The organism is Stutzerimonas xanthomarina DSM 18231 (genome assembly GCF_900129835.1).
GTDB lineage: Bacteria > Pseudomonadota > Gammaproteobacteria > Pseudomonadales > Pseudomonadaceae > Stutzerimonas > Stutzerimonas xanthomarina.
Genome location: NZ_FQXA01000001.1, coordinates 456959 through 514629, shown reverse-complemented (window position 1 = coordinate 514629; position 57671 = coordinate 456959). Strand labels below are relative to the sequence as shown.

Sequence of the window (57671 nt, the reverse complement as noted above, 5' to 3'; positions counted from 1 at the left end):
GGCCACGGTTGGCTGCTGCACGCCGGTGACGCCTATTTCTACCGCGATGAAGTCGGCCAGACCGAGCGTCATTGCACACCGGGGCTGCGCTTCTATCAGCGCATGATGGAGACAGATCGCACGGCGCGCCTGGCAAACCAGCATCGGCTCTGGACCCTGTCGCTGGAGCACAAGGACGAGGTGACGCTGTTCTGCAGCCATGATGCCAAGGAGCTTGAACGCATGCGGGCGAGGTCGGTTTGATGGGGCGGCCAGAGGATGATCGCGTCGGCGGCGCGGTGCGCACCATGATGGGCTATGTGCGCTTGATCGGCTTTGTAGCCTGCTCGCTGGCGGCCTTGGGCTACGCGGCGATCGGTAACTACAACATGACCGGGCTGATGCTGGCGTTGGCCGTGCTGTCTTGGCTCAACATTCGACGCAAGCGCAACAAATCCGAACCGCCTGCCGATCACTAGCGGCGCAGAACCCTAAGGCTGACTGTCATGTTCGACCATCCGCTTATGGCGGCGGGCTGGACGTATCTGCGATAGTCGACTGGCTGAAGCGATACTGCTTGGCGTTGCACGCGGCTCACAAGGCCGGCGGCATCAACGCATTCAGCTGACCGCATTCCAAGGCCAGCCGCGTTCTCTCCCTCTTGCGCCCATCGGGTGCCCCAGGCGACTCAAACGGTCGCTACCGGATGCTGGAAATCGCTGCCTTTCCCGGTTGCGGTTGCTCCATCGAAACGCCCCGGCGCGCTATCTGCAGGCGCGCGCCGATTGCCGCAGGAAAAGGAACCCCTTTGCGCCTATCCGGTCGATTCACAGTAGACCGATTGGCTAAACCAGACCTAAGGGGAACCACAATGGACCTGATCCGCATCATCGTCGCGATATTGCTGCCGCCGCTGGGGGTGTTCCTGCAAGTTGGCCTGGGGGGCGCCTTCTGGTTGAATATCCTGCTGACCCTGCTGGGCTATATTCCGGGGATCATCCATGCGGTCTGGATCATCGCCCGTCGCTGACCCACGGCTGTAGCGACTGAAGCCTGGCCATTCGGCCGGGCTTTTTTGTGCTTGCAAGCGAGGCGGTGTAAAGTCCTCGGTCGACTTGCAATGCGTGACGCCTCCATTTCACGCGAAAGACCTTGAACGTGCTGGGATCGACGCATTGCTCAACGCCATACGTCGCTTTTCGCGCTGCTGTGGGTGGCTGCCACGTGCTCCCCGTAAAGGAACCCAAATGGGCGACTCATACATCGATCAGAATCATTTCAAGCGCATCCTCAACCGCAACGTGGCAGTACCGCTCGGTTTTGGCTTTTTAAGCGCATTCTTCTTCAGCGCCATCGTCTATTTTCTGCTCAATGTCAGCCACTGGGTCGAGCGCTCCGTCGAGGGTGTTGCGTACGCTCACGACATGCTGAAAGTGATGGGTGAGCTGGAAGCCTCGATGCGTGGCTACCTGATCGCAGGAGAAGAGATTTTTCTCGAGCCCTATCGCAGCGCATTACCGGTTTATGACCGCCAGCTGGAGCAGATCACGCAGTATGCAAGCGACGACCCGGTACAGCTGAATCGAGTCGAGCGCGTGGCTCAGTTACACGATCTGTGGGTGACCTTTACCGAGGAGGCAATCGCGCGCCGGGCCCGCAACGAGCCGATCGCGGAATACGTGCGCAGCAAAGAAGGGCTGGAACTCAAGGAGGAGCAGCGCCGGCTGCTCAACGACTTCATCGCCGGCGAAAGGCAAATCCGCGCCGAACGTGCCGACACGACTGAAACGATCACCACCGCCCTAATCGGCGGCTTTTTGCTGTTCAGCCTGATCTTCAGCGGTCTGTTGGTCTATTTCGGGCGGCGCGACCTGATCAGCTTGTCGGACAGTTACTCGGAATCGCTTGAACGGCAACAGGCGCATGCTGCCGCACTGGAAAAGCAGGCCTGGTATCGAACTGGCCAGACCCAGCTCAGCGAATCGATGATCGGCGAGCAGGCGCTGCCGACCCTGGGCCAGAACGTGCTTGGCTTCCTCGGGCGCTACCTCGGCATGAGTGTTGGCGCGCTCTATGTTACCCAGGAGGGCAAACTGCAGCGTGTCGCAGAGTTCGGCTGGGACCGGGAGCGCCTGCAATCCGGTCGTGCGTTGGAGCTTGGCGAGGGGCTGGTGGGCCAGGTGGCTCTGGAGCGCCGCCCGATGTCGCTCGACAATGTGCCGCAGGGTTATCTGAACGTCAGTTCGGCGCTGGGTAGCGCTGACGCTGCGTCGGTACTGATCTTCCCGGTGGAAGACAGTGGCCTGGTCAACGCCGTGCTTGAAATCGGCTTCCTGCGGCCCTTGCTTGATGAAGATCGCGAGTTGCTGCGGCGAGTCAGCGAGAACATCGGCTCGGCGATTGAAGCCGCGCGCTACCGCCAGCGTCTGCAGCGCATGCTGGCCGAAACCCAGCAGCTCAACGAGGAGTTGCAGGTGCAGCAGGAAGAGCTGCGCGCGGCCAACGAGGAGCTCGAAGAGCAGTCCAACGCCCTGCGTGAGTCGCAGGCACACATGGAAGAGCAGCAGGCCGAGCTGGAACAGACCAACGAGCAGCTCGCCGAACAGGCCCAGGCGCTGGCGCATCAGCGCGACGAAATGGACCTGAAGAACCATCGCCTGCATGAGGTGCAGCTGATGCTCGAAGAGCGCGCCGATGAATTGCAACGCGCCAGTCGCTATAAATCGGAATTCCTCGCCAACATGTCCCACGAGCTGCGCACGCCGCTGAACAGCTCGCTGATTCTGTCTAAATTGCTGGCCGACAATCCGCACGGCAATCTGCAGGAAGACCAGGTCCAGTTTGCACGCTCGATCTACTCGGCGGGCAACGATCTGCTCAGTCTGATCAATGACATTTTGGATATTTCCAAGGTCGAAGCCGGCAAGCTGGATGTACACCCAGAGCTGTTGATCCTCACGCGATTGGTCGATGGATTGAAGAGCCTGTTTCTCGCCCAGGCGCTGGAAAAGTCGCTGCAATTCAATATCGAGCTGGCTGAGGACTTGCCGCCGAGCCTCTATACCGACCGCCAGCGGCTGGAGCAGATTCTCAAGAACCTTTTGTCCAATGCCTTCAAGTTCACCGAAAAGGGCTCGGTAGAACTTCGGGTGACGCGCCGTGACGACCAGCAGATAGCCTTTGCCGTGCGTGATTCGGGAATCGGTATTCCCGCCGACCAGCAGGAAGTCATCTTCGAAGCCTTCCGTCAGGCCGATGGCACCACCAACCGGCGTTATGGCGGCACCGGGCTGGGTCTGTCCATCTCCCGCGAGCTGGCCCAGTTGCTCGGTGGCACCATCGAGGTCAGTAGCGAGCCGGGGGCCGGCAGTGTGTTTACCTTGATCGTTCCGGAGAACTACAGTGCCCCGGTGGCCGAGCAGGAGCCCGAGCCTTTACCTGCGCCGATCAATATCCAGGCAGCGCCAGCACCCGTGGCGACGCCCATTGCTGCAGCGCCGCGACCGGTGCTGGAGCAAAAAAACCAAGACGTGGCGGCCCTGGCGGACGACCGCGAGCGCTTCCCGTTCGAGCGTTCGGTACTGGTGATCGAGGACGAGCCGCAGTTCGCCGGCATTCTTCGCGACCTGGCCCACGAACTGAAATACAGCTGCCTGATCGCGCAGAACGCCGATCACGGCTTCGACACCGCGGTGCAGTACCGACCCGATGCGATCCTGCTGGACATGCGCTTGCCGGATCATTCCGGGCTCACCGTGCTTGAACGGCTCAAGGAAAACCCCATCACCCGGCACATCCCGGTGCACATCGTCTCGGTGGAGGACCGTAAGGAAGCCGCAATGCAAATGGGCGCCATCGGCTACGCGACCAAGCCGACGACCCGCGAAGACCTCAAGGCCGTATTCGGCCGCTTCGAGGAGAAGTTGGCGCAGAAGGTCAAACGTATCCTGCTAGTCGAGGACGATGCCCGTCAGCGCGAAAGCGTCTCGCGGTTGATCGAGGACACCGATATCGAAATCACCGCGGTGGAGTTTGGTGAACAAGCCCTCGAGCTGCTCCGTACCACGGTTTTCGACTGTATGATCATCGACCTCAAGCTGCCCGACATGGACGGCCATGAATTGCTTGAACGCATGGCGCGTGAAGATATCTGCTCGTTCCCGCCGGTCATCGTCTATACCGGACGCAACCTGACCCGCGAAGAAGAAGCTGCACTGATGAAATATTCGCGTTCGATCATCATCAAAGGCGCCCGCTCGCCGGAGCGGTTGCTTGATGAGGTCACGCTGTTCCTGCACAAGGTGGAGTCTGACATGCCGCCGGAGCGGCAGAAGATGCTGAAAAGTGTGCGCAGTCGGGAAAAAGCCTTCGAAGGCCGCAAGATCCTGGTGGTCGACGACGACGTGCGCAACGTTTTCGCGCTGACCAGTGCATTGGAGCAGAAGGGCGCGCTGATCGAGATCGCCCGCAATGGTCACGAGGCAATCGCCCAGCTGCAAAGCGCCAACGATATCGACCTGGTGCTGATGGATATCATGATGCCGGAGATGGATGGCTTCACCGCCATGCAGGAGATCCGTAAGGACCCGCGCTTCGCCAAGCTGCCCATCATCGCCGTGACCGCCAAGGCGATGAAGGACGACCAGGATCGCTGCCTGCGGTCCGGTGCCAACGATTACCTGGCCAAACCCATCGACCTGGACCGTCTGTTCTCGCTGATCCGTGTTTGGTTGCCGAAGGTGGAGCTGCTCTGACATGCCGGACCGCAACCAGGCCATCGAACTGAAGCTGCTGATCGAAGCGATCTACCTGCGCTACAGTTACGATTTCCGCGACTATTCCGGTGCTTCGCTCAAGCGTCGGGTGCTGCTGGCGCTAAAGCAGATGGGCTGCGAGAGCATTTCGGAGTTGCAGCGCCGGATTCTCTACGACGCCCAGGCGTTCATGGAGCTGCTGCAGTTCCTAACCATCCCCGTGAGCGAAATGTTCCGTGACCCCAGCTATTACCTGGCCTTGCGTGAGCAGGTGATCCCGGTACTGCGCACTTACCCGTCACTGAAAATCTGGATTGCCGGTTGCAGTACGGGCGAAGAAGTTTACTCGATGGCGATCCTGCTCAAGGAAGAAGGGTTGCTCGATCGCACAATTTTGTACGCGACCGACATCAACCCAAGGTCGCTCGAACGTGCGCGTCAGGGCATCTTCAACATCGATAACATGCGCCAGTACACCGATAACTACCAATCTGCCGGTGGTAAGCACAGCTTGAGTGATTACTATACGGCCGCCTACGACTCGGCAATCATGGATAAGTCGTTGAAAGAGAACGTAACGTTCGCCGATCACAGCTTGGCGACCGACAGCGTATTCGCCGAAACGCAGTTGATTTCCTGCCGCAACGTGCTGATCTATTTCAACAAGCCGCTGCAAGACCGGGCCTTTGGTCTGTTTCTCGATTCGCTCTGTCATCGCGGCTTTCTCGGCCTCGGCAGCAAGGAAACCCTCGAGTTTTCCGGCTATGCCGAGCGGTTCGAAGCCTTCAACAAGCAGGAAAGGATTTTCCGCAAGCTATGAAAGCGCCTGCCGAAGCCTCAACCAAGCTACCCGCCCGGCCTGTGGATGCCGTGGTGATCGGCGCGTCGGCTGGCGGGTTGGCCGCGCTCAGTGCGCTGGTGTCGGGGTTGCCACGCACGTTTCGCTTGCCGCTGCTGATGGTTCAGCATGTGCCCCCGAAAGGGCCGACCCAACTGGTGGAGATCTTCCAGCGCAAGACCGATCTGGCTGTGAAGGAAGCGCGCGACAAAGAGCCGGTGCACGGCGGCACGCTCTACTTCGCAGCGCCGGGCTATCACCTGCTGGTCGAGACGGACATGACCCTGTCGCTCAGCCAGGATGAGGCGATGCATTTTTCGAGACCTTCGATCGATGTGCTCTTCGAGTCAGCGGCAGATGTCTGGGGCGACCGCGTCGCCGGCATTCTCCTGACCGGGGCTAACGAGGACGGCGCCGCCGGCCTCGAGTCAATCAAGCAGGCCGGTGGCCTCACCATCGTTCAGGAGCCCGGCGAAGCCGAGGTGCCGACGATGCCACGTGCTGCACTCCAGCGCTTCGCGCCGGATTACATTTTGCCCTTACGCGATATTCATCGATTGTTGCGTGATCTGGAGTAACCGATGCCCAATCAAACCGATGAAGCGAACCTGCTGATCGTCGATGATCTGCCAGAAAACCTGCTGGCGCTGGACGCTCTGCTGAAGGGGCCGGGCATCCGCGTGCATCAGGCCGAATCGGCGGAGCAGGCGCTTGAGCTGCTGCTCCGCCACGAGTTCGCATTGGCCATTCTCGATGTCCAGATGCCGGGCATGGATGGTTTCCAGCTGGCTGAGCTGATGCGCGGTACCGAGCGCACCAAGCAGATCCCCATCGTCTTTGTCAGCGCCGCCGGGCGCGAGCTCGACTATGCCTTCAAGGGCTACGAAAGCGGTGCCGTCGACTTCATGCAGAAGCCGCTGGACACCCATGCGGTGCGCGGCAAGGTCAGCGTGTTCGTTGACCTGTATCGCAACCGCAAGCGCCTGGCGCGTCAGCTGGAAGAGCTGGAGCGCAGCCGCCGAGAACAGGAAGTGCTGCTCGACGAGCTGCGCAGCACCAAGGCCGAGCTGGAGAATGCGGTGCGCATGCGCGACGACTTCATGTCGATCGTCTCCCATGAGCTGAAGACGCCGCTCAATACGCTCATTCTGGAAGTGCAGTTGCGTAAGTTACAGCTCGGTCGCGAGAACGTCGCGGCGATCAGCCCGGACAGGCTACGGCAGATGGTCGACAAGGATGAGCGGCAGATCCAGAGCCTGATCCGCCTGATCGACGACATGCTTGACGTGTCGCGGATTCGCACCGGCAAGCTGTCGATCCGGCCGACGCGGGTGGATTTGGGAAAGCTCGTAGCCAGCGTGGTGGAGAATTTTGCCCCGCAGATGGAAGCCAGTGGCTGCACACTGCTGTTCCAGCGCCCGGAGCCGGTGATCGGCCTTTGGGACGAGTTTCGTATCGAGCAGGTGTTGGCGAACCTGTTGACCAATGCCATGCGTTACGGCGCCGGCAAACCGGTGCAGGTGAACGTCAGTACTACCGCAGCGGGCGCCTGCATCGAGGTGCGCGATCACGGCATCGGCATCAGCCAGAAGAGTCTGGAGCGAATCTTCTGTCAGTTCGAGCGAGCTGAAGGTAGCGAGAGTAGCGCCGGGCTCGGGCTCGGGTTGTTCATCGCCGAGCAGATTATCAAGGCGCACAGCGGACTGATTCAGGTAGAGAGCGAAGAGGGAAAGGGTGCGCTGTTCCGTGTTCTGCTGCCGCTGAACGCCGGAGCCTGAGGCGGCCCCGGGCGAAACTCAGGACCAGCTCAGTTGCGGCCAGCCCTTGGCCTCCGCTTGCTTGCGCAACAGTGGATCAGGATTCACCACGTGTGGGTGTGCTACCTGCTCGAGCAGCGGCAGATCGTTGATCGAGTCGGAGTAGAAATACGCCCCTTCCAGCGATTCACCCTCAGCCTCAGCCCACTCGCGCAACCGACTGACTTTGCCTTCTCGGTAGGTGAGCACCCCTCGGGTGTTGCCACTGTAGAAACCGTGCTGTTCTTCCAACTGAATCGCCAGCACATCCCCGATGCCGAGTCGGCTGGCCACTGCTTCGACCAGAAACCCTGCCGAAGCGGAGATCACCAGGATGCGGTCACCCGCCTTGCGGTGCTGAGCGACCTGGCGCATGGCATCGCTGTAGATCAGCGGCTCGATCACATCTTCGATGAAGGGTGCGACCACGTGGTCCACCTCGTCAGCCGTGCGGCCAACCAGTGGCGTGAGGCTGAACGCCATGTAGTCTTCCATCGCCAGCGTGCCGAAGGCGTATTCGGCCATCAGCTCGGCGTCCTTGCGCAGGAATGACTCGCCATCCACCCAGCCGATCTTGGCCATTTCATGAGCCCAGAGACTCGCGCAGTCGCCGTCGATCAGGGTTTCGTCCAGGTCGAAAATTGCCAATGCCATCAAGCCACCTCGTGAATTGCCGTAGCGTCAATGGTAAGGCCTACCTGGCAGCCGCGGGGATAGAGATCGGCAGCAGAACGATTCAGTACATCGACCAGCAGTTCGACCCCGCGCGCTTCGACGCGGTATCGAATCACGTTGCCAAGCAGACTGTGGCTTTTGATCACGGCGGCAATATTGGAGTGGCCGTCGGTTGAGTGGGTCAGTGCGATGGCTTCCGGGCGGATCGCCACCTGTGCATCGACAGGGCGTTGCAACAGCCGTGCGGCGGTGTCTGGAGCAAGCAGGTTGTAATTGCCGATAAAGCCGGCGGCGAACGCATTCACCGGCGCAGTGTAGAGCGTTTCGGCATCGGCACTCTGGACGATGCGCCCGGCGTTCATCAGCAGGATGCGGTCGGAGAGCGTCAGCGCTTCCTCTTGGTCGTGGGTGACGAAAATGGTCGTCAGCCCCAGCTCCTGCTGGATCGCGCGAATCTGCTCGCGCAGGTGCTTGCGGATGCGCGCATCCAGTGCCGATAGGGGTTCGTCGAGCAAGAGCAGGCGCGGGCGGGTGACCAGCGAGCGCGCCAGGGCTACACGCTGGCATTGTCCGCCCGAGAGCTGGCTCGGGTAGCGCCGGGCGAATTCGCCGAGCTCGACCATCTCCAGCACCTCGGCCACTCGCCGTCCGCTTTCGTCCCTGGCGATTTTCTGCATGCGCAGACCAAACGAGATGTTTTGCTCGACCGTCATGTTGGGGAACAGCGCGTAACTCTGAAACACCATGCCGATCTGGCGCGTTTGTGGGGCAAGCGGCACCAGGTCTTCGCCGTCGAGCAGAAGCTGCCCATTGTTGACCTCGGTAAGTCCGGCGATGCAGCGCAGCAGCGTGGACTTACCGCAGCCGGACGGGCCGAGCAGGGTGATCAGCTCACCCTTGGCGACTTCGCAGTTGATGTCGCTGAAAACCTGGGTATCGCCAAAGGATTTATGCAGACCGCGAATGGAAAGGTAGCTCATGAGGATTCCTGTCTCGAATAGCCGCAGCGGTGGCCGGGGCCTGTCGTAAAAAAGGTTGGCCAGGCGGCGCTCCGTTTCAGCACCATGCTGCCATTCCGTAGGATGGGCTTCAGCCCGCCGGTTCTTCTGCGGAGGCTCTCTCTGGTGGGCTAAAGCCCACCCTACAAAACCCGCTGAGCACGCCTTCCGGTACGCCCGGTGAGTCACGTAGGGTGGGCTTCAGCCCACCGAGCAAACTAGCCAGGCCCTCTTGCAAACACTTCCCCTCAGGGCTTCTCCTGATTCAACCGGGTCGCCGCCCAGGTGAACACCAGCACGAAGAAGAAGTAAGAAATCACCAGCGCGCTGTTGAAGTGACCGCTGCTGTTTTTCATGTTGTTCAGATAGACCTGCAGGGTTTCGTAGCGCGTGCCGACCAGTAGATTCGCGAAGACGAATTCACCGAACAGAAAGGAAAAGGACAGGAACAGCGACACCATCAACCCCTTGCGCAAGTTCGGTAGCACGACGAGGAACGCCGCCTTCCAGGTGCTGGCGCCAAGCAGGTGGGCGGCGTCCATCAGGTCGCGCAGGTTGATCGCCTGCAGATTGTTGCTGATCGCCCGGTACATGAACGGCAGCGCAATGGTGAAGTAGGCGCCAATCAGGATCCAAGGCGTCCCGACCATCGCCAGCGGGCCCGAGCCGTAAAGCTGCAGCAGGCCGACCGAGGACACCACCGGCGGCACGGCGAAGGGCAGTAAAATCAGGATGTTCATCAGCCCGTCGAGCTTGGGAAAGTGGTAATGCACCACGAACAGCAGCGGCAGTATCAGCACCACCGCCAGGGCCAGCGCCCCGAGGCAGACCAGCAGGGACTGGGCGAATGCGCGCAGGAAGCGCTCTTCACTCCAGAGCTGTACATACCAGTCGAAGGTCAGCCCGTCCGGCAGGATGGTCGCTGACCAACTGCTGGAGATCGAATAGAGAAAAGTTGCCGCTAAGGGTAGCAGTAGGATCAGAAACAGCAGCCACACCACAATACGGTGGTAAAGCAGACCGCGCCTGGCTTCAGCGGCTCGCATGGTAGCTCCTCTTCAGCAGCACCTGATGCACCACGGTAATCACGCCCATCAGCCCGACCAGCACCATCGCCAATGCGCTGGCCATGTGCGGATCCAGCGATATGTCGCCGGAAATCATTGCTGCGATGCGGATTGGCAAGACGTTGAAGTTGCCGGTGGTGAGGTAGTAGACGGTTGCATAGGCGCCCAGCGCATTGGCCAGCAGGATGACGAAGGTGCCCAGCAGTGCAGGCGTTAGGACTGGCAACCCGATGAATCGCCAATAGCTCCAGGTGCCAGCGCCCAGCAGCGCGGCCGATTCGCGCCAATCTTCGCGCAGCGCGTCGAATGCGGGGTAGAGCAGCAACACGCCCAGCGGAATCTGAAAATAGGTGTAGAGCACGATCAGACCGTTCTTGGAGTAGAGGTTGAAGTCCTCGATGATCCCGGCCTGCTTGAGCAGGATGGTCAGCGCCCCGTTGAAGCCGAGCAGGATGACGAAGGCGAAGGCCAACGGTACGCCGGCGAAGTTGCTGGTCATGTTGGAAAAAGCCATGACAAAGTCGCGCAGCCTGGAGTCGACCTGACGCAGCGAGTAGCTGCCGAGAATCGCAATGACGATGCCGAACAGGCTCGACCAGAAAGAGATTTGCAGGCTGTGCTTGATGGCTTGCAGGTAGAACTTTGAACCGAAGATCTTCTGGAAATTGGTCAAGCCCCAGCCTTCTGGCGTGTTCAGGCTGTTGACCGTCACCCACAGCAGCGGGGCGATCTGAAAGGCGAAAAAGAACAGGGCGAAGGGCAGTAGGCAGAGCAGTGCCAGGTGTTTGCCACGTACTGGCCTACGGCCGACCGCGGTCGGAGCCGCATGGTTGCGTATGGCGGCAGTCTTGAGGTTGTTCTGGAGCGGCGCGGTCATTTCAGCAGCTCCTGGCACAGCGGTTTGTCATGCGGCACGCCGAGCAGCTCGCACAACGTGCCGCACAGCTCGATCTGTTCCGGGCGAGCGGCCGGGTCGAGGCTGAACGCCGAGCCGAGGGCGAACAACGGCACGTCACGCTCTTCGGGCAGCAGGCCATTGTGGGAGCGATCGCTGTTCATGCCGTGATCGGCCGTCACCAGCACCTGATAGCCGTCATCCAGCCAGCGCTGCAGGTATTCCGCCAGCAGGATGTCGGCGCGTCGCGCCGCGTTGCGGTATTGGGACGAATCCAGGCCGTGTTTGTGGCCGGCGTCGTCGATATTCATCGGGTGCACCAGCAGGAAGTCGGGGCTATGCCGCAGCCGCAGGCTTTCCGCATCGGCAAACAAGTGGGAATCAGGGTAATGGTCTTCGTAGTAGAAATGCCCGTGCTGGATCGGCAGTTCGGGGGTCTCGCTGTGACGGTCGCGTACGGCGTGAAACGGCGCGCGGTTGTATAGCTCGCTGACCCAATGATAGGCCGCGGCTGCCGTACTCAACCCGGCGTCGCGGGCGTAGTGAAAGATGCTGTGCTCGGTGGACAGCCGCACCACATCGTTGTGCACGATGCCGCTCTCGATGGGCGGCACGCCGGTCAGGATGCATTCATAAAGAGGGCGAGACAGCGCGGGTAATTCACATTCCAGGCGGTACAGCGCGCCACGGCCGGCCATGCAATGGGCCTGTAGATGGCCGAGCGCGTGCTCCGCGACCTGATAGCTGAGGCCGTCGAGCACAACGAGGATGGCTTTTCCCATGGGACTTTTCCTTATCAGGAGTGCGCCGTAGGGTGGGCCGGGCGGCGCTGCGCTCAGCCACCATTTCTTCGGCAGGACTTTCTCTGGTGGGCTAAAGCCCACCCTACAAACCCCGACCGAACCCGCCTTCCGGCACACCTGGTGCGCATCGTAGGGTGGGCTTCAGCCCACCGCCTGCGTGCTGGCGTGCTGAAGCGGGGCGCCGCTCACCACCTTACGTTGCTGTCGGTTGGCAGCCGATCACTCCATCTCGATAATCACGTTTTCCTGCCACTGCTGCGGCAGCGCCTTGGAGGTCGCTTCCCAGGCGTCCGCGTTCTCGATGGGTTTGACCTTGGCATACTGCTCGTTCGGCAGCAGCTTGGCCTGCACTGCGGCCGGCAGTGTCAGATGCTCGGCGCGGATCGGCCGGGCGTTACCCTTGGCCAGGTTGATCTGCCCGGCATCGGAGAGGATGTATTCGCGGGTGAGCTTGGCGGCGTTGGGGTGTTTCGCCCATTTGTTAATGATGGTCGTGTAGCCGGAAATCACCGAGCCATCGGAGGGGATCAGTACTTCGAAGCGGCTGGGGTCGATCTGATCGCGATAGGACAGGCCATTGAAGTCCCAGACCACGCCCACTTCCACTTCGCCGCGCTCCAGTGTCTGGATTGTCGGGTTCGACAAGGACAGGCGGCCTTGCTTGGCGATCTCGGCAAAATAGTCCAGGCCCGGCTGGATGTTCGCCTCGTCGCCGCCGTTGGCGATGGCAGCCGCCAGCACGCCATTCACCGCCTGCGCGGCGGCACTGACGTCACCGATGGCGACCTTGTACTTGCCATCCTTGAGCTCGGCCCAGGAGCTTGGCGCCTTGTCGACCAGTTGCTTGTTGACGATGAAGGCAATCGAGCCGGTGTACGCCAACATCCAGTGACCGTCCTTGTCCTTCGCCCAGTCCGGAATCTGCTCCCAGGTGCTTGGCTTGTAGGCCTGGGTGACGCCCTGCTGCACGGCGATCGGCCCGAACGCGGCGCCGACGTCGCCAATGTCGGCCGTAGCGTTGTCTTTCTCTGCGGCGAATTTGGCGATCTCCTGGGCCGAGCTCATATCGGTGTCCATGTGCTTGAGGCCGTATTTCTTCTCAAGGTCCTGCCAGGTGTCCTTCCAGTTGGCCCAGCTGTCCGGCATGCCGACGCTGTTGACCTCACCTTCCGCACGCGCGGCCTTTTCGAGGCTTTTCAGGTCCGTTTGTGCAGCAGTCGCCGATGTTGCCAGGGCGATCGCCGATCCCAGCAGTGAAGCCAGCAGCAGTCGTTTCATTCGAAGCTCCTTCGCAGGTCAGGTTGGTCTAGATCAGCAAGATTGGGGCCAATCTAGGGGGTGCAAATGACAATTTGATGTCGTTGCCTCCGCCATCGCCCAAGCTGGCGACACTGCGACAGGAGTGCCGTAGCAAGCCTAGCTCAGGCTGAGCGCCTTGCCTGGTGCGGTCTTATCTAAATTCACCGATACGCTTGAACGGCCACGACGATGGCCGCAAAGCCGGCTCTTGCGGGCCGATGTCACGCGCCGGTCATCTGGCTCGCCTAGGCTGGGTTGTTGTTTGGGGCGCAAAAACGGACAGCCCAGCGCTCCGTTCTGGTGCTGGACTAGTCCAGCTGGAGAAAAGGTGATGCGTGACGAGGCACCAAGGGCGGTTACGGCAATCTGCCGATCCTTGCAAGAGCAGATCGTCCACGGGTTGCTGCAGCCCAGCGGCCAGCTGCCGTCCGAACGTAAACTCAGCGAGTTGTTCAATACCACGCGGATCACGCTGCGCGAGGCACTGGGTCAGCTCGAATCGCAGGGGTTGATCTACCGCGAGGATCGCCGCGGCTGGTTCGTGTCACCACCCCGGATCGCCTACAACCCGCTTGTGCGTAGCCACTTTCACGCCATGGTCCAGGAGCAAGGCCGGACCCCTGCGACTGAAGTCCTGTCGGCCCGGTTGGTGCCCGCTGCGGCAGACATATGCGCGCGACTGGGATTGCCCGGGTTATCCGGCGTCATCCAGATCCGCCGTGCGCGGCGCATCGATGGCCGTCTGGTGCTCTACGTAGAGCACTATCTAAACCCCAGCTACTTCCCTGGCATCCTCTACTACGACCTGACCCGCTCGCTGACTGAACTCTATGCCAGCGAATACGGCATCCATTACGGTCGTGTCCGCTTCGACATGGTCCCCACCGCCCTCCACCCCGAAGCCGCCACAACCCTGCGCACCGCCCCCGGCAGCCCAGCCCTGCGCATTACCCGTCTGAACCGAGATCAGCATGAGCGGATCATTGACTGCGATGTGGAGTATTGGCGGCATGATGCGATTCATGTGTGTGTGGAGGTGCCGGAGTAGGGGCGGGCGCTCATGGATTAGCGCGGCAGGCATATCGCAATTCACTGGCTGTAAGGAACTCACCGAGGCAGCAGGGCTAGCTATACATCCAGCCCCCGCTCACGCTCCAGATCGATCAACCGCGTGGTTGGCCCATCAGCTTGCAGACGTTCGGTGACAATCTGCGGCCAGCGATTGCGCGAGCGACGTTTGGCAATTCTATAGGTGTACTCTTGTAGCCAGCTCGTCGGGTAAGACAGCACCTCCCAAACCAGCATGAAAGCATCGGTCCACTCTAGGTAGTTCTTTCCGCCGTTGGCGGCTTTCTTCTCGGCTATCTTGGCCAGTGTCAATGAGTGCCAGTCAGTGCCTTTGATATTGCCAGCCTTGAGCATTTCCTTGACATAGACATCCGAATCGCTGCGTTGGCCGTTTTCATCAAACCAGGGGCCGTTGTCCATATAGGCACGCAGCCATTCCCAGAAGCCTTTTTGCATTTGCAACGTCTTGCCCATGGGCAGCCCGAGACTGACTAGCAGCGCCTTATCCGGTTCCCCCAATCGGCGCACCAGAACTTCCAGCGAAGCGTTACGCATGCCGCCGGTATGGGGGCCGACCATCACGTACTCACCGGCCAGCGCTTCAATACCATCCCATGGGCTGTGGTAGAGCTCACCGTTGTGATCGAAATAGACCTCGCGGGTACGGCGGTTGAAGAGGATTGGCAAGGGGAGAGGGCGGCGGGTTTCCCAGAGAAAGGGGACGATGAAGAAAATGACAGCCAATGCCAGTCCCATCCAAACGCCTTCTATCTTCCCAGTCAGGATCAGAATGGCACTCATGAGAATTGTGGCTAATCCTCCAACACCGCCCATTACTCCAGTAAGCATTCCCCTATCAGTATCGCCTCCTGCCTTTAAGGCCAGATAGTGTTCGGTATGTTCTTCGGTAACGAACATCTCCCAAGGCTTCTCCCCCGTGGACTGGTCGGCGCGCAACAGCACACTGGGCGCTTGTCCGAAGCGGGCGCGGGCTTGCTGGATCAGGTCGCTTACAGCCACGCGAGTTCCTTGATTTCAATAGGTGGCAGGGTCAGGCCTTCAATGGGCGAATAGCTTAGTTCGCCATGAATGGCATCGACTTCGTCGCCGTTTTTTTCATGGTAAACGCGTCGGTAGACTGCAACCCCTGGTTCGGTTCTGACTTGAGTACCGCCATGATGATCAAAATCTTTGCCCGTCCATTCCACGGCCTTGCGGGTGCGGCCGAAGCCCAGAAAGGTGCCCCAGGTTTCGTGCCCTTTGAAGTGGATCATCTCGTCGGTCAGGGTATCCCTGCCCGGTAGGCGCAGTAGTACATAGGTGATGGTCTGCATGCCGCGATAGGGGTTCAGCTCGTTGAGACGATAAGCCTGGAAGCTGATGGGGAAGACGATTCTATAAAGCTCGGTCATCGATTGCTCGTAACTATCGGCCCAGTCGGCAGGGCGGATGCCAAAGCGGGTGCGCTTGACCCAGGTTTCCAGTGGCGTGTCTTGCGTGTATTGCCGGGCGATGACCCCGCCGACAATCAGCAAGGTCCAGCCCAGTGCGCGGGTGGCTAGGTGCGGGACTACGCTAACACCTCGTCCGATAGCCGCAGCCTCGCCAGCGATCACCGCCGCTCGGGCGGCGCGTATGGCTCGAAAACTCTGCACGTACAGCCGCAGGTTGGAGGCGGAGGCCAGGGTAAGTCCGGCATTAATATTCGCGGTATCGATATCACCGGCTTGATAGGACTCCAATGCCTCAATACTGAAGACCATTACATCAAAGCCTGAGGTGACGGATTGCGATAAAGCGGTTCTCGCGCCGACGCCCAGGGCTTTGGTCAGAGCTGCTTGTGACGAGAGAGAATGGGAACCTGCAATCTTGGTGGTTGCTTCCCAGTCTACTTCGGCAACTTTTTGTGCTATTGCGGATGTAGCAGAGGCAACGCCAAATGCTCCTCCTGTAAAACTCAGCCAGCCTTTACCTGACTGTTTTTCAGTCAACTGTGCCCCACCCCAAACAAAATTCATTCCGGCGACTAGAGCCACCAGACACTTTACCGGAGCCTTTTCCAACGCTCCTTTGCTAAGGTCGAGCATTACCTTGAGATTGACGTCGGCTGCCAAGTGCCCGGTCAACGCGGGCAGGTCTGCGGCCGGTAGCAGTCGGAAGAACGGCAAGGCATCACTGACCGCAACGCTCAGTTGTGTGGGTATGAGTTTGGCGGGCAGTTGGGGCCGTGTGCCCATCTGGTCACTCATCCACTCCCCGACTTGGCGCCGACTGACGACCTCGATAGCCAGACGCTGCTGACTACGCGCCAGCGCGGCAGCCAGGTAGAGGCGTCCGGCAGCCTTGGTGCCATCATTGGCTTGTTGCAGACCCACCCCAGCAATTGGGGCTAGGGCGGTGAACAGCGCTTCCAGTGCTGATCCCTGAATATGGCGGGCCAGTTTTTCAGCCGCTTGGTTAAGCAGTTCCGCCACCTTGCGTGCTTCGGCCAGGGCACTGGCACCATTGTCTCTGGCGCCATCGGCCAGCCCGACAATGGTGTTTATCTCACCAATACTCAGGCGTTTACCCAGACCCAATAGTGACCAGACCAACCAGGGTTTACCTGCCTGTTGCTGAAGCGTTAAAGCATTGGCGATGGCCTGCGCGCCAGGACCCGTTGTCGCTGGGCCAAGGCAGGCAGCGGCGAAGTGCAGCTCTAGCTCCGTTCGTGGGGCCGGTTGGGTAATGTCGAAGTGACCGCAGGCAGTGTTTAGGCTGGCGGGGCCACGCTGTGCCAGGGTATTGAACCAGGCCGACCAAAGTTCACTGAGACGGCGCACATCAGCACTGTATGCATCCTCTTCCTGACTTTGCTCCTGCCAGGCGGTTTGCAATCTGCCGTAATCGGTTATGTTCCGTAGCTGCCCGCCAATTTGCGAATCGCTTTCGGCCAGGGACTTGAGCACACCGGCCATGGCCCAATCTTCGCCGCGGATTTCCCGAGTGACGTTAAAAGCTTGTTGGCGTGCGCGGAGCAATTCAGCCAGATCCAGTAGTACGCCCCAGGGATCGTCGATTAAGGCGTAAGACTGCTGTTCGCAGCGTTGCATGTCTTCCAGTAGTTGTGGCCAGGCTGGGCGGTGGGATGTGGATGGTTCGCAGCTCCAGCCGTACCAGTTGGCGTCCATGTAGTCCCCGATACGCTCGTGGACAGTACGGGCCTGGCCACTGAAGGGTGCCGCTCCGGGGGTGATGGTACGCATCACTCGTTGGCGCACCTCTGGTTTGTTTTTGGCTGCCGCGAATGACGCAGCGGCCCATTGCTGCGGCGACCAGACCAACATCGCGGGTGTTCCGGCAGGGAGAAGCAGGTAGGGCAAGCTGCGTCCGTCAATGACCTTCCCGCCACGGGCTGTCTGGGAAAAGGTAGCCTGGCTGACGCGGTACTCGACTAATTGCTGCATGGTGCTTTGCCAAACGTATAACCAGCCATCACGCAAAAGGCGGGCGGTGTAGTTAAGCGGACGGCCTTGCAGGGGCTCGAAGTAATCACCGATGGCTGGGAAGTTGCCCTGCAGTGCGGGCAAATCATAGGCGGCGGTATCCACCGCCAGTGTTGGCCCGAGCGCATAGCGCAACGGTAGGACGGCGCTAAGCAGTGGGCAGGCGGCTACGCTCAGGCTGGATGGTCCGGGAAGGTGAGCAGTCATAGAAGAGCCTCCTTTGCCGTGTCGTCCTGCTTGGCAAGCGCTTCCAGCAGTTGCCAGTCCAGCGTCATTTGCGCGGCGAGGCCACAATCGGCTGGCGCGGCATCATTTTTCGGCTGTTCGTTTTGCCACGCACAGAAAGTTTTCCCTTCGTGGTGAAGCCAGATGCGTGAGATGCGATGCCAGAACCCTTCTGGCCATTGCGCCCTGCGTAGCCATGCTTGATAGAGCGGTCGGGCGTCACCCAAGCGCAGCCAAAGCTCAGAAGATTCAGGCGTAAGAATGCGGAGGCGTCGCTGCAGGATGCGGTGCATGTCGTCCATAGATGCTGTGCTTTCCAGCCATAGTCCATCCTTGATTTCGGTTCCGCGACGCCAGGCTATATAGGCCATACTGCCGACGGACGCATCAAGCAAAATAGGGCCCGCATCGGCGATGGGCTCATAGGCCGTACCCACAAGTAGCGGTGTCGGTTGATGGCTCGGAAAGTGCTGATACAGCCATGCCGTTGCGTTCTCGTATCGTGCACCATCCAACAGAATGAAGCCGTTTCCATCGGACGTTCCGGAGCTCATGCGCCATCTCCGTTTGATGTCTTGGCGGCTTCGCATACTTCGCATATCCCCGCGCCGGTACTGCGAAACAAGATGTTTTGCTTCACCAGAGCTTCCAATGCCATCCCTGACACATCCGCATCCGCCAGCTTGACCTGGGCCGGCAATATCGGCGCCGCGCCCGAGCCTTTCCCCGGACTCCCACCCGAGTTCATCCTGATCCGCGGCCCGACCATCGTGATGCCGCTACCGTCGAGCTTGATAAAACTACCCGCTGCTTTAAAAGTCAGCTCGCTGCCGGCTTCGAGGACCACTTTCAGGCCGCTGGAGAGGTGGATTTCGTTGCCGGCTTCGATGAACTGGCCGGTGCCGATCTTGACGTGCTGGTTATTGCCGACGGTCAGGTGGTCGTCTGCTTTGATTTCGCTGCGGCGGTCGAGGTGGGTGGTGCGGTGTTCTTCGGCTTTGAATTCGCTGTGGCTGTCGGCCTCGACGATATCGTGGCGTTCGTGGCCGACACGGATTTTCTGGTCGTGCTCGATGTTCTCGTCCCAGTCGCGCTGGGCGCGGAGGTAGATCTGCTCGGCGCCCTTGCGGTCTTCGATGCGCAGTTCGTTATAGCCGCCACCGCCTGGGCTGCTCAAGGTTTTAAAGACGCTGCGGGTCTTGTTTGCGGGCAGCTCGTAAGGGACGGCGTTTTCCTTGTGATACAAGCAACCGGACACGAGGGGCTGGTCGGGGTCGCCTTCGAGAAAGGTGACCAGTACTTCCATGCCCACGCGTGGAATGGCGATAGCGCCGTAACGATTCCCGGCCCAGCTTGAGCTCACGCGCAGCCAGCAGCTGGTGTGTTCATCGGCTTTGCCTTCGCGATCCCAGAAAAATTGCACCTTCACCCGGCCGTACTTGTCGCAATGGATCTCTTCGCCAGTCGGGCCTGTCACTACCGCGCTCTGGCTGCCGAGAATTCGGGGTTTGGCGTGGCTGTTTGCGGGCCGGAAGGCGACGGCCCAAGGGGTCGCAGTGAACTGGTTTCGGTAGCCTTGGATGAAGTCGTTATCTGCAATGGGTTCCTCGCTGTGGGGCGGGGAGGGCGTCAGCGCGGAGGCGCTTGAAAAATCAGTGACGGACTCTTCCAACACCTGCGGTTGCTTGCCCTCATGGAAAACTTCGGTCAGCAGCCAGAGCTGATTCCAGTCGCTACGTGGATGGTTGGTGATGGGAAGGAAATGACCGCTGATAAGTAGCGGCTGGTCACTCGCGCCTTCAGCCAGTTCGAAGTCGTGGCGATGGCGTTCCAGTGCTCGCCGGGACAGATGCTTGCCTCGTTCGCGGTCGACGAAGCGACCTGGGTACTCATAGTCCTCGAGGTCGGGCTGAGTGCTGCTCTGAACCGCGGTTTCCATCGTCAGACGAGGCTTCTCGAAATCGTAATCGCGGCGGGTAACGCGGCTGGTGCGGGTCTCGACGCGCACGCCGAAGCGCTTGATGACCGGCTCATCAGCAACCAGGCCGCTGTTCTGTTGATAGGCAACCGAGGCAAGCGTTGGAAACACCGTCTGGTCATCGCCGAACACCAGCATGTGGCCGGTTTCGCTGTGTTGGAAGTGGTAGTGGATGCCTTCTTCTTCGCATAGGCGTTGGATGAAGTGCAGGTCCGTTTCGTCGTACTGAACGCAGTAATCCCTTTTGGGGTAGACCACCGGGCCAAGATCGAAACGGTGGCGGTCACCGGCGAGGATGCCGTGCTCATCAAGCACCTTGGCAACGATCTGCGGTACCGAGAGTTGCTGGAAGATACGTTGGTTGGCGCAGTGGGACAGGTAGGCGAGCTGTGGACGCAAGGTGATCCGATAGCGCGTCAGGCGTTTGCCGGAGTTGCCTTGCGCTGCGCTGTAGATCAAGCCATGGATACCCTTGCCGGCAGGCGACAAGGCTAGAAAGGCACGCTGATGTAGAAGGCTTTCCAGATCGATATCGGAGCGTTCGCTGACCAGTTCGAGGTCGAACGCGAAGGGCTGCGAGATGGCCTCTCGACCGTTGAATTCGAGTACCTGCAAGCCAAATTGAGCGCCTTCAATCGCAAGACTGAAGTGCGTGTCGTTAGCCGGATTGAACATTCCCTGTTCCTTTGTAACCAGTCCATGGCGGCGAGCCGGTAACGGTTCGCAAGGCGGCATCGCCTGTATTTCAGGCGTGCCGTAGCGCGGATTGGAGAGGCATCCAGTTCCGCAGAAATCTGGCAGCTATTCTCGCCCTTTTGGCGAAATATCCGTGTGAAGCACTACGTTGTTTGCCGAATGCGTCAGCTAGAAACGCATCGGCCAGGTAAACCTGGCCGATGTGGATTAACCGTGGCCGCGAGGCCTGATCAAGGCTTAGGCCGAGATCGGGGTGCGCCAGTCGTCCGAGCCGGAAGTGCCGGAGACTTCGTGAGTCCAGACGATCTTGCGGTAGGTGAAGTAGACGTCTTCCAGGTGGGTGAAATGCGACATGTTCGGATCCTGGCAGTTGGGCATGCGCGACTGCACATCGACGATCACCGCATCTTCCAGTTCGATGGTGAAGTAGTGCTCCTGAGTACCGGTGGAGGAGGTGCGGTACCACTCCAGGCGGCACTTGTTCAGGCGTTCACCCGAGGTCAGTGCGTTGAAGATCAGCGGCGACGACTTGTCGAACACCTTGGTGATCATCAGGGGCTTGTGCACCCGCTGGCCGGTGGGTTGGCCGGACTGCGGATCGCGCGGGATGATGACCTGGTGCTGGAAAGCCTGCACCAGAATCTGGTCTTCGTGTCCTTCCTGGAAAATATTGCCGACCGAGTCCTCGGTAAAGGTGCCTGCGGTGATCAGGCCTTGCTTGGTGCCTTCGAGGGACAGATACGCGGGTGTTGGCATGAACGCTCTCCTTGCCTTGTTGAATGCCAGAATGGCAGCAGAGTAAGTACAAAGCGCGTGCCAGCTAAATTTAATCTTTTTGTTTCAATAGGTTAGAAATACCCTCTGTGGTACCTGCTGTCTGCTCTGCGCCATCGCTCACATTTCGTTGGGCAACATCCTGCCCGCAGTTGCGCAATATTTGGCGCACATCTCTCTAGCACCCGCCATTGCTCGCTTCACAACTACAGGTCGATTGCCCCAAGCCAAAGCCTGCGCAGCATGTTGCGCAGGCCGGGGCTCAGGACGAGCAGCTGATTTCCAGATGCTTGCCCCACTCCGGCGGGCGCTCGGCGTAGCGCTCCATGCCTGGCTGCTCGTCGAAGGGGCGGCTAAGCACCCCGTGCAGCTCACGCACCGGGCCGTAGTCGCCTGCCTCGGCGGCCTCGATTGCCTTTTGCGCCAGGTAGTTGCGCAGAATGTACTTTGGGTTGGCTGCGTGCATGCGGGTCCGGCGCGCTTCGTGATCGCCGCTTTCGCGCTCGGAACGCTGGCGGTAGCTCGCAGCCCATTCATCGAAGGCTTTGATGTCGACGAAATCTTCACGCAGCCGAGCCAGAGCCCTCTCTGCCGGGCTGTCACCGAGCTCGCGGAAGAAGCGCGTGTAGTCGATGGCGCTGCTCTGCATCAGCTGTAGCAAGCGTTGGATCAGCTCTTTGTCGTCTTGCTCGGCAGTCTGAAAGCCCAGCCGTTTGCGCATCAGATCGAGCCACACCGTTTCGTAGATCGGCAGGAACAGGTCCATGGTCGCCCGCAGCTGCTCGATGGCGATGAAGGGCGTCAGCGCCTGCGCCAGCGCGGCGAGGTTCCAGTGCGCAATCGGCACCTGATTCTCGTAGGAATACCGGCCGGCATGGTCGGAGTGGTTGCAGATGAAGCGCGCATCGAAGTCGTCAAGGAATGCGTAGGGCCCGAAGTCGAAGGTGATGCCCAGAATGGACATGTTGTCGGTGTTCATCACGCCATGACAGAAGCCATACGCCTGCCATTTGGCGACCATTTCCGCGGTGCGCTCCAGCACTTCACGGAAGAAGGAGTGGTAGGGCTCCGGGTGCTCCAGGCATTCGGAAAAGTGGCTTTCGACAACATGATCAAGCAGCTTCTTCAGTTCGTCATGCTGCTTGGTGTAGTAGAAGAATTCGAAATGGCCGAAGCGCACGTGGCTGGGCGCGAGACGCATCAGCATCGCGCCGCGTTCCTGGCGCTCACGGTAGACCGGCGTATCCGAGCCGGTGACGCAGAGCGCGCGCGAACTGGGAATGCGCAGCGCATGTAAATGCTCGCTGGCCAGAAACTCGCGGATCGATGAACGCAGCACGGCACGGCCGTCACCCATGCGGGAATAGGGTGTCAGCCCGGCACCCTTGAGGTGCAGGTCCCAATGCTCGCCGGCCTCATTGACCACTTCGCCGAGTAGCAAACCGCGCCCATCACCCAGTTGCGGGTTGTAGCTGCCGAACTGGTGGCCGGAATAGACCATCGCACGTGGTTCCGCCGTGCTCCAGAGCTTGTGTGCAGAGAACAACTCGGTAAATAGCGGATCCTCCGCCACTGCCGGGTCGAGATCCAGCAGTGCCATGGCCGCCTCGCTGGCTACCACCAGGCGCGGTGCTTCCAGCGGTTGAGGGGTTACCTCAGTGGAAAACACATCGCCGAGACGGGCGAAGCGGTTGTCGAAATTCAGCTCGGTGAGAGTCTTCAAGGGGGCTCCGGACGGTCCTGAAATGTAGCGCCCGTGGGCGAGCGCACGTTGAATTGGAGGTCTTGCCTGTCGGAGCGTTCCTCAAGTCTGACCGTTGGCAGGCGCCCCGAGAGGCGTTTCGCTGTGATCGGCACGCTGCATCTCCAGGCCCGGCGGCGCGTTTTTCAGGTGCACGTCCAGCTGACGGAATGCGATGACGATCCCGCGAGTGCGGAACTCCTGATCGATACGCCGGTTTATCTCATCGATAACCGGATTGCGGTCCCCGAGATCCCGCACATGCAGGCGAAGCTCATGCTCCAACCGACTCTCGCCGAAGTTGAGGAAGAAGACCTGCGGTTCAGGCTCCTTGAGCACGCGAGGGTTCTCCCGGGCTGCTTGGAAGAGGAGATTTCGTACTTCTTCCAGCTCGGAGCCGAACTGCACGCCGATGCGAATCGTGACCCGGGTGATGGTGTCATTGAGCGACCAGTTGACGAGCTGGTCGGTCACGAACGTTTTGTTCGGGACGATGATCTCCTTGTTGTCGAAATCGGTAATGGTCGTCGCCCGAATGCGAATGCGGCTGACTGTTCCGGATAGATTGCCAATGGTTACCACGTCGCCGATGCGTACCGGTTTCTCGAACAGAATGATCAATCCCGATACGAAGTTGGCGAAGATCTCCTGCAGGCCGAAGCCTAAGCCCACCGACAACGCAGCGACCAGCCATTGCAGCTTGTCCCAGCTCACGCCAAGGGTCGATAACGTCGTGACAATACCGATGCCAACCAGCGTGTACGAGAGCAAGGTGCCGGTCGCGTAGGCGCTGCCCTGCGCCAGGCGCATCCGGGAAAGTACTAGTACCTCGAGGAGGCCCGGCAAGTTGCGTGCGAGCGCGAAGGTTATGACGACTGTGGCCAGGGCACCGAGCAGGTTGTTCAGGGTGATGGCGGACGTGCTGGCGGTCTCACCGCTGCCGCTGGTGAATTCGTACAGCGTGACGTTATCGAGGTACGACACCACACTGATCAGGTCAGCCCAGACCCAATAGAGCACAACGAAGAACAGACCGAACATGGCCAGCCTGGTCAGGCGCAGGGATTGTTCATTGACCTGTTCGATGGCGAGGCCTGGTTCGGCCGCGCCCTCGTGAGCGGCACCGGCATCATCGGAACCGGCATCCCGCTTGGCGATGGCCCGCTTGTATGCCAGGCGTCGCGCCGCCACGGTCAGGCCTCTGATCAGGGCGGCCTCGATGACGACCCAGGCCAGCAAGAGATACAGCGTATCGATCAACCGGCCGGTCAGCTTAAGGGCGGTGTAGTAATAACCGAGCCCCACGACCACGATCAGCGCCAGCGGCAGCATGCTGAACAACAGACCGATGATGCGTCGCACTGGCGGAGCGTTCTGGCTCGATGGGCCTTTGAGCAGCAGCCGCGTCAGGCGCCAGCTCATCAGCGCGAAGCAGGTCAGCACCACGGCAATGCCGATTACATCATCGACCAAGCTGCCTGGTTGATGTTCGGCGATGGCCACGACCGCTACGAGGGCTATGACGACCAGCCCCAGGCGACGAATCTCGTTGCGAAGGAAGGCCACCTGGGGGCGGAACCAGCCAAAATGAGTCTCGGCCACTCGATTCGGCGAGAGCATGCGATAGGCGCTGTAGAACACCAACCAGGCCTGCGCCATCTGGTAGAAGGCGGCACCGAGGCTGACGTTTTGTCCTCGCCCGTCCATCTGCAAGAGGTAACCACAAAGTGCCAGGAACAGCGCGCCGGGGAGTGCCAGCAAGAAATTCAGCAGCAGCGCCAGCGGCGTGTGCAACTGGCTGTCGTGGCGGAAATGGCCGATGTCGGCGCTGAGCAAATCGAGCTTGGCGTTGATGGCGTTGCGGCGCCAGAGCAGTAAACCGATCACCAGCATTAGCGGTACGAAGAACAGCGGTCGTTCCAGCAGTCCGGCGCCGAGCGCCTCGAACACGGAGCCCCAGGGCATCGCACGCAACTGGCGATCCAGCAGCGTCGGCACGCTCTTGAACCAGTCTAGGTCCAGCGGCTTGTTGCTCGGGATCCAGAACATCTGCTCGTCCAGCGTTTCGCGCAGTGCCTGAGCTTTGGTCTGAAGCTGGCGTTGATTCAGCTGCAGAGTGATCGATTCGCTAAGCAGTGCGTTGAGCTCGTGGTTCAGCCGGTCGAGCAGCTCGCTGCGGGTGCGTATCAGCTCCAGCAATGCACTGCGCAGCTCCGGCGTGACTTCGTTCGTCGGCAGCTTGGCGAGCTGCTGATCGACGTAGTCTTCAACGTTACCGCTGAGCTCCCGACGCTGGCTCAGCTCGAACTGGTAGAGGCGAATGTCGGCGATCTCATCGGCCAGATTCTTGTCCAGGCTTAGCTGCGGCAACGCCTGCTTCTGCTGGTAGAGAACCTTCGATAGCAGCAGGCTGCCCTCGAGTACGGCAATCTGCTCTTCCAATGCCTGGTCGGCCTGGTTCAGCGTGTCCAGCTGCTGGCGCGTTTGCAGATTTTCCTGGGTCAGGTCGTTGAGGCGTTCGGTGGCGCGTAGCAGGTAATCCGAGAGCTTGCGGTTCTCGGCGCTTTCGGCGGGCAACAGCTTGTCGGAGCCGGCCTTCTCAGCTTTTAGCGAGAACTCTGCGACGGTCTGCTCGGACTCTTCGCGGCGTTTGTTGTTGATCGCCGTCTGGAGCGCCATGGTTTCCTGCTCGGCGCGTGCGATGCGCTCGGACAGCAGATCGCGCCGTGCAACGCCAAGGTCTTGTAGCAGGCTGTTTCCGGCCAGTTCGTTGCGGCGCAGCTCGATCTGCGCCTTGAGCGCGGCCCTCTCGGCGCTGAGCAGTGCCCGGCGCTCGTCACTCAGTGCCTTGCCGCCTTCGCGCCCTGCCTTGAGCAGGCTATTGATCTCGTCGATGCGAGTCTGGTGCTTGCTGATGTCCGCCTGGGCACGTTCAGGACGCGTCTGGGCGCTGATGATCATGCTGTTGGCTGCTGTCAGGGCCGTTTGCCAAGCCGACAGCTGTTCGATGCGCTCGGCCAGCCGTTGTTCGAGCGCGGGAACCGTCAGCTTGGCCAGCTTCGCCGGCATATCGCTGGTGTCGCTGCCTTTGAGCTTGCTTAATTCCCGCTGAGATTCGGCGATCTCCTTGGCTGCGCCCGCGAGTTCGGCCTTGAGCTCGTCCAGGCGCCGCTGCGCCGTCTCGGTTTGTTCCGCGAGGCGCTGGGCGCTTTCATCAACGCTGGGCTGCGCGTCTTTCGGCGCTTCTGCTTCGCCAGCCTGGCTGCCGGGCAGGCCAGGCACCGTGGGTGCGGCTTGAACAACGGCGGTAGACGGGGCGATGATGAACAGGGTCGCCAGCAGCAGGGTGCGGAAGAGGGCCATGAGTGCTATCGGATACGAAATGAGTGCGGAGTCTAAGGGCTGCGGATGGCCGAGGCGAGTCCATAGATCGGAACGCCGCAGCCCGCGCTATATGCGGCGCGGCACAACTCAGAAGTGCAAGCTCGGGCCCGGCGGATTACCTTCCGGAAACTTCAGACCGACCTTGCGCACTTCCCCATGCTCCATCGCCGCGATGGTCCATGTCAGGCCGTTCCACTCGATCTGATCACCGACGACCGGCTTGCCGCCGACGCGTTCGGCCATGAAATCACCGATCGGCTGGTCGCCATTCACATCATCCAATTTCAGGCCGTAGAGGGCGGCGAGCGCGCTCATCTGCGCCTCGCTTTCCAGAATGAAGTCACCGAAGAAACGCATGTCACGCCCGCGCTGCGGCGCCTCGCTGAACAGCTTGCCGAGCGCTGGCAGATCATCTTCATGGCCAATCACGCAGAGAATGTCATCGACCTGCAGGCGGGTGCTGCCGGAGGGGTGAAGCAGTGCCTTGCCGCGGAACAGTGCGGCAATGCGCGTGCCGGTTGGCATCTTCAATTCGCGCAGCGCAGCGCCGACGCACCATTTTTTCGCGGTAAGCCGGTAGATGAACATCTCCCACTGACTGGTTGTGTGGATCTGTAAGCCGGTGCGGGAGATCGGCAATGGCGACGGCGGCACCTCCACCTTGGCTTTCTTGGCGGCCCAGGTCAGGGTCGTGCCCTGCAGCAGCAGCGAGACCAGCACAATAAAGAACGCTACATTGAAGAACAGCTGGGCATTTTCTAGACCGGCCATCAACGGAAACACCGCGAGGATTACCGGTACTGCACCGCGCAAACCGATCCAGGAGATGAACAATCGTTCACGCAAATGGAAGCTGCGAAACGGCGCCAGACCAATGAACACCGCCAGCGGCCGGGCAAAAAGGATCATCCACAACGACAGCGCCAGCGCCGGTAGGGCAATCGGCAATAACTCGCTGGGCGTAAGCAGCAGGCCGAGCACCAGGAACATGCCGATCTGGCTGAGCCAGGCCAGACCGTCGAACATGTGCAGGATACCGTGGCGATTGCGAATGGGCCGGTTGCCCAGCAGCAGGCCACAGACATAGACCGCAAGGATGCCGCTGCCGCCGATGGCACCAGACAGCGCATAGATCATGATGCCACCGGCCACGGCCAGCAGCGGGTACAGGCCGTCGGCGACCGAGAGGCGGTTGATCAGGTGCAACAGCAACCAACCACCGGACAGGCCCAGCAAGGTGCCGATACCGAACTGCTGCACCAGATTGACAAAGAAACCCCAGCCGAAGCCGGTGTCGCCGGAGGCCAGCATGTCGATCAGCGCGACGGTGAGGAACATGGCCATGGGATCGTTGCTGCCTGACTCAATTTCCAGCGTCGAGCCGACCCGTTCGTTGAGCCCGCGGCCGTTGAGTAGGTTGAACACGACCGCCGCGTCTGTCGAGCCGACGATGGCGCCGACCAGCAGCCCTTGCATCAATGGCAACTGGAACAGCCAGGCCGCGGCCAGGCCGGTCAGGCCGGAGGTAACTACCACGCCAGCGGTAGCCAGCGAAAAGGCTGGCCAGAGCGCCACGCGAAAAGTGGCAGCTCGGGTACGCATGCCACCATCGAGCAGGATGATTGCCAGCGCCAGGTTACTGATCAGGAATGCCAGCGAATAATCGTTGAATACGATACCGCCGATGCCGTCGACACCGGCGAGCATGCCCACCGCGAGGAATATCACCAGGATTGGCACGCCGAGGCGGGTCGAAAGAGAGCTCATCAGGATACTGGCCGCCACCAACAGGGCACTGATAAAGAACAGGTGGTTGATGTTGCCGATATCCAAGCGCGCGCTCCGTAGATCAGTCTCGCATGATGTCATGCAGGGTGCATGCCAGCGATTCTAACCTGCTGATTTAGCGAGCTGTCAAAAAAAGCCGGTGGAACGACGGACGCGCCCCGCCGACACCGGAACCTGGTGTCAGTGGGGACGAGAAGGCGATGTGCTCAAGGCGCTCTGTAGTCCGGACCCGGGGTTGCCGGGCCGGAGGCTGCTTCGTCAGAACCAGACATCCTGCATGGTCAGACAGGTGTCGTCACGACCGGACAGCAGATCCAGTTCGTGGTGGCAGCTCGGCACTTCCCAGGTCAGAAAGTAGCGTGCAGCCTGGAGCTTGCCGCGATAGAAGTCGACGTCCGCCGCGTTGCCCTTGGCCAGCCCTTGTTCGGCGCGGATCGCCTGCTCCAGCCAGCGCCAGCCGATCACGGTGTGACCGAATACCTTGAGGTACAGCGCCGAGTTGGCCAGTGCCTGGTTGATCTTGCCAGCCGTCAGATCGCCGAGCAGGGCCTGGGTGACCTCGGTCAGGCGCGCCAGGAGTTGCTCCAGCGGCTGACGCAGCGCATCCAGCGAGCTGAACTCGCCGGCGCGCTTGCAGGTGTTCTGGATGAGGCCGAGCAGCTGACGCAGCCCTGCGCCACCGTTCTGCGACAGCTTGCGTGCCAGCAGATCGAGCGACTGGATGCCGTGAGTGCCTTCGTGAATCGGGTTGAGCCGGTTGTCGCGGTAGTACTGTTCGACCGGGTATTCACGGGTGTAACCGTGGCCGCCGAGAATCTGGATCGCCATCTCGTTGGCCTTGAGGCAGAACTCCGATGGCCAGGACTTGACGATGGGGGTGAGCAAGTCCAAAAGCTCGTGTGCGTTCTTGCGGTCGTCCTCGTTTGGCGCGGTATGTTGCTCGTCCACCAGGCGTGCGGCGTACAGCCCCAGATCGAAGGCGCCTTCGACATAGGCCTTCTGCGTCAGCAGCATGCGCTTGATGTCGGTGTGCTGGATGATCGGTACTTGGGCTGAGGCCGGGTTCTTGCCGTCTGGCAGGCGGCCTTGTGGCCGCTCCCGCGCGTAATTCAGCGAGTACAGATAACCGGCGTAGCCGAGCATGATGGCGCCCATGCCAACGCCGATGCGCGCGTCGTTCATCATCTGGAACATGTACGACAGGCCTTTGTGCGGCTCGCCGACCAGATAGCCGACGCAGTCGCCGTTGTCGCCGAAGTTCAATGCGGTGGACGTTGTGCCACGCCAGCCCATTTTGTGAAACAGGCCGGCGAGGATTACGTCGTTGCGCTTGCCCAGCGAGCCGTCATCGTTGACCAGGAACTTGGGCACGATGAACAGGCTGATGCCTTTCACGCCGGGCGGGGCGTCCGGCAGCTTGGCCAGGACCATGTGCACGATGTTCTCCGACAATGGATGATCGCCGCCGGAAATGAAGATTTTGTTGCCCTTCAGGCGATAGGTGCCGTCGCCGGCGGGCTCGGCGCGGGTGCGCAGATCGGACAGGGACGAGCCGGCGTGCGGCTCGGTCAGCGCCATGGTGCCGAAGAAACGGCCTTCCAGCATCGGCTGGAGGAAGCGTTGCTTCTGCTCGTCACTGCCGAACACTTCGATCAGGTGCGACGCGCCCATGGTCAGCATCGGATAGGAGGAGGTGCCGATGTTGGCCGACTGGAAGTGCGCGAAGCAGGCCCGCGAGAGCAGGTTTGGCAACTGCATGCCGCCGTCGTCGAAGCTACGCGAGGCGTTGTGGAAGCCGGCCTCGATGAACGCATCGACGGCAGGCTTCACTTCCGGGATCAGTACGGCTTCGCCATCCTTGTAGATCGGCTCGTTCTCGTCTGCCTTGCGGTTGTGCGGGGCGAAGAGGTTCTCGGCGATGCTGCGGGCGGTGTCGATGGCCGCGTCGAAGGTTTCGCGGCTGTGGTCGGCAAAGCGTTCGCGCTGGGTCAGGCCTTCGGCGTCCAGCACTTCATAGAGTTCGAAGGCCAGGTTACGCGGGCAGAGCAGGGTCTCGGGCATGGAAATTCCTCCGTTTACATGCACTCGAGTCTAAGGAGGCGGCGAGACGGCTGCCTAGCACCATACATTCGAGTGATGGGTCGACACAGCAGCGTCTTCTGGGGCTTGCTCCAGCGGGCTCAGTATGGCCTTGCGCAGAAATATTCGAGCAACTGCGCCAGGTGGCCGTCACCGATTCCCGCGTCGATCAAGTGCTGTTCGGCCCGTGCCAGGTGTTCTTCCACATGCTGGCGAGCCGCGTCGGGACCGAGCAGGGCAACCACGGTGCTTTTGCCGACATCCTTGCCGGAATCCTTGCCGATCTGCTGAGTGCTGAGCCCGTCGGACAGATCATCGAGCAGCTGGAAGGCGAGGCCGAGTTCAGTGGCGAAACCCTTGAGGTGACGCATGCGGCTGGCATCGGTATCCGCCAGCAACGCAGCAAACTCCACGGCGCAAGTGAACAGCGGACAGGTTTTCAGGCGGTTGGTATGGGCGATGGCTTCGAGCGGGCGCGCACGCTGGCCCTCGCGCAGGTCGTGAAATTGCCCGCGGACCAGGCCCTGCGCGCCAGTGGCTTGCGAAAGCAGGCGCACCAGTTGATTACCCGTCGATGCGTCAGTGCCGGCAGTCGAGGCGGCTATGCTGAATGCCTGGCTGAGCAGGGCGACCGAGCCGAGCACCGCGACGTCTTCACCGAACTGACGGTGAATGGTCGGCCGGCCACGGCGTAGCTCAGCATTATCCATGCAGGGCATGTCATCAAGGATCAGTGAGGCGGCATGCACCATTTCCAAGGCACAGGCCAGATCGAGCCCGGCACGGGGCACCATCGTGTCCCGCTGCAGATCCTTGAGCGTCAACAGCAGCAGCAACGGGCGGATTCGCTTGCCATGCGCGAGAGTGCCCTCGCGCATGGCGGACGCGATCGCATCTTGCACAGGCGCAAGCGGTAGCCACTGATCTAGCCGTTCGTCGACCTGTGCACGCAGCGTACTGACTGTCTGTTCGAAGTCGAGTTGCGTGTCCGGCAAAGCGATGGCCATGGCGGCCTCCTGTATAGTTTTCGGTAGCTATCGTGACAATACCTGTACAGCATGTATAAGTCTTGGCACTTTTAATGACCATTACCGTCCACATAAAGTCATCGAACGAGGCGCTGCATGACTAAAGAATCCATTGCGGAACGTAAGAACGACCATTTGGACATCGTTCTCGACCCGCGCCGCGCCTGCTCCGTGATCGATCCAGGCTACGCTGCCCTGACCTTTGAGCACTGCGCGGTACCAGAGTTGCGTCTGGACGACATCGACCTTCGCGCCTCGCTTTTTGGCCAGACCCTCTCGGCACCGTTGCTGATCAGCTCGATGACGGGCGGCGCGGCTCGCGCGGCTCAGATCAATGCAAACCTGGCCGAGGCGGCACAGGTGCTCGGCATTGCGCTGGCAGTGGGCTCCCAACGAATTGCATTGGAAACCAATGCGGATCAGGGGCTGACCCGGCATCTGCGTGAGCGTGCGCCCTCGATCCCTCTGCTTGCCAACTTTGGCGCGGCCCAACTGGTTGCCGGCTACGGGCTGGACGAGGCGCAGCGAGCGGTCGACATGATTCAGGCCGATGCCTTGATCATTCACCTCAATCCATTACAGGAAGCTGTACAGGTTGGCGGCGATCGCAACTGGCAAGGCGTGTATGCAGCGTTCGAAGTGCTGGCCTCGCGCTTGCCGGTGCCGTTGGTGGCCAAAGAGGTGGGGGCGGGCATTTCTCCGCGTGTGGCGCAGCGATTGCTCGATGCCGGGGTGTCGGTGATCGATGTCGCTGGTGCCGGCGGCACCAGCTGGGCGGCGGTAGAGGCTGAGCGCACCCTGGACCCGCAGCAGCGCGCCATTGCCAGCGCGTTTACCGGTTGGGGCATACCAAGCGCTCAGGCTATCTCTAGTGTTCGTCGCGCCTGCCCTGCTGCGCAGCTCATCGCCTCTGGTGGCATTCGGAACGGTATTGATGCGGCCAAGGCGATTCGTCTCGGCGCCGATCTGGTGGGCCAGGCTGCCGGTGTGCTGGATGCGGCGCTAATCGGACCGGATGCGGTAGTCGAGCATTTCCAAGTGCTGATCGAGCAGCTGCGCATCGCCTGTTTCTGCACCGGTTCAGCCACGCTGGCGGAGCTGACCAAGGCGCCGCTCCTGGCGCCTTTCGACCCGTCCAAGCTGTGATGCAGCCGCAGGACTGCCAGTCGGCTGAACGGCGAGGTCCGTTCGGATGACTCATTTCGCCGTGATCGGGCCGCCGTTCCACAGCCACCTACGGGCCATGGAGGCGTTAGCCGGTGAGCTGCTGGCGCGCGGACACCGGGTGACATTCGTCCAGCAGGCCGATGTTGCCACAATGTTGCACGACTCTCGTTTGGGCTTTGCCCAGGTTGGCATGGGCTCGCATCCGCGTGGCTCGCTCAAGGCGGTGATCGATCGCGCGGCACGGCCCGGCGGGCCATGGGGCATCCGCCGGGTGATTGCCGATATGGCTTCGGCGACCGATATGTACTGCCGAGAGGCACCCGCCGTGCTTCGCTCCATCGGTGCAGAGTGCATCATCGCCGACCAGATGGAGCCGGCCGGTGGGCTTGTGGCCGAGCATCTCGGACTGCCGTTCGTATCGGTGGCCTGCGCCTTGCCGGTCAACCGTGAGGCGCTGGTGCCGCTGCCGGTCATGCCCTGGCGCTATCGCCCGACGCCCTGGGGCGAGCAGCTGAATCTGCACAGCAGTGGCGTCTATGACCGGGCGATGCAGGCGCACGCCAGCGTTATCTCGCGCTATGCAGCCGCGTTCGGTCTGCCGCCTCGCCAGCGCCTCGATGAATGCCTGTCACTGCTGCTGCAGCTGAGCCAGACGACCCCCGGTTTCGATTTCCCGCGTACCGCGCTGCCCGAACATTTCCATGGCATCGGCCCGCTGCGCTCGGCGTTGACTGACGAGCCCGCGATGGATATCCCGGTCGCGACCGGCAGGCCATTCGTATTCGCCTCGCTGGGCACCCTGCAGGGCGATCGCTGCGGCCTGTTCCAGCGGATAGCCGAGGCGTGCCGCGACCTCGATGTGCAACTGTTGATTGCCCATTGCGGCCGGCTTGATCGACGCCAGGAGCGGCGGCTACTCAAGGCAGGCGCCAGCTGGGTCACCGATTTCGCGCCGCAGCGTGCAGTACTGGCGCGAGCTGATGCGCTGATCACTCATGCTGGGCTCAATACCGTGCTTGATGCGCTGGAGGCGGGGGTGCCGAGCCTGGCCTTGCCGATTGCTTTCGATCAGCCCGGCGTGGCGGCTCGCGTGGTGCATGCCGGTGTCGGTTTAAAGCTCGATCCACGCCTGGCCAACCGCAGACGTATCGTGCAGGCCCTGCGCCGATTGTTGAGCGAACCCGGCTTCGCGCAGCGCGCTCGGGTGCTGGGCGACGAGGTTCGCGCCGGCGGAGGCGCACCGCGAGCGGCGCAGCTGATCGAGGCGGTGCTCGAAGCCGAATCACCCGGCTTGCGGAGCGCCGAGCATGGTTGATGCGGACCTGATCCTCGTCGGCGGCGGTTTGGCCAACGGGCTGCTGGCCCTGCGCTTGCGGCAGGCGCGTCCGGATTTGCGGCTATTGGTCATCGAGCAGGGCGAAACCCTCGGCGGCAACCATACCTGGTCCTTTCACGAACACGACCTGACGCCAGCCCAGCAGGCCTGGCTGGAGCCGCTGGTGGACAACCGCTGGCCGGGCTATGAGGTGATTTTCCCTGATCTTCAACGCCGGCTGGGCAGTGGCTACGCCAGCATTTTTTCCCATCGCTTCCATCAATTGTTGATGTCTGAGCTGGCAGACGGCGTGCACCTGAACACTACCGTTACCCACGTTGAGCCGCGGCGGGTGCGGCTGGCGTGCGGCAACGTATTGCGGGCCGGCGCGGTGATCGACGGGCGCGGGGTACGTCGAAGCGATCAGCTGGCGCTGGGCTTTCAGAAGTTTCTCGGGCAGGAGCTGCGCCTGCATAAGCCGCACGGCTTGCAGGAGCCGATCATCATGGACGCCAGCGTCGCCCAGCAGGATGGCTACCGCTTCGTCTATGTATTGCCGCTCAGCGCCGACACCCTGCTGATCGAGGACACCTATTACGCCGACGGCGATGCCGTTGCGCCCGACACCTTGCGAGACAATATCCGGCGCTACGCCGAGGCACGCGACTGGCGCATCGCCGAGATGCTGCGCGAAGAACAGGGGGTGTTGCCCATCGTGCTCTCCGGTGATTTGCCGGCGTTCTGGGACGAGGCGCGCGGCGTGCCGCAGACAGGCCTGTCGGCCGCACTGTTCCATCCCACCACCGGCTATTCGCTGCCCGATGCGCTGCGCTTGGCTGATCATCTGGTCGCCTTGGGCCGCTGGGATGCCGACAGCCTGTTCGCCGCGATTCGCGGCTATTCGCTGCGGCAATGGCGTCAGCGTGGGTTCTTCCGATTGCTCAATCGCATGCTGTTCATGGCCGGGCCGGCGGATCGTCGCTGGACGGTCATGCAACGCTTCTACCGCTTGCGTGAACCGTTGATTCAGCGCTTCTACGCGGCAGACCTGACCACCTGGGACCGCTTGCGCATCGTCTCGGGCAAACCTCCCGTGCCGGTGGGTGAGGCGTTGCGAGCGCTGGCCGCCGGCGATCTGCACCACAAGGAAAAACGATGAACGAGGCAACTGGCGTTGTGAAGCGGGCGGTGGTGATTGGGGCCGGTTTCGGCGGACTGGCGCTGGCGATTCGGCTACAACGCGCTGGCATCCAGACTACGGTGCTGGAAAAGCGCGATAAGCCAGGCGGCCGCGCTTACGTCTATCACGACCAGGGCTTCACCTTTGACGCCGGCCCGACGGTGATCACCGACCCTCCGGCGCTGGACGAGCTGTTTACCGGTGCGGGCAAGCGCATGGCCGATTACGTCGAGCTGTTGCCGGTCAGCCCCTTTTATCGGCTGTGCTGGGAAGACGGCTACAGCTTCGATTACGTCAACGATCAGGCCGAGCTGGACCGGCAGATCCATGCGCTGAACCCGAAGGATGTGGCCGGCTACCAGCGCTTTCTCGCCTATTCCCGAGCGGTGTACGAGGAAGGCTACGTCAAGCTCGGCACCGTACCCTTCCTGTCGTTTCGCAGCATGATCGGCGTCGCGCCGCAGCTGGCCAAATTGCAGGCCTGGCGCAACGTGTACAGCGTGGTTTCGAAGTTCGTGGAGAACGACCGGCTGCGGCAGGCACTGTCCTTTCATTCGCTGCTGGTCGGTGGCAACCCCTTTGAAACCTCGTCGATCTACGCATTGATCCATGCGCTGGAACGACAGGGTGGCGTCTGGTTTCCACGCGGCGGCACCGGGGCGCTGGTGCAGGGTATGGTCCGGCTATTTGAAGACCTGGGCGGCAAGCTGGAGCTGAACGCCGAAGTGGCGCGCATCGAACTGGTGGATGGAAGAGCTAAAGCCGTGACTACGGGGGACGGCCGTCGCTTCGATACCGATGCGGTGGCCTCCAACGCCGATGTGGTCAACACCTACAAGCAGTTTCTCGGGCATGAACAGCGGGGTCGGGACGAGGCCAAGCGGCTCACTGGCAAACGCTTCTCCATGTCACTGTTCGTCATTCATTTCGGCCTCAAGCGCCGTCATGAGCACTTGCAACATCACACGGTGTGTTTCGGTCCACGTTACCGTGAGCTGATTGACGAGATCTTCACGCGCGAAACCCTGGCCGATGACTTCTCCCTGTACCTGCACGCGCCTTGCGTGACCGATCCATCATTGGCGCCTGAAGGTTGTGCCAGTCATTACGTGCTGGCGCCAGTGCCACACCTGGGCACGGCCGACATCGACTGGGCCGTAGAAGGGCCAAAATACCGCGACCGCATCTTCGAATACCTCGAACGTCACTGCATGCCCGGGCTGCGCAAGGATTTGGTCACTCACAGAATCTTCACCCCGTTCGATTTTCGCGACGAGCTGAACGCCCATCTCGGCTCAGCGTTTTCGCTGGAGCCGATCCTCACCCAGAGCGCCTGGTTCCGCCCGCATAACCGTGATGATGTGATTCCAAACCTCTACATCGTCGGTGCGGGCACGCATCCCGGCGCGGGCGTGCCGGGCGTGGTGGGCTCGGCCAAGGCCACGTCCGGCCTGATGCTGGAGGACCTCTTGTCGGAGGAGCAGGCCGGATGAACGATCAGGTGATTGATCACTCGACTCAGGCGATCAACGTCGGCTCCAAGAGTTTTGCCGCGGCGGCCAAGCTGTTCGACGAGCGCACCCGTCAGAGCGCGGTAATGCTGTACGCCTGGTGCCGGCATTGCGACGACGTGATCGATGGTCAGACCCTTGGGCACGGCCAGGTGGAAGGTGATCGCTCCACCGGTGAAGCGCGCCTGGCCGAGCTGGTGGACCTGACCGAGCGTGCCTATACCGGCGAGCCGATGAGCGATCCGGCATTCGCGGCGTTTCAGCAGGTCATTCAACGCCACCAGATCCCGCAAGAATACCCATTGGAGCATCTGGCGGGCTTCCGCATGGACGTGCAGGACTACCGCTACCAGACCCTCGACGACACGCTGCTGTATTGCTACCGCGTCGCCGGGGTGGTGGGCCTGATGATGGCCAAGGTGATGGGCGCCGAAGCGGAGGCGACGCTGGATCGGGCCTGCGATCTGGGGCTGGCGTTCCAGCTGACCAATATTGCGCGCGATATCGTCGAAGATGCGGAGATTGGTCGCGTCTATCTGCCGGCCGACTGGCTCAGGGAAGCAGGTATCTCGGCTGATGCGATTGGCCTGCCATACAGCCGGCCTGCGCTGGCGCTGCTGGCAGCCCGTCTGGTCGACCTGGCCGAGCCTTACTACCGGTCGGCCTCTCAGGGGTTGCGCGACCTGCCGTTGCGTTCGGCCTGGTCCATTGCCACGGCGCATGGCGTCTACCGGCAGATCGGTGTGGAAGTGAAGTCACGCGGCGCGGCAGCCTGGGACACACGTGTGTCGACGACTGGCGCGCAGAAATTGCAGTTTCTGCTGGGCGGGGGAGTGCTGGCGCTGGCTTCGCGGACGATGCAACTCACGCCGCGTCCTGATTCCCTCTGGACACGTCCTCGTCGGGCTTAGCGTTTGTCTTGCGCAGCGGCCCGTCATGCAACTCGCGCAGCTGCTGCTTGAGTACCGGTAGCGGCGGCGCATAAAGGAAGCCAAAGGACACGCAGCGTTCCTTGCCCTCTACCGCATGATGCAGGCGATGCGCTTGGTACAGACGCTTAAGGTAGCCATTGCGCGGCACGAAGCGCAGCGGCCAGCGATGATGCACCAGCCCGTCATGGGCGACGAAGTAGAGAAAGCCATAGGCCGTCATCCCGGCACCGATCCATTCCAGCGGGCCGTAGTCCGCCGTGCCCAGCGCGATCAGCAGAATCGCCACCCCGGCGAAGACCACCGCGTACAGATCGTTCTTCTCGAACCAGCCGCTGCGCGGCTCATGGTGCGACTTGTGCCAGCCCCAGCCCCAGCCATGCATCACGTATTTGTGCGCCCACCAGGCGAACAGCTCCATGCCGGCCAGGGTGGCGAAAAATACCAGTGTATTGGTCAGCACGGTCATGTCCGATCCGTTGGTTTTGCAGAGGTATCAGTCTACGCGTTGCGCCGCGCCAGTCGACCCGGCGCCGACGCCCGGCGAGCGCCGGTTAGCGCCAGCCGGCCGCGAGCGCTTTCGTCAGTTGCGCCGCCGGAACAGCCAAACAGCCGCTGGCATTCTGTCCGGCCCAAAGTGGAGAGAAATGGTCGATGCCCTGTGGCTCGGCTGCAGCGCGAAGGCTGCCGATGGCGTTTCCAGCCAGCGGGAATGCCGGCACCGCATCGGGCCTGGCGCCGAGTTCATGAATGAGTCGGTTGATCATGCTGCGGGCCGGGCGCCCGGAGAACAACGTGGTCAGCACCGTTTTCTCTGCTGCCGCGCTCTGCAAGGCCTTGCGGTGCAACGGGCTGGTGCGGCTCTCGTCGCACAGCAGGTACGCGGTGCCGGCCTGAACGCCGGCGGCGCCCAGCGCCTGCGCGGCGGATACGCAGTGAGCGCCGGCAATGCCACCTGCGGCGATCACCGGAATATTCAGCTCAGCCACCAACTGCGGAAGCAAGGCGAAGGTGCCGATTTGAGTGTCGATGTCCTCGCTGAGAAACATGCCGCGATGCCCGCCGGCTTCGACGCCCTGGCCAATCACCGCGTCGACGCCTTGCGCCTGCAGCCAGCGGCCTTCTTCCAGCGTCGTGGCGCTGGAGATGATTTTCGCGCCGGTCGCCTTGACCCGCTGCAGCAGGTCCGCTGCAGGCAGCCCGAAGTGGAAGCTGACAACAGGCGGGCGGTGCCGCTCCAGCACGTCGGCCATCGTGGCGTCGAACGGCTTGCGGCTGGCAGCGGCGGGGATGCGCGCAGGGTCGATGCCCATCTCATCGAGATAGGGCGCCAGCAGCGCCAGCCAGCCCGTGTTCCGTTCAGTGTCGGCGGGCGGGGTCTGGTGGCAGAAGAAGTTGACGTTGTACGGCTTGTTCGTCAGCGCGGCGATGGCGCTCAGCTCGGCGTCCAGCCCCTCGGCGTCAAGTGAACCAGCGGGGATCGAGCCCAGCCCGCCCGCCTCGGATACCGCAGCGGCCAGCTGGTGGTTCTGCGAGTTCGCCATCGGCGCCTGAATGATAGGTAGGGCAATCTGAAACAGCGCGCGGATGTCCATCGAAAACTCCTTAGCAATGGCGGGACGGGCTGACACTGTAACCCGCCAGGCACCGGACGCAAGCGGGAGGGCTGCTCCTGGTTGCCGGAGCCGTGCGGTACGGCATCGAAATGAACGCCTAGCACCCGCTCATCGATTCCAGCGTGTCGGACTGCGGTGCACCTCGCCCAGCCCCTGCGAATCGCCGCGTTGCGCGGTTAGACTGTGCGCACTTCAGGAGTGCCCGATGAACTACCGTCACGCTTTCCACGCCGGCAATCACGCCGACGTATTCAAACACCTTGTTTTGTCCCGTCTGTTTGCGATGCTGGCACGCAAGGAGGCGCCGTTCGCCTACCTCGACAGCCACGCCGGCGTCGGCCTGTATGACCTCGCAGGCGACCAGGCCAGTCGCACCGGCGAATGGCTGCAAGGCATCGCTCGCCTGTGGCAGGCGGAGGGTGTACCGGCGATGGCCGACGGATACCTGGACGTAATCCGTGCACTCAATCCTGACGGCATGCTGCGTTACTACCCCGGTTCGCCGGAGCTGGCACGTCAGCTGACGCGCCCGCAGGATCGCTTGCAGCTCAACGAAAAACATCCCGAAGATGGCCGTCTGCTAAAAGACAACATGGCCGGCGATCACCGCGTGGCGGTGCACCTTGGCGAAGGCTGGCATGTGCCACGCGCCTTGATGCCGACTGCTGAAAAGCGCGTTGTCCTACTCATCGACCCGCCGTTCGAACAGGCCGACGAGCTGAGCCGCAGCGTGACGGCGCTGAAGGAAGCGCTGGGACGCATGCGCCAGACCATCGGCGTGATCTGGTATCCGATCAAGGATGAACGGCAACTCAAGCGTTTCTATCAGGACCTGTCACGCAGCAGTGCGCCGAAACTGCTGCGCGCCGAGCTGTTCGTCCACCCGACCGACGAAGCGCTGCGGCTGAACGGCTCCGGTCTGGCGATCAGCAATCCGCCGTGGGGGCTGGAAGAAGAACTGCGCGAACTGTTGCCCTGGCTCGCCAAGTTGCTCGGGCAGAGCGAAGGCGGCTGGCGGCTGGACTGGTTGATCGAGGAGGGCTGATCGCGACGTAGATGCGTGTACACTGGTGGGCTAAAGCCCACCCTACGGTGAGTCAGTCTTGAGGTCGTAGGGCAGGGCGGGCTTGAGTCGTAGGGTGGGCTTCAGCCCACCGAGCAGGCCAGCGCTAGACCGTCGGGGCTCCGGTTGCCCGCTCACATCCGAACTTCCAGCTAAAAAAGCTTCAGTGGCTCTTCTTGCAGCGCCGACATCTGCTCACGGAGGATCAAGACCTGATCGCCCCAGTAGCGTTCGGTGCCGAACCAGGGAAAGCTCATCGGGAACGCTGGATCATCCCAGCGGCGCGCCAGCCAGGCGCTGTAATGCATCAGGCGCAGGGCGCGCAGCGCTTCGATCAGCGGCAGTTCGCGCGGCGCGAAGTCGTGGAATTCGCTGTAGCCGTCCACCAGTTCGGACAGCTGTCCAAGGCGTTCGTGACGCTCGCCGGCCAGCATCATCCAGATGTCCTGCACTGACGGCCCCATGCGGCAATCATCCAGATCGACCAGATGGAACGCATCGTCACGGGCGAGGATGTTGCCGGGATGGCAGTCGCCATGCAGGCGGATCGGCTGGAAATCGGTACGGGCGAAGACATCATCTACGCGCTTCAGCAGGTCGCGCGCGACCGACTCGTAAGCCGGCAGCAGGCTCCTTGGCACAAAATTGCCGTCGAGCAGTGCCGCCAACGATTCATGGCCGAAATGCTGAGCATTGAGCGTTTCTCTGTGCTCGAACGGTCGGCTGGCACTGACCGCATGCATGCGACCCAGCAACTGGCCGAGACGGTAGAGCTGATCGAGATTGCCCGGCTCCGGCGCGCGGCCGCCGCGGCGAGGGAACAGCGCGAAGCGGAAACCGGCATGTTCGAACAGGGTTTTGCCGTCGCGCTCCAATGGCGCCACGACCGGAATCTCGCGATCAGCCAGTTCCTTGGAAAACTGGTGCTCCTCGAGAATGGCCTCGTTGCTCCAGCGCCCGGGGCGGTAGAACTTCGCCACGATGGGCGTTTCGTCCTCGATGCCCACCTGATAGACGCGGTTTTCGTAGCTGTTCAATGCCAGCACGCGAGCGTCGCTGATGAAGCCTGTGCTTTCCACCGCATCGAGCACAAGGTCAGGCGTAAGCGTGTCGAAGGGGTGGCTCATGGTCAGCTCCGTGGACGGGCAGCCAGTGTATTGCACCCGGACTTTTAAACAACCGGCTTGGTTGCGGCAGGCTAGTTCGCGACCTGCTTCCCTGTAAGTGCGGGCCATGCCTGCGAACCACGGTGGGTGTTGGTACAAGGCCGACTAGAGCTCTCTCCGCTTGAACGCAACGTCTGTTGCGCTGTACGAGGTTGTCGGAGTGGACCATGCCGCGGCAGCTCGTAGCCGGTTCGCGAGCATAGCTTGCGCCTACAACGTCCCAGGTTTCGGTGTGCGCGCCAGACAATAGACATCTACGCGTGTTGCGCCGGCACGTTTGAGCAGGCGGGCCAGTGCCTCGGCGGTCGCGCCGGTGGTGAGCACGTCATCGACAATGGCTACGTGGCGACCGGCAATCGTCGGTTCGTTGGACAAGGCAAACGCCTGACGCAGATTGCGCCGACGGCTGGCTGCATCGAGCTGCTGTTGTGATTGGGTGTCCTGCACCCGCTGCAGGGACTTCGTATCGATTGGGATCGCCAATGCCGCGCTCAGCCAATCAGCGAGCATATGTGCCTGATTGAAGCCGCGCTGGCGCAACCGTTTGCAGGCCAGCGGCACGGGCACGAGCGCATCGGGACGCGGCAAGCCTTCATCGAACGCGTGCTGCAAATGGCGCGAGAGTTGCTCCGCCAGCAATCGGCCGAGTGGCCATTGGGATTGGTGTTTGAAGCGGCTGATCAGCGTGTCTACCGGAAAGCCGAAGCGCCACGGCACACTCACTTGATCGAACGCGGGCGGCCGCTTCAGGCATTCCCCGCAGATCAGCCCGGACGCCGGCAGCGGCAGGGCACACACCAAACAATGCTCGCGCAGCCAGGGAAGCTCAGCTTCGCAGGCGCCGCAAACCGATTGCCCGGTTTCGCAGCGCTCGTCACAAAGCGAACAGTGTTGTTCAACATTTAACCAGTTGTAAACCATGATTCCTTTCCTGGTTGACAGCGCCTCGGCCTTGGCTAACCATTTCGCATCCGTGCCAGGCCGCCGAGCCGCTATTAATTACAAGGAATACCCATGAGCGCCACCGCCGCTTCCGTTACCCGTCACGACTGGCGCCTCGCCGAAGTCAAAGCGCTCTTCGAACAACCTTTCAATGATCTGATCTTCCAGGCTCAGGGCGTGCACCGCCAGCACTTCGATGCCAACCGCGTCCAGGTTTCGACATTGCTGTCGATCAAAACCGGCGCCTGCCCGGAAGACTGCAAATACTGTCCGCAATCAGGCCACTACAACACCGGCCTCGATAAAGAAAAACTGATGGAAGTGCAGAAGGTGCTGGAGGCGGCGGCTGAAGCCAAGGCCATCGGTTCTACGCGCTTCTGCATGGGCGCCGCCTGGAAACACCCGTCCGCAAAGGACATGCCTTACGTCCTGAAGATGGTCGAAGGCGTGAAGGCGCTGGGCCTGGAAACCTGCATGACACTGGGCAAACTCGATCAAGAGCAAACCCAGGCGCTGGCAGCCGCGGGCCTGGACTACTACAACCACAACCTCGATACCTCGCCGGAGTTCTACGGCAACATCATCACCACCCGTACCTATGCGGACCGGCTGGAAACGCTGAGCTATGTTCGTGAGTCGGGCATGAAGATCTGCTCCGGTGGCATCCTGGGCATGGGTGAGTCGCTGAACGACCGCGCCGGCTTGCTGATCCAGCTGGCCAACCTGCCGGAGCATCCCGAGTCAGTGCCGATCAACATGTTGGTGAAGGTCAAGGGCACGCCTCTGGCCGACGAGCAGGACGTCGATCCCTTCGACTTCATCCGTATGCTCGCCGTGGCACGGATCATGATGCCGAAATCCCATGTGCGGCTGTCCGCCGGGCGCGAGCAGATGAACGAGCAGATGCAGGCGCTGGCCTTCCTCGCCGGCGCTAACTCGATCTTCTACGGCGAAAAGCTGCTGACCACCGGCAACCCACAAGCCGACAAGGACATGCTGCTGTTCAAGCGCCTGGGCATCCAGCCTGAAGCCCGCGAAGAGCACGACGATGAAGTGCATCAGGCGGCTATCGAGCAAGCGCTGGTCGAGCAGCGCGACAGCAAGCTGTTTTACGACGCCACTGCCTGAGCAGCCTTAGCAGGAGCGGGCTTTCGCGCTCTCCCATTCGCGAGCAAGCTCGCTCCTGCGGAATAGAACCATGCCTTTCGACCTCGCTTCCCGTCTCGCTGAGCGCCGCGCTGCCCATCTCTATCGCCACCGTCCGTTGCTGGAAACACCGCAGCAGCCGGAGGTGACGGTCGATGGCGCACCGTTGCTGGCGTTCTGCTCCAACGACTATCTCGGGCTGGCCAGCCACCCTGATGTGATTCGCGCCATGCAGCAGGGTGCCGAGCGCTGGGGTGTCGGCGGCGGTGCATCGCATCTGGTCATGGGGCACAGCACACCGCATCACCAGCTCGAAGAAGCTTTGGCTGAATTCACCGGCCGGCCGCGAGCATTGCTGTTTTCCACCGGTTATATGGCCAACCTCGCAGCCGTCACCGCGCTGGTGGGACAGGGCGATACGGTGCTGGAAGACCGGATCAATCACGCGTCGCTGCTCGACGCCGGATTGCTCAGCGGCGCGCGCTTCTCGCGCTATCTGCACAACGATGCCGACAGCCTGGCCAAGCGCCTGGACAAAGCGACCGGTAATACGCTGGTGGTCACCGACGGTGTGTTCAGCATGGACGGTGATCTGGCCGACCTGCCAGCGCTCTGCGCGACTGCGAAAGCCAAAAACGCCTGGGTGATGGTCGATGACGCTCACGGCTTCGGCCCGTTGGGCAAGACTGGTGGCGGCATCGTTGAGCATTTCGGCTTGGGCGTGGATGACGTGCCGGTCCTGGTCGGCACGCTCGGCAAGGCCTTCGGCACCGCGGGGGCCTTCGTTGCTGGCAGCGAGGGACTGATCGAGACACTGATCCAGTTCGCCCGGCCTTACATCTATACCACCAGTCAGCCCCCCGCTGTCGCCTACGCCACGCTGAAGAGCCTGGCGCTGCTGCGTAGCGAAAGCTGGCGCCGAGATCATCTGAATGGCCTGATCGCACGTTTCCGTCAGGGTGCGAACGAGATCGGTCTGACGCTCATGGACAGCCCGACGCCAATCCAGCCGATTCTCGTTGGTAGCAGCGAGCGTGCCTTGAAGCTTTCCTCGGCGCTGCGTGAGCGTGGAATTCTGGTCGGCGCCATTCGCCCGCCCACCGTGCCGGCCGGCAGCGCACGGTTGCGGGTAACCTTCAGCGCGTCGCATAGCGAAGCGCAGGTGGAACGACTGCTGGATATCCTGGCCGAATGCTGGAATCAAATGGCCAAGGAGCCTGAAACGGATGCGTGATCAGCTGATTTTGCTGCCCGGTTGGGCGTATGGCCCGGCTGCGTTGCAGCCTTTGTGTGAGGCGCTGGCGGAGCTCGCGCCGGAACTCGACGTACTCATCGAGCCCTTGCCGGAGCTTGCCGAGGCCGGTGCCTGGCTGGATGAACTCGATCGCCGTCTGCCGCATGACAGCTGGTTGGCCGGCTGGTCGTTGGGCGGGATGCTGGCGTCTCAGCTCGCTGCGCGGCGCGTGGATTTCTGCCGTGGGCTGATCACCATTGCCAGCAATCCCTGCTTCCGCGCTCGGCCACAGTGGCCCGAAGGCATGGCGCCGGACATTTTCGATGCCTTTCAAGAGGCCTTCCGGCTGGACCCCGAGGAAACTCTGAAACGTTTCCGTTTGCTCTGCAGTCGTGGTGGCTACGATCCGCGAACGCTGGCCCGCCAATTGGAGGTCAGTCAGTCCAATTCTGCACCGGCGGTGCTCGAAGCCGGCTTGCAGTTGCTCGCTGAGCTGGACGGACGCGGCGCGTTGCACGGCTATTTCGGGCCGCAACTGCACCTGTTTGCGGGTGGCGACGCATTGGTGCCGTCGACCGCTTGTGATGCGCTTAGGCGTTGGATGCCTGGCATCGAAACCGAGCTGATCGCCTCGACTAGCCATGCCCTGCCTTTGGAGCGGCCGGATGATGTAGCCGCAACCATAGCGGCATTCATCAGGGGCAAGGCGGAATGACGGACGCGGTCGCGGCACTAGCACCGGATACGAAAAGCGGCCTGCCTGACAAGCGTCAGGTTGCGGCGTCGTTTTCCCGCGCTGCGTCCAGCTATGACGCCGTGGCCGAGCTGCAGCGCGCGGTCGGCAATGCGCTGATCGAGCGTCTGCCCGTTGGGTTGACGTCGGCACGCTGGCTCGATCTGGGTTGCGGCACCGGCTATTTCTCCCGAGTCCTGGCGAACCGCTTTCCGGCTGCTGAAGGCGTCGCGCTGGATATCGCCGAAGGCATGCTGCGCCATGCCCGACCCCTGGGTGGCGCGAGCCGTTTCATCGCGGGTGATGCCGAGTGCTTGCCACTATGTGATGCGTCGGTGGATTTGATTTTTTCCAGCCTGGCACTGCAGTGGTGTGAAGATTTCCCCAGCGTGCTGAGCGAGGCGAAGCGGGTGCTGCGTCCTGGTGGCGTGTTCGCTTTCAGCAGTCTGTGCAGCGGCACCTTGCAGGAGCTGCGCGATAGTTGGCAGACGGTGGACGGTTTTGCCCATGTGAATCGCTTCCGCCCCATTGGGGCGTATCAACACTACTGCGCCGCCAGTGGCTTGCGGCTGGAGCAGCTGGAGGTCGAACCTGAGGTACTGCATTTCGCCGAGCTGCGACAGCTGACCTGCGAACTCAAGGCGCTCGGTGCGCATAACCTCAACCCTGGCCGTCCGGGCGGGCTTACCGGTCGTGCACGCATTCGCGCGCTGATCGATGCCTACGAGCGGTTCCGCACGCCGCGCGGGCTCCCCGCAACCTATCAAGTGGCGTATGGCGTGTTGCGCAAGGAGCGGAAATGACCGCGTCATATTTCGTCACCGGCACAGACACCGAAGTCGGCAAGACCACCATCGCTGCCGGGCTCCTGCATGCCGCGCGGCGCGCCGGGCTCAGCACGGCAGCGGCGAAGCCTGTCGCATCCGGCTGCAAACGGACCTCGGAAGGACTGCGCAACAGCGATGCGCTAGCGCTGCTCGGTGAATGCACGCTGCCGCTGCGCTACGAGCAGGTCAATCCATTTACGTTCGAGCCGGCAATCGCGCCGCACCTGGCCGCCCGTGAAGCGGGAGCTGAACTGACTGTTGCGGCGCTGGCCGAACCGGTTCGCCGCGTGCTGGCATTGCAGGCTCAGTTCTCTCTGGTGGAGGGTGCCGGCGGCTGGCGCGTGCCGTTGGCTGCAGGTGAAACGTTGTCCGATCTTGCCATCGAGCTCGGTTTGCCCGTCATCCTGGTCGTTGGCGTTCGTCTGGGCTGCATCAACCACGCACTGCTCAGCGCCGAGGCCATCGCGCGCGACGGGCTACGACTGGCCGGTTGGGTCGCCAACATCGTTGATCCGGCCACCTCACGCTTGCAGGAAAACCTCGCCACGCTGACCGAGCGTCTCCCCGCGCCTTGCCTCGGTCAGGTTCCGTACTTGTCTGTGGCAGACCCGGCCAATGTGGCGTGCTATCTCGATTTCGGTCTGCTCGAGCCCTAGTTGGCGCGGTTGGAACTGACTGGGCTCGCGTCCGTGGCCTTCGCCTAGCACGCACCGTCATAAAACACATTTCTTTATAGCGACGTGGAACTGGCGCCAGCGTGGTGTCATCTGCTTCAATGATGGCGAACTGATTTCGCGGAAGCCCTCTATGCAAATCAACAGCAGTCTCCTCTCCGCGGGTCTCGGTGCTTATCAGGCTGGGCAGCAGCGTGTCGATCAGGCAGGCGCTGCAATAGTCAGGGGGAGCGCTCCTGTGCCGGAGAACTCCCAGGCGGTTGCCGAAACGGTTGGCCTGACCGAGGAGCTGGTGCAATTGAAAGTTGGCGAGCATCAGGCCAAGGCTGGCGCTCGAATCCTGCAGACCGCCGACGAAGTGCTAGGCACCCTGATCAACACCAAAGCCTGACGCGCACTGGCCTGCCTGGCCGAGCGACAGGCTTTTCCCTAAGTCTCAAATCCTTCCAAGTTCCAGCGACGCGCCGACGAACGGCGTGAGGGTCGCTGCTTGACATCGACTGACCCTAAACGTATGTTTCAAACGCCTGTTTGACCTGCCGGGACAAAGCCGGATGGTCCAATTTAATCAAGCGTGGCTAATTTGCCGGCCACCTGAACCAAGAACCCACCGCTGAGGTTTACGCTATGCCTGACTACAAGGCCCCCTTGCGCGATATCCGCTTTGTACGTGACGAACTGCTCGGCTACGAAGCGCACTATCAGAGCCTTCCGGGTTGTGAAGACGCCACTCCGGACATGGTCAACGCCATCCTCGACGAAGGCGCCAAGTTCTGTGAGCAGGTCATCGCGCCGCTGAACCGCGTGGGCGACATCGAAGGCTGCACCTGGAGCGAGAGCGGTGTGAAGACGCCAGCCGGCTTCAAAGAGGCCTATCAGCAGTTCGTAGAAGGCGGCTGGCCGAGCCTGGCCCATGACGTCGAGCACGGCGGTCAGGGCCTGCCGGAATCGCTGGGTATGGCGATCAGCGAAATGGTCGGCGAAGCCAACTGGTCCTGGGGCATGTACCCCGGCCTGTCCCACGGTGCGATGAACACCCTGCACGAGCACGGCACGCCCGAGCAGCAGCAGACCTACCTGACCAAACTGGTCTCCGGCGAGTGGACCGGTACCATGTGCCTGACCGAGCCGCATTGCGGCACTGACCTGGGCATGTTGCGCACTAAAGCCGAGCCTCAGGCCGACGGCAGCTACAAGGTATCCGGCACCAAGATCTTCATTTCCGCGGGCGAACACGACATGGCCGACAATATCGTCCATATCGTTCTGGCTCGCCTGCCCGACGCGCCGCAAGGTACCAAGGGCATCTCGCTGTTTATCGTGCCGAAGTTCCTGCCGAACGCCGAAGGCGGTGTCGGCGAGCGCAATGGCGTGTCCTGTGGTTCCCTGGAACACAAGATGGGCATCCACGGCAACGCTACCTGCGTGATGAACTTCGACAGCGCCACCGGTTTCCTGATCGGTCCGCCGAACAAGGGCCTGAACTGCATGTTCACTTTCATGAACACCGCACGCCTGGGTACTGCACTGCAGGGCCTGGCGCATGCCGAGATCGGCTTCCAGGGCGGCATCAAGTATGCGCGTGAACGTCTGCAGATGCGCTCGCTGACTGGCCCGAAAGCGCCGGAAAAAGCCGCTGACCCGATTATCGTGCACCCAGACGTGCGCCGCATGCTGCTGACCATGAAGGCCTTCGCCGAAGGCAATCGTGCAATGCTCTACTTCGCCGCCAAACAGGTGGACATCACCCAGCGCAGCCAGGACGAAGAGCAGCGCAAGGCCGCTGACGCGATGCTGGCGTTCCTGACCCCCATCGCCAAGGCGTTCATGACCGAAGTCGGTTTCGAATCCGCCAACCACGGCGTACAGATCTACGGCGGCCACGGCTTCATCGCCGAGTGGGGCATGGAGCAGAACGTCCGCGACAGCCGCATCTCCTGCCTGTACGAAGGCACCACCGGCATCCAGGCACTCGACCTGCTGGGCCGCAAGGTACTGATGACTCAGGGCGAAGCACTCAAAGGCTTCACCAAGGTCGTGCATAAGTTCTGCCAGGCCAACGAAGGCAACGAGGCGGTCAAGCAGTTCGTCGAGCCGCTGGCCAAGCTGAACAAGGAGTGGGGCGACCTGACCATGAAGGTCGGCATGGCCGCGATGAAGAACCGCGAGGAAGTCGGTGCCGCTTCGGTGGACTACCTGATGTATTGCGGTTACGCCTGCCTGGCCTACTTCTGGGCCGACATGGCACGGCTGGCATCGGAGAAGATCGCTGCCGGCGAAGATGCGGATGGTTTCTACACCGCCAAGGTGCAGACGGCGCGCTTCTACTTCCAGCGCATCCTGCCGCGTACCCGTACCCACGTTGAAACCATGCTGTCCGGTGCTGACAACCTGATGGACATGGACGAGGCGCACTTCGCACTGTCCTACTAAGGCGCTGCGCAACAAGAAAACCGCTGCTACGGCAGCGGTTTTTTTTGCCTCGTGTTTCGCAATGCCAGTGATTTTTTCACCCCATGGGTGAACCTCTCATCAAGTGCAGGCAAAATGCCTGCTTTCCTCACGGCCGTTACCGGAGCCGCCGTGCCTCGCCAGAGTCCCGCTCGTTTCAGTCATTTCTATGCACCGCTGGCGCTACTGGTCGGTGGGCTTGTGGCTGCACGTCAGCCCACGTTGAACGAGTTCTTCACCTCCTTGTTCAATGTGCTGCCCACTGTGCTGCTGTTGCTTGGGGGGGCCTTCTGCGTCGCCTATGCCCGGGTCCGTGAGACCTTTCTACTGTTGACGGTCTATATCGTCTATTTCCTTCTCGATACTCAGGTCGACCACTACCGGCTGACCGGCTCGCTGCTGCCGGAGGCCGCGCTGACCTTCCATCTGTGTAGCCTGCTGTTGCCGGCGCTATATGGCCTGTATGCCCTTTGGCAAGAGCGTGCACATCTATTGCAGGACGGTCTGGCACGGCTTGCCGTTGTGTTTGGAGTGTCGGTCTTGGCGCTGGCACTGGCGCGGCGCTTCCCCGCTGGCGTGCTCGACTGGCTGACAGAGGTTCGCTGGCCATCGATGCAGGCTGATTGGTTGCAACTGATCCAGCTGGCCTATCCAACGTTTCTGATCGCGATACTCGCGGTACTGGTGCAGTACCTGCGACGGCCACGGCCGGTGCACGCAGCGCAGTTGGTCGCGCTGGTAGGACTGCTGTTGATGCTACCGCAGGTATTCAGTCGTCCCGGTGCGCTCAACGTCTTGAGCAGCTTGATGATGCTGGTGCTGGTGATCGCAATTGCCCAAGAGGCTTATCAAATGGCGTTTCGTGACGAGTTGACCGGCCTGCCTGGCCGTCGCGCCCTGAACGAGCGACTGCAGCGCCTGGGGCGCCAATACGTGATCGCCATGGCCGACGTGGATCGATTCAAGGCTTTCAACGACACTCACGGGCACGACGTAGGTGATGAAGTGCTGCGCCTCGTCGCGAGCCGGTTGCGCAAGGTTGGCGGCGGTGGACGCGCCTATCGTTACGGAGGTGAGGAATTCGCGCTGGTATTTCCAGGGCGTGATCTGACGCATTGCCTGCCGCACCTGGAAGCCGTACGGCAGGCCGTCGAGAGCTATCCACTGCAGCTGCGCGACACGTCCAGCCGGCCAAAGGATGCGGAGCAGGGGCGGCAGCGCCGTGGTACTGCTTCGGCAGCGGCGGTCTCGGTGACTATCAGTATCGGCGTCGCCGAGCGACTGATGACGCAGCGCAGCGCTGAGGAAGTCATCAAGAAGGCCGACCAGGCGCTTTATAGCGCGAAGGGAGCGGGGCGCAACTGCGTCCGCTCGCATGAGGAGAACCGTCGCGGTGCGATGCGTACGCTGAAAGAAGCGAGAACTGACGCCTAGCACAGCTGAAAAACAGCCAGCGTCACTGCTGCGGGCCGGTCGGGTCGCCGGAAGTTATGGTGGCGCATTCAGCGTCTGCAATGTCATGGTGAGCGGGTCGTTCTGTCAGTAGCGTAGCGGGCATAACAATGCACAGTGCCGTCCTGGAGAACGATATGCCCGCTTACAAGGCTCCCCTGCGCGATATGCGCTTTCTGATCGATGAAGTGTTCGACTTTCATGGCAGCTACGCGGCCAACGGTGCCGAAGACGCCACGCCAGACACGGTTAGCGCGATCCTCGAAGAAGGCGCCAAGTTCTGCGAGCAGGTCCTTGCGCCCCTTAACCGGAGCGGTGACGAGGAAGGCTGCCATTTCGACGACGGCGTGGTAGTCACCCCTAAAGGCTTCAAGGAAGCCTTTGCGCAGTATGCTGAAGGCGGCTGGATGGGCCTGGCCTCGGATCCTGCCTATGGCGGTCAAGGCCTGCCGCACTCGCTGGGGCTTGTAGTCGGTGAGATGGTCGGCTCGGCGAATACCTCTTTTGGTATGTATCCAGGGCTGACCCATGGCGCCATGGCCGCAATCGCCGCTCACGGCACCGATGAGCAGAAGCAAGCCTACCTGACCCGCATGACCGAGGGCCGCTGGACCGGCACCATGTGCCTCACTGAATCCCATTGCGGCACGGATCTGGGCATCATCAAGACTCGTGCGGTACCGCAGGCTGACGGCAGCTACGCGATCAGCGGCACGAAGATCTTCATCTCGGCCGGCGAGCACGACATGAGCGAGAACATCGTGCATCTGGTGCTGGCCAAACTGCCTGATGCTCCGGCTGGCACCAAAGGCATTTCACTGTTCATCGTGCCCAAGTTCATGCCTGATGCGGCTGGCGAAGCAGGCGAACGCAACACTGTCGCCTGCGGCTCCATCGAGCACAAGATGGGGATCAAGGCGTCGGCAACTTGCGTGATCAACTTCGATGGCGCCAAGGGTTTCCTCATCGGTGAGCCCAACAAGGGTCTGAACTGCATGTTCACGATGATGAACCATGCACGGCTGGGTACCGGCATGCAGGGGCTATGCAGTGGCGAGGCGAGCTTTCAGGGCGCCATCCGGTACGCCAATGAACGTTTGCAGATGCGTGCACTGACCGGGGCGAAGTTTCCTGAAAAGCCTGCCGATCCGATCATTGTGCACCCCGATGTGCGGCGCATGCTGCTGACCATGAAGGCGTTCAACGAGGGCAACCGTGCCCTGGCCTACTTCACCGCGCAGCTGCTTGATCAGATACACAGCCCGGACGCCGATAAGCGCAAGGAAGCCGAGGACCTACTCGCCTTTCTCACGCCGATCTGCAAGGCCTTCATGACCGACACCGGACTGGAGGTCACCAATCTCGGCATGCAGATATTCGGCGGTCACGGCTACATTCGCGAGTGGGGTATGGAGCAGCTGGTGCGCGACTGCCGCATCGCACCGATCTACGAAGGTACCAACGGTATTCAGGCACTCGACCTGCTCGGTCGCAAGGTGCTCGGCAGCCAGGGCAAGCTGATGCTCGGTTTCACCAAGCAGGTGCACAAGTTCTGCGAGGCCAACGCGCAGCATCCTCAGCTGCAACACTACGTCACGCAGCTGGCTGGCCTGAATCGTGAGCTGGGCGAGATCACCGCACGAATCGGTATGGCCGCGATGAAGAATCCCGACGAAGTCGGCGCAGCCTCGGTGGACTACCTGATGTACTGCGGTTACCTGATTCTGGGCTATTTCTGGCTGCGCATGGCTGTGGTAGCGCAGAGCAAGCTGGACGAAGCGGGCAGCGACACGGCGTTCTACCAGTCTAAGCTGACCACCGCCGAATTTTACTTTGCTCGCCTGCTTCCGCGCACCGCTGCCCACAAAGCGGCCATCGAGGCCGGCAGTGCCAGCCTGATGAAGCTGGGCGCTGACCAATTCGCTTTCTGACCCACCGGTAATTTACAGCCCGCCTCGTGCGGGCTTTTTTGTGGGCGATCTCAGTCGCGGCTTGTGGATTCCGGGCGAGCAAGTGTGGCTGCCTCTAGCGTCGAAGGGAGAACCGGTCAGTCATTTAAAGACGCTTCGGGCGCCGATTGGTCTTCAGTTAGACTCGCGAAACTGCTGCGGCCAATCGGCCGGGTGATATGTTTTCTGCGAGGTCTTTTTTCATGGCTGACTACAAAGCACCCCTGCGCGATATGCGTTTCGTCCTGAATGAAGTCTTCGGTGCCCCGAAGCTCTGGCAGACACTGCCGGCTCTGGCGGAAGTCGTCGATGCCGAGACGGCCGAAGCCATTCTCGAGGAAGCGGGCAAGATAACGGCCAACTCGATCGCTCCGCTCAACCGCAGTGGTGACGAGGAGGGCTGCAGCTGGGTCGACGGCGCGGTAACCACCCCGGCCGGTTACCCAGAAGCCTATCGCCTTTACGCCGAAGGCGGCTGGGTCGGTGTAGGCGGCGATCCAGCCTACGGCGGCATGGGCATGCCGAAAGCGATCTCGGCGCAAGTCGAGGAAATGATGAACTCCGCCAGCTTGGCGTTCGGCCTGTACCCCATGCTGACCTCCGGCGCCTGCCTGTCCATCTACGCCCACGCCAGCGAAGAGCTTAAGCAGAAGTACCTGCCGAACATGTATGCCGGTGTCTGGTCCGGCTCCATGTGCCTGACCGAGCCTCATGCAGGTACTGATCTGGGCATCATTCGCACCAAGGCCGAGCCGCAAGCGGACGGCTCATACAAGGTCAGCGGCACCAAGATATTCATCACCGGCGGCGAGCACGATCTCACCGAGAACATCATCCATTTGGTACTGGCCAAACTGCCCGATGCGCCGGCCGGTTCGCGCGGTATCTCACTGTTCCTGGTGCCGAAAGTGATGGTCAACGAAGATGGCAGCCTCGGGGAGCACAACAGCCTCGGCTGCGGTTCCATCGAGCACAAGATGGGCATCCAGGCCTCGGCCACCTGCGTGATGAACTTCGATGGTGCGACGGGATGGATGGTCGGCGAGCCGAACAAGGGTCTGGCGGCGATGTTCACCATGATGAACTATGAGCGTCTCGGCGTCGGCATCCAGGGCTTGGCCACGGGCGAGCGTTCCTATCAGAGCGCTATCGAGTACGCACGTGAGCGTATCCAGAGCCGCGCACCGACTGGCCCGGTAGCGCAAGACAAGGCCGCTGACCCGATTATCGTGCACCCCGATGTTCGGCGGATGCTGCTGACCATGAAGGCGCTGAACGAGGGTGGTCGCGCCTTCTCCAGCTATGTGGCGCTGCAGCTGGACATCGCCAAATTCAGCGATGACGCCGAAGCACGCCAGCGTGCCGAGGCGCTTGTGGCTCTACTGACGCCGGTAGCCAAGGCTTTCCTGACCGACATGGGGCTGGAAACGACTGTCCATGGCCAGCAGGTTTTTGGCGGCCACGGTTTTATCCGGGAGTGGGGGCAGGAGCAGCTGGTACGCGACTGCCGGATCACCCAGATCTACGAAGGCACCAACGGTATCCAGGCGCTGGATCTGCTTGGGCGAAAGGTGGTGGGCAGCGGCGGCGAGCTGTACAACGCGTTTGCCGAAGAAGTACGCAGCTACTGTGCAGCGGCGGGCAGTGAGCTTGGAGAGTTCACGGCGCCATTGCAGGCCGCACTGGAGAACCTTGATGCGCTCACCTCGTTTGTCATCGACAGCGCGAAGCGCAATCCCAACGAGATCGGTGCGGCTTCGGTCGAATACCTGCATGTGTTCGGTTATACGGCCTACGCCTATATGTGGGCCAGAATGGCAGAGGCCGCAGTGGGCAAGGAAACCCAGGATGACTTCTATGCCAGCAAGCTAGGCACTGCGCGGTTCTATTTCGCTCGTCTGCTGCCGCGCATCCACTCGTTGAGCGCCTCGGTTCGAGCTGGCAGCGATTCGTTGTATCTGCTCGAGGCTTCGCAGTTCTAAACGCTCAATCCTGTGAAGGCACAATGAAATTAATTCGCCATCTCTGGGAACAATGTGTGACGGGCTTAGTCATAGATCTGCATCGCTTGTAGCCAATTACTTACACGTAGCGCCAAGGAAGGGGTCGTGCGTAAGTAAATGCTTACAAGCCGTGGTGCGAACTGCTACTACAGGTTTTTCAGACCGATCGGTAGTCTTTTCCGCCATGGACGCCGCGTAGGGAAGCGCTTCAGAAATAAAACGGATGCGTAGCGGAGCGACGCCAGGAAGGCGTAAGTCACGGATGTCGGCTACAGTCTGCAAAGGCCCCGCTTCGGCGGGGTTTTCTTTTTCTATGCGCAACCAAGGCGCCGCCTGGTCAGCTCATTAATCCGTCAGGCCCGGTTCTCCAGGAGGCCGCTCCTACCGGATGCCTGTCTGTAGGGCCGGCCATGTCTGCGAACCGATACCGCCGGCGGGGTCGGCTAGAGTCAGACGAAGCTCACCGGCAACGCAGGCGAGCTGAAGATCGCGATCTGGCGCAACGGCGCCGCAAAAGCATTAACCCCTCATGCTGCCTTGCTCAGCCCCTGCTTCGCACTAAGCGCCGGCGCTTTTGCTTAGGCCGGCATACACACGCCAGTGCCTCCGAGGCCACAGTACCCGCCTGGGTTTTTCGCTAGATATTGCTGGTGATAGGCCTCGGCGTAGTAGAACGCTGGCAGATCGGTGATTTCTGTGGTGATGCCGCCTAGCCCGTGCTTGTTCAGTTCGGCCTGAAAGCGCGCTTCGCTGTCGCGTGCCATTTCGAGTTGGGTGGCGTCGAAGCAGTAGATCGCCGATCGATACTGGGTGCCGATGTCGTTGCCTTGGCGCATTCCCTGAGTTGGGTTGTGCGCCTCCCAGAACAGCCCGAGCAGGTCGTTGTAGGAAATCAGCTGTGGATCAAACACCACAAGCACGGCTTCGGTGTGTCCGGTGAGGCCGGAACAAACTTCTTCGTAGGTGGGGTTTGGTGTGTGACCGCCGGCATAAATCACCGCGGTCGTCCACACACCGCGTTGCTCCCAAAAGCGCCGCTCGGCTCCCCAGAAACAGCCCATGGCAAACATCGCCTGTTGCAGCTGCGCCGGGAACGGTGGCTGCAGCGGGTTGCCGCTGACGAAGTGATGCTCGGGTACCGGAACTGGCGTGGCGCGTCCTGGCAGGGCTTGCCCTGCATCAGGTAGCGCCTGTTTATGTACAAGAATTTGCGAGCGCAGAGTCATTGTCGTCCTCGAGCCTTGGGCATGTTTTCCGCTAGCCTAGGCTACCAAGCAGACAAATCCAACGCGCGCGTGCCCGGACGGTAGCCGTAAAACCGTTAGAGCCAATGCGGATATCGGCGTAGCGAGCTGATTAGCTGGTCGCCGGGGATGGGGCGGTCGAACAGGTAACCCTGTCCGATATCGCAGCGTTGATGACGCAGGAAGGTCAGCTGCTCGACAGTCTCGATACCTTCCGCAACCACCTTGAGATTGAGGTTGCGAGCCATGGCAATGACAGCTGAGGTGATCTCGATATCGTCCTGGTTATCCGGGATGTCCTTGATAAAGCTGCGGTCGATCTTGATCACGTCGATCGGGAATTTCTTCAAGTAGCTCAGCGACGAATAACCGGTACCGAAGTCATCCATCGCCAGGGTAACCCCGAGTGCCTTGAGGCCGATCAGTTGTTGGCGCGTCTCTTCGGTCGCTTCGAGCAGCAGGCTTTCGGTCAATTCCAACTCGAGGCGGTCGGTCGGCAGCTTTTCTTCGGAGAGAATAGCGGCGATCGAGCTGACCAGATCGGGATCGGAAAATTGTTTGGGTGACAGATTAATCGCGATCTGCGGCGTGCCGATGCCGAGTGCGGCGAGCTGCAGGCCCATCTTGCACGCTTCACGTGCGACCCACTTGCCTATCGGGATGATCAGCCCGGTTTCTTCGGCAACGCCGATGAACTGATCCGGGCGAATCATGCCTTTTTCCGGGTGATTCCAGCGCAGTAGCGCTTCCAGGCCCTGCAGTCGGCCGCTGCGCAGGCAGAGCTTGGGTTGATAGAAAACTTCGAGCTCGTTCTGCACCAGTGCTCGGCGCAGGTTGTTTTCGACGAACAGCTTGTAGTTGGCTTCGGCATGCAGGGCTTCGGTAAACACCTGCACTTGGTTCTTGCCGTTGGCCTTGGCCTTGTGCAGGGCTTGGCCCGCATGTTTCATCAGCGTCTCGGGGTCACGGCCATGCAAGGGCGAACAGGCCAGACCCAGGGAGGCGCTGACACTGATCAGCTGCTTGTCGACGAACAGGGGTTTGTCGAGGATGCGCAGCACCTGGTGCGCCAGCAGCTGGCCCTCTTCCAGGTCCATGTTGTCGAGCAGGAGGGCAAATTCATTGCTGGCGAAGCGTGCGAGCACGCTGTCGCGGTTGATGCTGTTGCGTAGCCGACGAGCCAGGCTGGCCAGCAATTTGTCGCCGGTCTGGTGCCCGAGGCTGTCATTGATGCGCTTGAAATTGTCGATATCCACCAGCAACAGGCACAGCTGCGGTTCTTTGCTGGTGGCGAAGCGCTCTTCAATGCTGCGAATGAAAAACGGGCGGTTTCCGAGGCTGGTCAGGTTATCGGTATAGGCCAGGCGTTCGATGTGCTGCTGCGCCAACTTGCTATGCGTGATGTCCTCATAAATGCCAATGTAATGCGTGAGCTCACCGCTCTCACCAAACACCTTGGAAATCGACAGCTGCCCCCAATAAGGCTCCAGGTTCTTGCGGCGGCTTCGGAATTCGCCCTGCCAGCTGTTGCTGTGTGACAACGCCGATGTGGTGTCGAACAGCAATCCGCTGAGGTTTTCCAATGCAGTCAGGTCGGCCAGGCGGCGGCCACGAACTTCATCAGCTGAGAACTGGGTAATCGAGGTGAAGCTCGGGTTCACATACTCGACGATGCCATCCCGGTCGACCAGGATGAACGCACTGGCGCTCTGTTCGACC

46 protein-coding genes (2 of these 46 running past the window's edge) are annotated in these 57671 nt (G+C 61.3%); 24 read left to right on the top strand and 22 right to left on the bottom strand.

What is annotated here, in order from left to right; genetic code table 11:
• The 7 genes from BUE09_RS02325 to BUE09_RS02295 all read left to right on the top strand — a co-directional run.
• Positions 1–243, top strand: partial view of an MBL fold metallo-hydrolase gene (locus BUE09_RS02325; RefSeq protein WP_073299097.1) — the 3' end only. The gene continues 591 nt to the left of window position 1, outside the view; only the last 243 of its 834 coding nucleotides appear in the window; its start codon lies beyond the left edge, outside the window; the stop codon is at positions 241–243.
• Complete coding sequence (locus BUE09_RS02320; RefSeq protein ID WP_073299096.1) at positions 243–458, top strand: hypothetical protein; 216 nt, start codon at positions 243–245, stop codon at positions 456–458. The genes BUE09_RS02325 and BUE09_RS02320 overlap by 1 nt, the downstream gene beginning before the upstream one ends.
• Before the next feature lie 392 nt (positions 459–850).
• Positions 851–1009 (top strand): YqaE/Pmp3 family membrane protein, encoded by a 159-nt coding sequence (locus tag BUE09_RS02315; protein ID WP_019339861.1) that lies wholly within the window; start codon positions 851–853, stop codon positions 1007–1009.
• A gap of 217 nt (positions 1010–1226) precedes the next feature.
• Positions 1227–4733, top strand: coding sequence for a response regulator (locus BUE09_RS02310; protein WP_073299095.1), 3507 nt, complete (start codon positions 1227–1229; stop codon positions 4731–4733).
• A gap of 1 nt (position 4734) precedes the next feature.
• Positions 4735–5553 carry a CheR family methyltransferase gene (locus tag BUE09_RS02305; RefSeq protein WP_073299094.1) on the top strand — a complete coding sequence of 273 codons (819 nt, stop codon included), beginning with the start codon at positions 4735–4737 and terminating at the stop codon, positions 5551–5553.
• Positions 5550–6149, top strand: coding sequence for a chemotaxis protein CheB (locus tag BUE09_RS02300; protein ID WP_073299093.1), 600 nt, complete (start codon positions 5550–5552; stop codon positions 6147–6149). The genes BUE09_RS02305 and BUE09_RS02300 overlap by 4 nt, the downstream gene beginning before the upstream one ends.
• Before the next feature lie 3 nt (positions 6150–6152).
• Positions 6153–7349, top strand: a complete 1197-nt coding sequence (locus tag BUE09_RS02295; RefSeq protein WP_073299092.1) for a hybrid sensor histidine kinase/response regulator — start codon at positions 6153–6155, stop codon at positions 7347–7349.
• An 18-nt stretch (positions 7350–7367) separates the two neighbouring features.
• Here the strand turns inward: BUE09_RS02295 and BUE09_RS02290 are convergent, their stop codons facing one another.
• The 6 genes from BUE09_RS02290 to BUE09_RS02265 all read right to left on the bottom strand — a co-directional run bounded on the left by BUE09_RS02290 (position 7368) and on the right by BUE09_RS02265 (position 13083).
• A complete protein-coding gene (locus BUE09_RS02290; RefSeq protein ID WP_073299091.1) occupies positions 7368–8021 on the bottom strand; it encodes an HAD family hydrolase in 654 nt (217 codons plus the stop codon).
• Complete coding sequence (locus BUE09_RS02285; protein ID WP_073299090.1) at positions 8021–9022, bottom strand: ABC transporter ATP-binding protein; 1002 nt, start codon at positions 9020–9022, stop codon at positions 8021–8023. The genes BUE09_RS02290 and BUE09_RS02285 overlap by 1 nt, the downstream gene beginning before the upstream one ends.
• Positions 9023–9288: 266 nt before the next feature.
• A complete protein-coding gene (locus BUE09_RS02280; RefSeq protein WP_073299089.1) occupies positions 9289–10086 on the bottom strand; it encodes an ABC transporter permease in 798 nt (265 codons plus the stop codon).
• Positions 10073–10984, bottom strand: coding sequence for an ABC transporter permease (locus tag BUE09_RS02275; RefSeq protein ID WP_231975543.1), 912 nt, complete (start codon positions 10982–10984; stop codon positions 10073–10075). Before BUE09_RS02275 ends, BUE09_RS02280 begins: the two co-directional genes overlap by 14 nt.
• Positions 10981–11784: an alkaline phosphatase family protein gene (locus BUE09_RS02270; protein ID WP_073299088.1), complete on the bottom strand. Its 804-nt coding sequence runs from the start codon at positions 11782–11784 to the stop codon at positions 10981–10983. The genes BUE09_RS02275 and BUE09_RS02270 overlap by 4 nt, the downstream gene beginning before the upstream one ends.
• 240 nt (positions 11785–12024) lie before the next feature.
• Positions 12025–13083, bottom strand: coding sequence for an ABC transporter substrate-binding protein (locus BUE09_RS02265; protein ID WP_073299087.1), 1059 nt, complete (start codon positions 13081–13083; stop codon positions 12025–12027).
• A 352-nt stretch (positions 13084–13435) separates the two neighbouring features.
• Between BUE09_RS02265 and BUE09_RS02260 the strand changes: the two genes are divergently transcribed.
• On the top strand, positions 13436–14152 hold the full coding sequence (locus BUE09_RS02260; RefSeq protein ID WP_073299086.1) for a UTRA domain-containing protein: 717 nt from the start codon (positions 13436–13438) through the stop codon (positions 14150–14152).
• A gap of 80 nt (positions 14153–14232) precedes the next feature.
• On the opposite strand, the gene BUE09_RS02255 is transcribed toward BUE09_RS02260, so the two are convergent.
• The 10 genes from BUE09_RS02255 to BUE09_RS02210 form a co-directional block, all read right to left on the bottom strand.
• Positions 14233–15192 carry a hypothetical protein gene (locus BUE09_RS02255; RefSeq protein WP_073299085.1) on the bottom strand — a complete coding sequence of 320 codons (960 nt, stop codon included), beginning with the start codon at positions 15190–15192 and terminating at the stop codon, positions 14233–14235.
• Entirely contained in the window at positions 15183–17864 is a 2682-nt protein-coding gene (locus tag BUE09_RS02250) for a toxin VasX (protein ID WP_073299084.1), read from the bottom strand. Before BUE09_RS02250 ends, BUE09_RS02255 begins: the two co-directional genes overlap by 10 nt.
• Positions 17861–18436 (bottom strand): DUF4123 domain-containing protein, encoded by a 576-nt coding sequence (locus BUE09_RS02245; RefSeq protein WP_073299083.1) that lies wholly within the window; start codon positions 18434–18436, stop codon positions 17861–17863. The genes BUE09_RS02250 and BUE09_RS02245 overlap by 4 nt, the downstream gene beginning before the upstream one ends.
• Positions 18433–20535 carry a type VI secretion system Vgr family protein gene (locus tag BUE09_RS02240; RefSeq protein WP_073299082.1) on the bottom strand — a complete coding sequence of 701 codons (2103 nt, stop codon included), beginning with the start codon at positions 20533–20535 and terminating at the stop codon, positions 18433–18435. The genes BUE09_RS02245 and BUE09_RS02240 overlap by 4 nt, the downstream gene beginning before the upstream one ends.
• Positions 20536–20793: 258 nt before the next feature.
• Positions 20794–21312, bottom strand: a complete 519-nt coding sequence (locus BUE09_RS02235) for an Hcp family type VI secretion system effector (protein WP_019339876.1) — start codon at positions 21310–21312, stop codon at positions 20794–20796.
• A gap of 280 nt (positions 21313–21592) precedes the next feature.
• Complete coding sequence (gene selO / locus BUE09_RS02230; protein ID WP_073299081.1) at positions 21593–23053, bottom strand: protein adenylyltransferase SelO; 1461 nt, start codon at positions 23051–23053, stop codon at positions 21593–21595.
• Positions 23054–23134: 81 nt separating this feature from the next.
• Complete coding sequence (gene mscK, locus BUE09_RS02225; protein ID WP_073299080.1) at positions 23135–26434, bottom strand: mechanosensitive channel MscK; 3300 nt, start codon at positions 26432–26434, stop codon at positions 23135–23137.
• 108 nt (positions 26435–26542) lie between these two features.
• Positions 26543–28288, bottom strand: coding sequence for a potassium/proton antiporter (locus BUE09_RS02220; RefSeq protein WP_073299079.1), 1746 nt, complete (start codon positions 28286–28288; stop codon positions 26543–26545).
• A gap of 213 nt (positions 28289–28501) precedes the next feature.
• Positions 28502–30304 carry an acyl-CoA dehydrogenase gene (locus BUE09_RS02215; protein ID WP_073299078.1) on the bottom strand — a complete coding sequence of 601 codons (1803 nt, stop codon included), beginning with the start codon at positions 30302–30304 and terminating at the stop codon, positions 28502–28504.
• 119 nt (positions 30305–30423) lie between these two features.
• Positions 30424–31329, bottom strand: coding sequence for a polyprenyl synthetase family protein (locus tag BUE09_RS02210; protein WP_073299077.1), 906 nt, complete (start codon positions 31327–31329; stop codon positions 30424–30426).
• Between the two features lie 117 nt (positions 31330–31446).
• Between BUE09_RS02210 and fni the strand changes: the two genes are divergently transcribed.
• From fni to BUE09_RS02185, 5 genes are read left to right on the top strand one after another with little or no spacing between them, the layout of a single operon-like run.
• Positions 31447–32496, top strand: a complete 1050-nt coding sequence (fni, locus tag BUE09_RS02205) for a type 2 isopentenyl-diphosphate Delta-isomerase (RefSeq protein ID WP_073299076.1) — start codon at positions 31447–31449, stop codon at positions 32494–32496.
• Between the two features lie 46 nt (positions 32497–32542).
• Positions 32543–33832 (top strand): glycosyltransferase, encoded by a 1290-nt coding sequence (locus BUE09_RS02200; protein WP_073299075.1) that lies wholly within the window; start codon positions 32543–32545, stop codon positions 33830–33832.
• Positions 33825–34991, top strand: a complete 1167-nt coding sequence (crtY, locus tag BUE09_RS02195; RefSeq protein WP_073299074.1) for a lycopene beta-cyclase CrtY — start codon at positions 33825–33827, stop codon at positions 34989–34991. The genes BUE09_RS02200 and crtY overlap by 8 nt, the downstream gene beginning before the upstream one ends.
• A complete protein-coding gene (locus BUE09_RS02190) occupies positions 34988–36505 on the top strand; it encodes a phytoene desaturase (protein WP_073299073.1) in 1518 nt (505 codons plus the stop codon). Before crtY ends, BUE09_RS02190 begins: the two co-directional genes overlap by 4 nt.
• Complete coding sequence (locus BUE09_RS02185) at positions 36502–37434, top strand: phytoene/squalene synthase family protein (RefSeq protein ID WP_073299072.1); 933 nt, start codon at positions 36502–36504, stop codon at positions 37432–37434. The genes BUE09_RS02190 and BUE09_RS02185 overlap by 4 nt, the downstream gene beginning before the upstream one ends.
• Here BUE09_RS02185 and BUE09_RS02180 read toward each other — a convergent pair.
• On the bottom strand, positions 37388–37921 hold the full coding sequence (locus BUE09_RS02180) for a sterol desaturase family protein (protein ID WP_073299071.1): 534 nt from the start codon (positions 37919–37921) through the stop codon (positions 37388–37390). The genes BUE09_RS02185 and BUE09_RS02180 overlap by 47 nt on opposite strands.
• Before the next feature lie 85 nt (positions 37922–38006).
• Positions 38007–39047 carry an NAD(P)H-dependent flavin oxidoreductase gene (locus BUE09_RS02175; RefSeq protein WP_073299070.1) on the bottom strand — a complete coding sequence of 347 codons (1041 nt, stop codon included), beginning with the start codon at positions 39045–39047 and terminating at the stop codon, positions 38007–38009.
• 226 nt (positions 39048–39273) lie between these two features.
• On the opposite strand from BUE09_RS02175, the gene BUE09_RS02170 reads away from it, so the two are divergent.
• Positions 39274–40113: a 23S rRNA (adenine(2030)-N(6))-methyltransferase RlmJ gene (locus tag BUE09_RS02170; protein ID WP_073299069.1), complete on the top strand. Its 840-nt coding sequence runs from the start codon at positions 39274–39276 to the stop codon at positions 40111–40113.
• Between the two features lie 170 nt (positions 40114–40283).
• Here BUE09_RS02170 and BUE09_RS02165 read toward each other — a convergent pair whose 3' ends face one another.
• A complete protein-coding gene (locus tag BUE09_RS02165) occupies positions 40284–41258 on the bottom strand; it encodes a serine/threonine protein kinase (protein ID WP_073299068.1) in 975 nt (324 codons plus the stop codon).
• Positions 41259–41507: 249 nt separating this feature from the next.
• Positions 41508–42218, bottom strand: coding sequence for a ComF family protein (locus tag BUE09_RS02160; RefSeq protein WP_073299067.1), 711 nt, complete (start codon positions 42216–42218; stop codon positions 41508–41510).
• 93 nt (positions 42219–42311) lie between these two features.
• On the opposite strand from BUE09_RS02160, the gene bioB reads away from it, so the two are divergent.
• From bioB to BUE09_RS02110, 10 genes are all read left to right on the top strand, one after another.
• Positions 42312–43367, top strand: coding sequence for a biotin synthase BioB (bioB, locus tag BUE09_RS02155; RefSeq protein ID WP_073299066.1), 1056 nt, complete (start codon positions 42312–42314; stop codon positions 43365–43367).
• A 70-nt stretch (positions 43368–43437) separates the two neighbouring features.
• On the top strand, positions 43438–44619 hold the full coding sequence (gene bioF / locus BUE09_RS02150; protein ID WP_073299065.1) for an 8-amino-7-oxononanoate synthase: 1182 nt from the start codon (positions 43438–43440) through the stop codon (positions 44617–44619).
• A complete protein-coding gene (locus BUE09_RS02145) occupies positions 44612–45334 on the top strand; it encodes an alpha/beta fold hydrolase (RefSeq protein WP_073299064.1) in 723 nt (240 codons plus the stop codon). The genes bioF and BUE09_RS02145 overlap by 8 nt, the downstream gene beginning before the upstream one ends.
• Positions 45331–46155, top strand: coding sequence for a malonyl-ACP O-methyltransferase BioC (gene bioC / locus BUE09_RS02140; protein ID WP_073299063.1), 825 nt, complete (start codon positions 45331–45333; stop codon positions 46153–46155). The genes BUE09_RS02145 and bioC overlap by 4 nt, the downstream gene beginning before the upstream one ends.
• Positions 46152–46835, top strand: coding sequence for a dethiobiotin synthase (gene bioD, locus BUE09_RS02135; RefSeq protein WP_073299062.1), 684 nt, complete (start codon positions 46152–46154; stop codon positions 46833–46835). Before bioC ends, bioD begins: the two co-directional genes overlap by 4 nt.
• Before the next feature lie 151 nt (positions 46836–46986).
• Positions 46987–47244, top strand: a complete 258-nt coding sequence (locus BUE09_RS02130; protein ID WP_073299061.1) for a hypothetical protein — start codon at positions 46987–46989, stop codon at positions 47242–47244.
• Positions 47245–47480: 236 nt separating this feature from the next.
• Positions 47481–49286 (top strand): phenylacyl-CoA dehydrogenase, encoded by a 1806-nt coding sequence (locus tag BUE09_RS02125; protein WP_073299060.1) that lies wholly within the window; start codon positions 47481–47483, stop codon positions 49284–49286.
• Between the two features lie 114 nt (positions 49287–49400).
• Positions 49401–50738, top strand: coding sequence for a GGDEF domain-containing protein (locus tag BUE09_RS02120; protein WP_073299059.1), 1338 nt, complete (start codon positions 49401–49403; stop codon positions 50736–50738).
• Between the two features lie 155 nt (positions 50739–50893).
• Entirely contained in the window at positions 50894–52687 is a 1794-nt protein-coding gene (locus tag BUE09_RS02115) for an acyl-CoA dehydrogenase C-terminal domain-containing protein (RefSeq protein WP_073299058.1), read from the top strand.
• A gap of 221 nt (positions 52688–52908) precedes the next feature.
• Positions 52909–54687, top strand: a complete 1779-nt coding sequence (locus BUE09_RS02110) for an acyl-CoA dehydrogenase C-terminal domain-containing protein (RefSeq protein WP_073299057.1) — start codon at positions 52909–52911, stop codon at positions 54685–54687.
• Between the two features lie 599 nt (positions 54688–55286).
• Here BUE09_RS02110 and msrA read toward each other — a convergent pair.
• Positions 55287–55934: a peptide-methionine (S)-S-oxide reductase MsrA gene (gene msrA / locus BUE09_RS02105; RefSeq protein ID WP_073299056.1), complete on the bottom strand. Its 648-nt coding sequence runs from the start codon at positions 55932–55934 to the stop codon at positions 55287–55289.
• 95 nt (positions 55935–56029) lie between these two features.
• Positions 56030–57671 carry the 3' portion of a sensor domain-containing phosphodiesterase gene (locus BUE09_RS02100; RefSeq protein ID WP_073299055.1) on the bottom strand. It continues 1034 nt past the right edge of the window, so the window shows 1642 of its 2676 coding nt (coding positions 1035–2676); its start codon lies beyond the right edge, outside the window; its stop codon occupies positions 56030–56032.

Excerpts from the sequence above, each read along its gene's own strand:
- BUE09_RS02285 (WP_073299090.1), bottom strand. The coding sequence starts at position 9,022 with ATGAGCTACCTTTCCATTCGCGGTCTGCATAAATCCTTTGGCGATACC.
- BUE09_RS02280 (WP_073299089.1), bottom strand. The coding sequence starts at position 10,086 with ATGCGAGCCGCTGAAGCCAGGCGCGGTCTGCTTTACCACCGTATTGTG.
- BUE09_RS02185 (WP_073299072.1), top strand. The coding sequence starts at position 36,502 with ATGAACGATCAGGTGATTGATCACTCGACTCAGGCGATCAACGTCGGC.
- BUE09_RS02235 (WP_019339876.1), bottom strand. The coding sequence starts at position 21,312 with ATGCCAACACCCGCGTATCTGTCCCTCGAAGGCACCAAGCAAGGCCTG.
- bioC (WP_073299063.1), top strand. The coding sequence starts at position 45,331 with ATGACGGACGCGGTCGCGGCACTAGCACCGGATACGAAAAGCGGCCTG.
- BUE09_RS02290 (WP_073299091.1), bottom strand. The coding sequence starts at position 8,021 with ATGGCATTGGCAATTTTCGACCTGGACGAAACCCTGATCGACGGCGAC.
- msrA (WP_073299056.1), bottom strand. The coding sequence starts at position 55,934 with ATGACTCTGCGCTCGCAAATTCTTGTACATAAACAGGCGCTACCTGAT.
- BUE09_RS02300 (WP_073299093.1), top strand. The coding sequence starts at position 5,550 with ATGAAAGCGCCTGCCGAAGCCTCAACCAAGCTACCCGCCCGGCCTGTG.
- BUE09_RS02145 (WP_073299064.1), top strand. The coding sequence starts at position 44,612 with ATGCGTGATCAGCTGATTTTGCTGCCCGGTTGGGCGTATGGCCCGGCT.
- BUE09_RS02240 (WP_073299082.1), bottom strand. The coding sequence starts at position 20,535 with ATGTTCAATCCGGCTAACGACACGCACTTCAGTCTTGCGATTGAAGGC.
- BUE09_RS02315 (WP_019339861.1), top strand. The coding sequence starts at position 851 with ATGGACCTGATCCGCATCATCGTCGCGATATTGCTGCCGCCGCTGGGG.
- BUE09_RS02200 (WP_073299075.1), top strand. The coding sequence starts at position 32,543 with ATGACTCATTTCGCCGTGATCGGGCCGCCGTTCCACAGCCACCTACGG.
- BUE09_RS02320 (WP_073299096.1), top strand. The coding sequence starts at position 243 with ATGGGGCGGCCAGAGGATGATCGCGTCGGCGGCGCGGTGCGCACCATG.
- BUE09_RS02175 (WP_073299070.1), bottom strand. The coding sequence starts at position 39,047 with ATGGACATCCGCGCGCTGTTTCAGATTGCCCTACCTATCATTCAGGCG.
- BUE09_RS02270 (WP_073299088.1), bottom strand. The coding sequence starts at position 11,784 with ATGGGAAAAGCCATCCTCGTTGTGCTCGACGGCCTCAGCTATCAGGTC.
- BUE09_RS02190 (WP_073299073.1), top strand. The coding sequence starts at position 34,988 with ATGAACGAGGCAACTGGCGTTGTGAAGCGGGCGGTGGTGATTGGGGCC.
- BUE09_RS02120 (WP_073299059.1), top strand. The coding sequence starts at position 49,401 with ATGCCTGCTTTCCTCACGGCCGTTACCGGAGCCGCCGTGCCTCGCCAG.
- BUE09_RS02215 (WP_073299078.1), bottom strand. The coding sequence starts at position 30,304 with ATGCCCGAGACCCTGCTCTGCCCGCGTAACCTGGCCTTCGAACTCTAT.
- BUE09_RS02130 (WP_073299061.1), top strand. The coding sequence starts at position 46,987 with ATGCAAATCAACAGCAGTCTCCTCTCCGCGGGTCTCGGTGCTTATCAG.
- mscK (WP_073299080.1), bottom strand. The coding sequence starts at position 26,434 with ATGGCCCTCTTCCGCACCCTGCTGCTGGCGACCCTGTTCATCATCGCC.
- BUE09_RS02295 (WP_073299092.1), top strand. The coding sequence starts at position 6,153 with ATGCCCAATCAAACCGATGAAGCGAACCTGCTGATCGTCGATGATCTG.
- BUE09_RS02310 (WP_073299095.1), top strand. The coding sequence starts at position 1,227 with ATGGGCGACTCATACATCGATCAGAATCATTTCAAGCGCATCCTCAAC.
- BUE09_RS02115 (WP_073299058.1), top strand. The coding sequence starts at position 50,894 with ATGCCCGCTTACAAGGCTCCCCTGCGCGATATGCGCTTTCTGATCGAT.
- BUE09_RS02180 (WP_073299071.1), bottom strand. The coding sequence starts at position 37,921 with ATGACCGTGCTGACCAATACACTGGTATTTTTCGCCACCCTGGCCGGC.
- BUE09_RS02165 (WP_073299068.1), bottom strand. The coding sequence starts at position 41,258 with ATGAGCCACCCCTTCGACACGCTTACGCCTGACCTTGTGCTCGATGCG.
- BUE09_RS02250 (WP_073299084.1), bottom strand. The coding sequence starts at position 17,864 with ATGACTGCTCACCTTCCCGGACCATCCAGCCTGAGCGTAGCCGCCTGC.
- BUE09_RS02260 (WP_073299086.1), top strand. The coding sequence starts at position 13,436 with ATGCGTGACGAGGCACCAAGGGCGGTTACGGCAATCTGCCGATCCTTG.
- BUE09_RS02125 (WP_073299060.1), top strand. The coding sequence starts at position 47,481 with ATGCCTGACTACAAGGCCCCCTTGCGCGATATCCGCTTTGTACGTGAC.
- BUE09_RS02305 (WP_073299094.1), top strand. The coding sequence starts at position 4,735 with ATGCCGGACCGCAACCAGGCCATCGAACTGAAGCTGCTGATCGAAGCG.
- BUE09_RS02110 (WP_073299057.1), top strand. The coding sequence starts at position 52,909 with ATGGCTGACTACAAAGCACCCCTGCGCGATATGCGTTTCGTCCTGAAT.
- bioF (WP_073299065.1), top strand. The coding sequence starts at position 43,438 with ATGCCTTTCGACCTCGCTTCCCGTCTCGCTGAGCGCCGCGCTGCCCAT.
- bioB (WP_073299066.1), top strand. The coding sequence starts at position 42,312 with ATGAGCGCCACCGCCGCTTCCGTTACCCGTCACGACTGGCGCCTCGCC.
- fni (WP_073299076.1), top strand. The coding sequence starts at position 31,447 with ATGACTAAAGAATCCATTGCGGAACGTAAGAACGACCATTTGGACATC.
- crtY (WP_073299074.1), top strand. The coding sequence starts at position 33,825 with ATGGTTGATGCGGACCTGATCCTCGTCGGCGGCGGTTTGGCCAACGGG.
- BUE09_RS02245 (WP_073299083.1), bottom strand. The coding sequence starts at position 18,436 with ATGAGCTCCGGAACGTCCGATGGAAACGGCTTCATTCTGTTGGATGGT.
- BUE09_RS02265 (WP_073299087.1), bottom strand. The coding sequence starts at position 13,083 with ATGAAACGACTGCTGCTGGCTTCACTGCTGGGATCGGCGATCGCCCTG.
- BUE09_RS02170 (WP_073299069.1), top strand. The coding sequence starts at position 39,274 with ATGAACTACCGTCACGCTTTCCACGCCGGCAATCACGCCGACGTATTC.
- bioD (WP_073299062.1), top strand. The coding sequence starts at position 46,152 with ATGACCGCGTCATATTTCGTCACCGGCACAGACACCGAAGTCGGCAAG.
- BUE09_RS02210 (WP_073299077.1), bottom strand. The coding sequence starts at position 31,329 with ATGGCCATCGCTTTGCCGGACACGCAACTCGACTTCGAACAGACAGTC.
- BUE09_RS02160 (WP_073299067.1), bottom strand. The coding sequence starts at position 42,218 with ATGGTTTACAACTGGTTAAATGTTGAACAACACTGTTCGCTTTGTGAC.
- BUE09_RS02275 (WP_231975543.1), bottom strand. The coding sequence starts at position 10,984 with ATGACCGCGCCGCTCCAGAACAACCTCAAGACTGCCGCCATACGCAAC.